The 53,353-nt window shown below is 51.6% G+C and carries 49 protein-coding genes and 1 riboswitch; of the genes, 21 read left to right on the top strand and 28 right to left on the bottom strand.

Annotated elements, in window-relative coordinates; translation table 11 throughout:
- A partial coding sequence (locus tag B2067_RS06030) for an efflux RND transporter permease subunit (RefSeq protein WP_301387786.1) occupies window positions 1-3,000 on the top strand: 3,000 nt, incomplete at its 5' end.
- On the opposite strand, the gene B2067_RS06025 is transcribed toward B2067_RS06030, so the two are convergent.
- Together B2067_RS06025 and B2067_RS06020 are read right to left on the bottom strand one after the other, a co-directional pair.
- Window positions 2,990-3,535, bottom strand: coding sequence for a nucleoside 2-deoxyribosyltransferase (locus B2067_RS06025; protein WP_301387785.1), 546 nt, complete (start codon window positions 3,533-3,535; stop codon window positions 2,990-2,992). The two genes, B2067_RS06030 and B2067_RS06025, sit on opposite strands and share 11 nt — an antisense overlap.
- A gap of 72 nt (window positions 3,536-3,607) precedes the next feature.
- Complete coding sequence (locus B2067_RS06020; RefSeq protein WP_297534021.1) at window positions 3,608-4,165, bottom strand: hypothetical protein; 558 nt, start codon at window positions 4,163-4,165, stop codon at window positions 3,608-3,610.
- A gap of 114 nt (window positions 4,166-4,279) precedes the next feature.
- Between B2067_RS06020 and B2067_RS06015 the strand changes: the two genes are divergently transcribed.
- The 4 genes from B2067_RS06015 to B2067_RS06000 all read left to right on the top strand — a co-directional run bounded on the left by B2067_RS06015 (window position 4,280) and on the right by B2067_RS06000 (window position 7,959).
- Complete coding sequence (locus B2067_RS06015; RefSeq protein WP_301387784.1) at window positions 4,280-5,497, top strand: glycosyltransferase; 1,218 nt, start codon at window positions 4,280-4,282, stop codon at window positions 5,495-5,497.
- Between the two features lie 21 nt (window positions 5,498-5,518).
- On the top strand, window positions 5,519-5,833 hold the full coding sequence (locus B2067_RS06010; protein ID WP_068438400.1) for a hypothetical protein: 315 nt from the start codon (window positions 5,519-5,521) through the stop codon (window positions 5,831-5,833).
- 175 nt (window positions 5,834-6,008) lie between these two features.
- Window positions 6,009-7,121 (top strand): putative solute-binding protein, encoded by a 1,113-nt coding sequence (locus B2067_RS06005; protein ID WP_301378040.1) that lies wholly within the window; start codon window positions 6,009-6,011, stop codon window positions 7,119-7,121.
- A gap of 172 nt (window positions 7,122-7,293) precedes the next feature.
- Window positions 7,294-7,959: a YoaK family protein gene (locus B2067_RS06000; protein ID WP_301387783.1), complete on the top strand. Its 666-nt coding sequence runs from the start codon at window positions 7,294-7,296 to the stop codon at window positions 7,957-7,959.
- Here B2067_RS06000 and B2067_RS05995 read toward each other — a convergent pair.
- The 4 genes from B2067_RS05995 to B2067_RS05980 all read right to left on the bottom strand — a co-directional run bounded on the left by B2067_RS05995 (window position 7,956) and on the right by B2067_RS05980 (window position 10,921).
- Window positions 7,956-9,158, bottom strand: a complete 1,203-nt coding sequence (locus B2067_RS05995) for a cation:proton antiporter (protein WP_301387782.1) — start codon at window positions 9,156-9,158, stop codon at window positions 7,956-7,958. The two genes, B2067_RS06000 and B2067_RS05995, sit on opposite strands and share 4 nt — an antisense overlap.
- 16 nt (window positions 9,159-9,174) lie before the next feature.
- Window positions 9,175-9,498, bottom strand: a complete 324-nt coding sequence (locus tag B2067_RS05990) for a hypothetical protein (RefSeq protein ID WP_273089354.1) — start codon at window positions 9,496-9,498, stop codon at window positions 9,175-9,177.
- Window positions 9,482-10,012 (bottom strand): hypothetical protein, encoded by a 531-nt coding sequence (locus B2067_RS05985; protein ID WP_273089357.1) that lies wholly within the window; start codon window positions 10,010-10,012, stop codon window positions 9,482-9,484. Before B2067_RS05985 ends, B2067_RS05990 begins: the two co-directional genes overlap by 17 nt.
- 105 nt (window positions 10,013-10,117) lie before the next feature.
- Window positions 10,118-10,921, bottom strand: a complete 804-nt coding sequence (locus tag B2067_RS05980) for a TatD family hydrolase (protein WP_297534029.1) — start codon at window positions 10,919-10,921, stop codon at window positions 10,118-10,120.
- A gap of 188 nt (window positions 10,922-11,109) precedes the next feature.
- Between B2067_RS05980 and B2067_RS05975 the strand changes: the two genes are divergently transcribed.
- The gene (locus B2067_RS05975) at window positions 11,110-11,373 is read left to right on the top strand and encodes a hypothetical protein (RefSeq protein ID WP_301378042.1); all 264 of its coding nucleotides are present in this window, start codon (window positions 11,110-11,112) and stop codon (window positions 11,371-11,373) included.
- Window positions 11,374-11,471: 98 nt separating this feature from the next.
- Here B2067_RS05975 and B2067_RS05970 read toward each other — a convergent pair whose 3' ends face one another.
- Window positions 11,472-11,936 (bottom strand): 6,7-dimethyl-8-ribityllumazine synthase, encoded by a 465-nt coding sequence (locus tag B2067_RS05970; protein WP_301378043.1) that lies wholly within the window; start codon window positions 11,934-11,936, stop codon window positions 11,472-11,474.
- A gap of 2 nt (window positions 11,937-11,938) precedes the next feature.
- Window positions 11,939-12,065, bottom strand: a riboswitch (FMN riboswitch).
- A gap of 117 nt (window positions 12,066-12,182) precedes the next feature.
- On the opposite strand from B2067_RS05970, the gene dnaE reads away from it, so the two are divergent.
- The 5 genes from dnaE to B2067_RS05945 are packed head-to-tail and all read left to right on the top strand — an operon-like array spanning window position 12,183 to window position 18,849.
- Window positions 12,183-15,677, top strand: coding sequence for a DNA polymerase III subunit alpha (gene dnaE / locus B2067_RS05965; RefSeq protein WP_301378044.1), 3,495 nt, complete (start codon window positions 12,183-12,185; stop codon window positions 15,675-15,677).
- A complete protein-coding gene (gene tilS / locus B2067_RS05960; RefSeq protein ID WP_301378045.1) occupies window positions 15,658-17,010 on the top strand; it encodes a tRNA lysidine(34) synthetase TilS in 1,353 nt (450 codons plus the stop codon). The genes dnaE and tilS overlap by 20 nt, the downstream gene beginning before the upstream one ends.
- A gap of 16 nt (window positions 17,011-17,026) precedes the next feature.
- A complete protein-coding gene (locus tag B2067_RS05955) occupies window positions 17,027-17,584 on the top strand; it encodes a hypothetical protein (RefSeq protein ID WP_301378046.1) in 558 nt (185 codons plus the stop codon).
- A gap of 11 nt (window positions 17,585-17,595) precedes the next feature.
- Window positions 17,596-18,108 carry an acyl-CoA thioesterase gene (locus B2067_RS05950; protein WP_297534039.1) on the top strand — a complete coding sequence of 171 codons (513 nt, stop codon included), beginning with the start codon at window positions 17,596-17,598 and terminating at the stop codon, window positions 18,106-18,108.
- Window positions 18,109-18,117: 9 nt separating this feature from the next.
- Window positions 18,118-18,849: a glutathione S-transferase family protein gene (locus B2067_RS05945; RefSeq protein ID WP_301387781.1), complete on the top strand. Its 732-nt coding sequence runs from the start codon at window positions 18,118-18,120 to the stop codon at window positions 18,847-18,849.
- A gap of 4 nt (window positions 18,850-18,853) precedes the next feature.
- Here B2067_RS05945 and nhaD read toward each other — a convergent pair whose 3' ends face one another.
- The 6 genes from nhaD to B2067_RS05915 all read right to left on the bottom strand — a co-directional run bounded on the left by nhaD (window position 18,854) and on the right by B2067_RS05915 (window position 25,457).
- Window positions 18,854-20,116 (bottom strand): sodium:proton antiporter NhaD, encoded by a 1,263-nt coding sequence (gene nhaD, locus B2067_RS05940; RefSeq protein WP_301378047.1) that lies wholly within the window; start codon window positions 20,114-20,116, stop codon window positions 18,854-18,856.
- Between the two features lie 120 nt (window positions 20,117-20,236).
- The gene (locus B2067_RS05935) at window positions 20,237-20,869 is read right to left on the bottom strand and encodes a cyclic nucleotide-binding domain-containing protein (protein WP_301378048.1); all 633 of its coding nucleotides are present in this window, start codon (window positions 20,867-20,869) and stop codon (window positions 20,237-20,239) included.
- Between the two features lie 384 nt (window positions 20,870-21,253).
- Entirely contained in the window at window positions 21,254-22,054 is an 801-nt protein-coding gene (locus tag B2067_RS05930) for a type IV pili methyl-accepting chemotaxis transducer N-terminal domain-containing protein (RefSeq protein WP_297534044.1), read from the bottom strand.
- Window positions 22,055-22,326: 272 nt separating this feature from the next.
- Window positions 22,327-23,922 (bottom strand): ABC-F family ATPase, encoded by a 1,596-nt coding sequence (locus tag B2067_RS05925; protein WP_068435761.1) that lies wholly within the window; start codon window positions 23,920-23,922, stop codon window positions 22,327-22,329.
- Between the two features lie 139 nt (window positions 23,923-24,061).
- Window positions 24,062-25,141 (bottom strand): CvfB family protein, encoded by a 1,080-nt coding sequence (locus B2067_RS05920; RefSeq protein WP_301387780.1) that lies wholly within the window; start codon window positions 25,139-25,141, stop codon window positions 24,062-24,064.
- Between the two features lie 34 nt (window positions 25,142-25,175).
- Window positions 25,176-25,457, bottom strand: a complete 282-nt coding sequence (locus tag B2067_RS05915) for a peptidylprolyl isomerase (protein WP_068435553.1) — start codon at window positions 25,455-25,457, stop codon at window positions 25,176-25,178.
- A gap of 86 nt (window positions 25,458-25,543) precedes the next feature.
- Here B2067_RS05915 and B2067_RS05910 point away from each other — a divergent pair, with 86 nt between their 5' ends.
- On the top strand, window positions 25,544-25,864 hold the full coding sequence (locus tag B2067_RS05910; RefSeq protein ID WP_301387779.1) for a DUF3301 domain-containing protein: 321 nt from the start codon (window positions 25,544-25,546) through the stop codon (window positions 25,862-25,864).
- Between the two features lie 38 nt (window positions 25,865-25,902).
- Complete coding sequence (locus tag B2067_RS05905; protein WP_068435737.1) at window positions 25,903-26,136, top strand: GNAT family N-acetyltransferase; 234 nt, start codon at window positions 25,903-25,905, stop codon at window positions 26,134-26,136.
- A gap of 188 nt (window positions 26,137-26,324) precedes the next feature.
- Here B2067_RS05905 and B2067_RS05900 read toward each other — a convergent pair whose 3' ends face one another.
- A complete protein-coding gene (locus B2067_RS05900; RefSeq protein ID WP_301378050.1) occupies window positions 26,325-27,035 on the bottom strand; it encodes a glutamine amidotransferase-related protein in 711 nt (236 codons plus the stop codon).
- Window positions 27,036-27,038: 3 nt separating this feature from the next.
- Window positions 27,039-27,296: a DUF3820 family protein gene (locus B2067_RS05895; protein ID WP_301378051.1), complete on the bottom strand. Its 258-nt coding sequence runs from the start codon at window positions 27,294-27,296 to the stop codon at window positions 27,039-27,041.
- Window positions 27,297-27,546: 250 nt separating this feature from the next.
- Here B2067_RS05895 and B2067_RS05890 point away from each other — a divergent pair, with 250 nt between their 5' ends.
- A complete protein-coding gene (locus B2067_RS05890; protein WP_297534055.1) occupies window positions 27,547-30,192 on the top strand; it encodes a bifunctional diguanylate cyclase/phosphodiesterase in 2,646 nt (881 codons plus the stop codon).
- Window positions 30,193-30,279: 87 nt separating this feature from the next.
- Here the strand turns inward: B2067_RS05890 and B2067_RS05885 are convergent, their stop codons facing one another.
- Window positions 30,280-30,561 (bottom strand): pyrimidine/purine nucleoside phosphorylase, encoded by a 282-nt coding sequence (locus tag B2067_RS05885; protein ID WP_076515084.1) that lies wholly within the window; start codon window positions 30,559-30,561, stop codon window positions 30,280-30,282.
- A gap of 250 nt (window positions 30,562-30,811) precedes the next feature.
- Here B2067_RS05885 and B2067_RS05880 point away from each other — a divergent pair, with 250 nt between their 5' ends.
- Complete coding sequence (locus tag B2067_RS05880; protein WP_297534059.1) at window positions 30,812-32,692, top strand: DEAD/DEAH box helicase; 1,881 nt, start codon at window positions 30,812-30,814, stop codon at window positions 32,690-32,692.
- Between the two features lie 152 nt (window positions 32,693-32,844).
- Here the strand turns inward: B2067_RS05880 and B2067_RS05875 are convergent, their stop codons facing one another.
- From B2067_RS05875 to urtA, 9 genes are all read right to left on the bottom strand, one after another.
- Window positions 32,845-33,222: a zinc ribbon domain-containing protein gene (locus B2067_RS05875; RefSeq protein WP_068435725.1), complete on the bottom strand. Its 378-nt coding sequence runs from the start codon at window positions 33,220-33,222 to the stop codon at window positions 32,845-32,847.
- A gap of 15 nt (window positions 33,223-33,237) precedes the next feature.
- Window positions 33,238-34,467, bottom strand: coding sequence for a formamidase (fmdA, locus tag B2067_RS05870; protein ID WP_076515082.1), 1,230 nt, complete (start codon window positions 34,465-34,467; stop codon window positions 33,238-33,240).
- A 10-nt stretch (window positions 34,468-34,477) separates the two neighbouring features.
- Complete coding sequence (locus B2067_RS05865; RefSeq protein WP_301387778.1) at window positions 34,478-35,548, bottom strand: AAA family ATPase; 1,071 nt, start codon at window positions 35,546-35,548, stop codon at window positions 34,478-34,480.
- A 14-nt stretch (window positions 35,549-35,562) separates the two neighbouring features.
- Window positions 35,563-36,609, bottom strand: a complete 1,047-nt coding sequence (locus B2067_RS05860) for an aliphatic amidase (RefSeq protein WP_301378055.1) — start codon at window positions 36,607-36,609, stop codon at window positions 35,563-35,565.
- Between the two features lie 12 nt (window positions 36,610-36,621).
- Window positions 36,622-37,311, bottom strand: coding sequence for an urea ABC transporter ATP-binding subunit UrtE (gene urtE, locus B2067_RS05855; RefSeq protein WP_297534067.1), 690 nt, complete (start codon window positions 37,309-37,311; stop codon window positions 36,622-36,624).
- Between the two features lie 11 nt (window positions 37,312-37,322).
- A complete protein-coding gene (gene urtD, locus B2067_RS05850) occupies window positions 37,323-38,087 on the bottom strand; it encodes an urea ABC transporter ATP-binding protein UrtD (protein ID WP_076515078.1) in 765 nt (254 codons plus the stop codon).
- On the bottom strand, window positions 38,080-39,267 hold the full coding sequence (gene urtC / locus B2067_RS05845) for an urea ABC transporter permease subunit UrtC (RefSeq protein ID WP_301387775.1): 1,188 nt from the start codon (window positions 39,265-39,267) through the stop codon (window positions 38,080-38,082). The genes urtD and urtC overlap by 8 nt, the downstream gene beginning before the upstream one ends.
- Before the next feature lie 15 nt (window positions 39,268-39,282).
- Window positions 39,283-40,209, bottom strand: a complete 927-nt coding sequence (gene urtB, locus B2067_RS05840) for an urea ABC transporter permease subunit UrtB (protein ID WP_297534069.1) — start codon at window positions 40,207-40,209, stop codon at window positions 39,283-39,285.
- Between the two features lie 104 nt (window positions 40,210-40,313).
- Window positions 40,314-41,570, bottom strand: a complete 1,257-nt coding sequence (urtA, locus tag B2067_RS05835; RefSeq protein WP_076515075.1) for an urea ABC transporter substrate-binding protein — start codon at window positions 41,568-41,570, stop codon at window positions 40,314-40,316.
- Window positions 41,571-41,790: 220 nt separating this feature from the next.
- Between urtA and B2067_RS05830 the strand changes: the two genes are divergently transcribed.
- The 6 genes from B2067_RS05830 to B2067_RS05805 all read left to right on the top strand — a co-directional run bounded on the left by B2067_RS05830 (window position 41,791) and on the right by B2067_RS05805 (window position 50,126).
- On the top strand, window positions 41,791-45,231 hold the full coding sequence (locus B2067_RS05830; protein WP_301387774.1) for a hybrid sensor histidine kinase/response regulator: 3,441 nt from the start codon (window positions 41,791-41,793) through the stop codon (window positions 45,229-45,231).
- The gene (locus B2067_RS05825; RefSeq protein ID WP_301387772.1) at window positions 45,228-46,160 is read left to right on the top strand and encodes a response regulator transcription factor; all 933 of its coding nucleotides are present in this window, start codon (window positions 45,228-45,230) and stop codon (window positions 46,158-46,160) included. The genes B2067_RS05830 and B2067_RS05825 overlap by 4 nt, the downstream gene beginning before the upstream one ends.
- A 74-nt stretch (window positions 46,161-46,234) precedes the next feature.
- Complete coding sequence (locus tag B2067_RS05820; RefSeq protein ID WP_068436074.1) at window positions 46,235-46,843, top strand: glutathione S-transferase family protein; 609 nt, start codon at window positions 46,235-46,237, stop codon at window positions 46,841-46,843.
- A 68-nt stretch (window positions 46,844-46,911) separates the two neighbouring features.
- The gene (locus tag B2067_RS05815; RefSeq protein ID WP_068436076.1) at window positions 46,912-47,493 is read left to right on the top strand and encodes an NADPH-dependent FMN reductase; all 582 of its coding nucleotides are present in this window, start codon (window positions 46,912-46,914) and stop codon (window positions 47,491-47,493) included.
- Window positions 47,494-47,849: 356 nt separating this feature from the next.
- On the top strand, window positions 47,850-48,899 hold the full coding sequence (locus B2067_RS05810; RefSeq protein ID WP_301387771.1) for a 2Fe-2S iron-sulfur cluster binding domain-containing protein: 1,050 nt from the start codon (window positions 47,850-47,852) through the stop codon (window positions 48,897-48,899).
- A gap of 48 nt (window positions 48,900-48,947) precedes the next feature.
- A complete protein-coding gene (locus tag B2067_RS05805; protein WP_297534076.1) occupies window positions 48,948-50,126 on the top strand; it encodes an alkane 1-monooxygenase in 1,179 nt (392 codons plus the stop codon).
- A 106-nt stretch (window positions 50,127-50,232) separates the two neighbouring features.
- Here B2067_RS05805 and B2067_RS05800 read toward each other — a convergent pair whose 3' ends face one another.
- The 3 genes from B2067_RS05800 to B2067_RS05790 form a co-directional block, all read right to left on the bottom strand.
- Complete coding sequence (locus B2067_RS05800; protein ID WP_297534078.1) at window positions 50,233-50,679, bottom strand: hypothetical protein; 447 nt, start codon at window positions 50,677-50,679, stop codon at window positions 50,233-50,235.
- Window positions 50,669-51,250: a type II toxin-antitoxin system MqsA family antitoxin gene (locus B2067_RS05795; RefSeq protein WP_297534080.1), complete on the bottom strand. Its 582-nt coding sequence runs from the start codon at window positions 51,248-51,250 to the stop codon at window positions 50,669-50,671. The genes B2067_RS05800 and B2067_RS05795 overlap by 11 nt, the downstream gene beginning before the upstream one ends.
- A gap of 554 nt (window positions 51,251-51,804) precedes the next feature.
- Window positions 51,805-53,353 (bottom strand): 3'-5' exonuclease (locus B2067_RS05790; RefSeq protein ID WP_301387770.1); only part of this gene is annotated, 1,549 nt, incomplete at its 5' end.

Raw genomic sequence — 53,353 nt, 5'->3', positions numbered from 1 at the left:
CAGGTGGCGCCACCCGAAGTTCAGATCACTGCGAACTATCCTGGTGCGTCTTCGAAAGCCGTTGAGAACTCTGTGACTCAGGTGATTGAAGAGCAGATGAACGGTATCGACAATCTGCTTTACATGTCGGCCAGCAGTGACTCATCGGGTAACGCGTCGATCACACTGACCTTTGCTGCTGGGACTGATCCTGACATCGCCCAGGTTCAGGTTCAGAATAAACTGCAGATGGCGACGCCACGCCTGCCTCAGGCGGTTCAGCAGCAGGGTGTACGCGTAGCTAAGTCGTCGGATACCTTCCTGATGGTGATTGGTTTCACTTCTGAAGACGGCAGCATGACGCGCTCTGATATTGCAGACTTTATCGGTGCTAATGTTCAGGACTCAATCGCCCGTGTTGAAGGTGTGGGTAATACGCGTCTGTTCGGTTCTCAGTACGCCATGCGTGTCTGGTTGGACCCGAACAAGCTGAACGAATACAGCCTGACTCCTAACGATGTTACCTCTGCGATTCAGGTTCAGAACAATCAGGTTGCTGGTGGTCAGTTAGGTGGTACGCCGGCTGTTGAAGGTCAGCAGTTGAATGCGTCGATTGTTGTGCAGACGCTTCTGGAAACGCCAGAAGAGTTTGGGCGTATTCTTCTGAAAGTGACACCTGATGGTTCGCGCGTCACCCTGTCTGATGTTGCTCGCATTGAACTCGGCTCAGAATCGTATGAAATCAGTGGTCGCTTTAATCGTAAGCCGGCCGCTGGTCTTGCAGTCACTCTGGCATCTGGCGCAAACGCGCTCGACACGGCAAAACTGGTAAAAGAGCGTCTGGCTGAACTACAGGAGTTTTTCCCGGACAGCCTCGAAGTCAGCTATCCGTACGATACGACCCCATTTGTTGAGATCTCTATTACCGAGGTTGTGAAAACTCTGTTTGAAGGTATCGCACTGGTCTTCCTGGTGATGTACCTGTTCCTGCAGAACTTCCGTGCAACACTGATCCCTACCATCGCAGTGCCTGTGGTTCTGTTGGGTACCTTTGCTGTTCTCTACGCCTTTGGCTTCTCGGTCAACACCCTGACCATGTTTGGTATGGTGCTGGCGATTGGTCTCCTGGTGGATGACGCCATTGTCGTTGTAGAAAACGTCGAACGGATCATGGCCGAAGAGGGCCTTGGCCCCGTCGAGGCAACCCGCAAGTCGATGGGGGAAATCACCGGTGCACTCGTCGGTATTGCCCTGGTGTTGTCTGCGGTATTTATCCCGATGGCCTTCTTCCCAGGTTCGACAGGCGCAATTTATCAGCAATTCTCGATCACTATCGTGTCGGCCATGGTGTTGTCGGTGTTGGTGGCATTGATTCTGACGCCGGCACTGTGTGCCACTATGCTCAAACCTCACGACGGTGATCATCAGACCAAAAGAGGTTTCTTTGGCTGGTTTAACCGCACGTTTGAGAAAGCAACGAACGGCTATCGTAATCGCGTTGATAGCACCATCCGCCACTGGGTTCGTTATGTGGTGATGTATGTGCTGATTGTTGGCGTGCTGATCTTTGCCTTTATGCGTCTGCCAAGTGCGTTCTTACCCGAAGAAGATCAGGGCATCTTGATCGCGCTGGTTCAGTTGCCGGTGGGTTCGTCACAGGAGCAGACGATTGAGGTGTTGAAGAAGATTGAAGATCACTTCCTCGATAATGAATCAGACGCTGTGCAGTCAATGTTCGCGGCCGCTGGTTTCAGCTTCTCAGGTCGTGGTCAGAACTCAGGTATCGCCTTTATCCGTCTTAAAGATTGGGATGAGCGTGATCTTGAAAAAGACGGTGTTCAGGCTGTGGTTGGTCGTGCATGGGGGGCTTTCTCTCAAATCCGTGAAGCCTTTGTATTCGCGATCAACCCGCCAGCGATTCCTGCACTTGGTGTGGCCAGCGGTTTTAACTTCCAGCTACAGGATCGCAGTGGTATGGGGCACGAAGCGCTGATGGGAGCGACTTATCAGGTACTTGGCCAGGCCAATCAACACGAGAAAATGAATCAGGTACGATACAGTGGTCTGCCTGATGCGCCTCAGTTTGACCTGAAAGTGGATCACCAGAAAGCGCTGGCGATGGGTATCCCAGTCTCTGAAATTAACAGCACCATGGCCGTTGCCTGGGGTTCGAGTTATGTGAATGACTTCCTCGACCGCGGTCAGATCAAGCGTGTGTACGTTCAGGCGGATGCACCATACCGCATGCTGCCGGATGACATTACCGACTGGTATGTACGTAATACCAGCGGTGAAATGGTACCGTTTTCAAGCTTCTCTGAAGGGAACTGGACCTACGGTGCACAGCAGCTGCAACGCTATAACGGCGTGCCGTCGATAAATATTCAGGGCTCAGCTTCGCCAGGTTTCAGTACCGGTGATGCCATGGCGGCAATGGAAGAAATTGCCTCGCAGTTGCCGGACGGGTTTGGTTTCGAGTGGACCGGGCTTTCCTATCAGGAAGCTGAGGCCGGTAACCAGGCGCCACTACTGTATGCCTTGTCGTTGCTGGTAGTCTTCCTGTGCCTGGCGGCACTTTATGAAAGCTGGTCGATTCCGTTCTCTGTGATGCTGGTTGTGCCTCTGGGTGTTATTGGTGCGGTTGCTGCGGCTAATTTCCGTGGACTGGGTAATGACGTCTTCTTCCAGGTAGGCCTGCTGACGACCATTGGTCTGTCGTCTAAGAACGCGATTCTGATCGTTGAGTTTGCCAAAGCGCTGGAAGATCAGGGTAAAACACTGCTTCAGGCAACGCTTGATGCCACCCGTATGCGTCTACGTCCGATCCTGATGACATCGATGGCCTTTGGTCTGGGTGTGACACCACTGATGCTCAGCTCCGGCGCGGGTTCAGGTGCACGTCATGCGATTGGTACCGGGGTGTTTGGTGGGGTGGTTGCCGCAACTGTACTGGCGATCTTCTTTATCCCGCTCTTCTATGTTCTGGTGCGCAGAATGTCCGGGGTGAAGCTTAACGGCTGAGCCTGATCAGGATTTTCTCAAAGGCCGCTGTCTCTGTGATGGCGGCCTTTTTTTGTGCCGCGATAAAGTGTCCGCCGCTGGCATGGATACCACCATCAATCATAAGATTGTCGCGCAGGTCGAACTCTTCGATCTTCAGGCCGTCGCGGTCACAGAGTTGACCTTGTGGCTGTTCCGTCCCGCTTCCAAACAGAGCGTTCAGACGGGAGTGGTATAGCTCCGGGTCATTAGTGTAGCCGTGGATTGGTTTACCCATACCGCGGGCAAGGCCAATCTCATAGACGGTACCGACGTCGGCACTGGCGCCACGAAAAGGCGTGAGGTTGGCGATCACCAGATCGCAGGCCCGGATCAGTTGTTCATTTTCATGGCTGATCAGGAACCCGGTTGCCGAGGCCGTTGCGGCCGGTGCAATCTGTGTATCGAGGGGAAACAGGCCGGTAAAACCGTACTTTTCGCAGATCTGCTTCTTGCGGGCCCCGAGTTCATCCGCGTCAGGGAAAAAGACTTCCGGACCCGCAAGATAGATCTTCATCTTAGTTATCCATATCAAGTGCCTGATAAAGCACTATGTCAGCCGTTATTCAGACCTTTAATTCAGGCCATGTCACTCACTGACAAGGCTGATTTTATCGGCCGGAATGTCATTGTAGCTGTAGCCAAGCCCCAGCATGGTGAGATAGGTCTCACGTGGCAGCTTGAGTGGATTCGATTCGTCGATCCAGGCAATGCCTTTCTTCTCGTAGAGCTCTTTCAACATCATAATATACGTGTTGGAAGGCTCCAGCAGGATAGCGGTACCGCCGACATCCGGAGTCACTTTTTCAGGCGCCGTCACCTTGAGAACGACAGGCGTCTCTTCTTTGCGGAAATATAGGTTACGCATGTGGGCTTTACGTGCGGCCCAGAAGTACGCCAACTCTTTGCTTTGCGTGAGGAACACCGGTTCGCTGGTTTCGAATTGGCGGTTGCCGATAGTGCCCAGAGTACCCTGCTCACGCTGAGCCGTCTCTGTATCGCCGCCGCCTTTCAGGCCGTCTTTGAGAATCGTGTCTACCAGACCAGAGGCCGTGCCGTGATACCAGTCATCACTGGTTGCAAAACCGTTCTCGCTGAGCAGTTGCTCGGCGTCTTTGAGGTAATCAGGAGTGGTAATTTCGCTCATTATTCAACCGTCGGGCAATTAAAAACAGGAGCGGAGTATACCAGCATCCGGGCTGTTTTTGGTCGTCTCCGTGTTAAGACCAAATTGTGCGGTGCAACGCGCTATAATCGCGCCATGAAAACCTTTATTGCTATTGGCTACGTCTGGCCAGAACCCAATTCATCAGCAGCGGGCAGTCGTATGCTGCAGATTCTCTCGCTGATGCGTGCGAGCGGCTACCGTGTGCTGTTTGCCTCTCCCGCCGATGACAGTGATCATGCGGTTAACCTCGCTGCGATGGACATAGAGAAGCATCGTATTGAGCTGAACTCATCGACCTTTGATACCTGGCTGACGGAACAGTCGCCTGATATCGTGATGTTTGACCGCTTTATGATGGAGGAGCAGTTCGGCTGGCGCGTCGAGAAGTTTGCCCCGAAGGCGCTTCGTATCCTTGATATGGAAGACGTTCACTGCCTGCGTGATGCCCGACACCGCGCGATTAAGGCAGGGCGCCCGGTGACTGAGCTGGAGTGGCAGACGGATATGGCTTTCCGGGAAATCGCTTCGCTGCTGCGCTGTGACCTGACGCTTGTCATCTCTGAATATGAAATGAGCTGGCTGCAAGATAACTTTCCGGTTGATCGATCAAAGATCCTGTATCTGCCATTTATGCTCAGCCCATCCGATCGCGAGCTCAAACCTTTCACTGAGCGTGAACACTTCATCTCAATCGGAAATTTTCGCCATGCACCGAACTGGGATGCGGTGCTGCAGTTACGTGAGCTATGGCCGGAAATTCGTCGTCAGCTCCCATCTGCAGAGCTTCACGTTTACGGCGCGTACCCGCCAAAGAAAGCAACGCAGCTGGATAATCCGGGCCTTGGTTTCAGAGTCAAAGGCTGGGCACCCTCCGCAGAGGCTGTGATCAGTAACGCGCGTGTGATGCTGGCCCCTCTGCGCTTTGGTGCGGGCCTTAAAGGGAAGTTACTGGATGCTGCCACACTGGGGACGCCAGCGGTGACCTCAGGGATTGGTGCGGAAGGCATGTTCGGTAGCGAACCATCGCCAGCCATGGTCGCCGACGAAGCCAGTGAGTTCGTTGAATCGGCGGTTGCACTCTACAGGGATGAATTTCTGTGGTCCGAATACAGTGCAAGGGGGCCGCATCTGGCCATCGGCAGGTTCAATGAGGCCATTCATGGCCAGAATTTACTGACTCGGATTGATGACCTGCTCAATGGCCTCGAAAGACACCGCCAGTGCGACTTTATTGGTGGTATGCTTCGCCACCATAGCCTCAAGAGCACCCAGTATATGGCGCAGTGGATAGAGGCGAAGAACCGTCACTAAGTGAGCAGTCTGGAGGGCCAGATGCAGTTATCATACAAAGCGTTGATCAGCCTCTGGACATCAGCCCTCCTGTTGATTTCTCCTTTCCTGTTTATTGTCTTTGCAACTTCATTGGCAGAGTTTCTGGGGTGTGACCTGATATCCTCGGTCGGAGGCGTCTGCCATCTGGGGGACGTGAATATTGCTGATCTTCTCTACGGGCTGTCAATGTTGGGCTGGACGCTACTGGTGGGCGTACCGATAGGCTTGATTCTGGCGCCAACCTGCTGCATCTGGTGGTTACACTGCATGCGGAAAGAACGCAGCCGCCGCCCTTACCGGGCGACTCATATCTGAGTACTGGTTAATTTTTACAGACAGGTGTAAAGTATTTCGTGTTCGTCGATGTATGGGGTTATTCCGACGACAAACACCCGGCAGATGCTGTGCCCGGTGTGACAACAAAAATAACCGGCACTGCATATTTAGATTAGAGTAGTCGCTGAGATTAAAATAAGAACAGGAACAAATTATGAAGCGTTTTATCGCCACAGCCGTATGTGCTGTTTCGACTCTGGTTTCGGCGTCGGCCATCGCTGCCGATACTGAGGCCCTCAGAATCAAAGCCATGGACCCTAAGGTCGCTAAAGCTGAGCGTGTTGAAGCGATCAAGGCCATGTATCCCGATATGCTGAATGAAGATGGTTCGATTCCATCGCGCCGTATCTGTGTGTGGGATATTGCGGGTAAAAATGGCCCTATCTACAATGCCGCAGTCGATCAGGCTGCTCAATTGATGGAGTGGGGCGTTACCGTTGAACTGGATGCTTACACCAGCGAATCTGTTCTGACTGAAGAACTCAAAGCGGGTATGTGTGATGCAGCATTGTTTACTGGCTTACGCGCACGTCTGTTTAACCGCTACACAGGCACCATTGATGCAATCGGTGCGGTGCCAAGCCGTGATCACATGAAGTTGCTGATGCAGGCTATTACCAGCCCGAAAAATGCCGACCGCATGCTTGATGGTCAGTACGTTGTGATGGGTTACGCGCCGATGGGTGCCGCGTATATCTTCGTGAATGACCGCAAGATTAATACGCTGGCGAAAGCAGCAGGTAAACGTGTAGCCGTTCTTGATTACGATCTGGTGCAGGCTGAAATGGTATCGCAGATCGGTGCCAACCCGGTGCCAACGGCACTCGTGAACGCGGGTACTAAGTTCAATAACAAGATTGTAGATGTTCTGGCAGCACCACTGGCTGCGTATCAGGTCATGGAGCTGTACAAAGGGTTGGGGGATAACGGCGGTATCGTTGATTATCCGTTCTCACAGATCACTCTGCAGCTTGTAGGGCGTGCTGATAAATTCCCGAATGAACTGGCGCAGTTGGTTCGCGAAGACTTCCTGACACGGTTCGAAACAATCGAAAAACTGGTCAAAGCACAGGAAGGTGAGATTCCGGAACAGTACTGGATCAATATTCCTGACGACGATAAAGCGGAATATCAGGTTATGATGCAGGAAGCCCGTATTCAGCTGCGTGAGCGTGAATACTATGATGCCGATATGCTGAAGCTCCAGCGTAAGGTTCGTTGTAAGTTTGAGCCAGGACATTTCGAATGTGCTAACCCAGTAGAATAAGCCGGTAGAGTACGAGAACATCACCGGTGATTGAGATAAATACCCAGCATTGCTGGGTATTTTTTTTCTTTCAAATGCTGACATGGCAACGCAAAGTGCGCTGTCGTTTTCAACCCGATCACTTTGAGTGCGCAAATCCGATAGAATAAAACGCTCGACAGGAGCAGGCAGAATGATTCGTCAACTTCCCGTCTGGGTTCTGGCGGGCAGTGTGATGCTGGCGCTGAACGCAGGCTTTATCAATAGCGTCGCTTTACTCTCTTTCGCGAATAATGCGGTTTCTCATGTAACAGGGACGGCGACCATTGTAGCGGATGCGCTGGTGTCAGGGCGGTCTGAGGTTTTATTCCATACAGCGAGCATACTTCTCAGCTTCGTAATTGGGGCCATTATCAGCGGCATCATCGTTGGTAATGAGGCGTTGCAACTCGGCCGCCGTTACGGTCTGGCGTTGACCATTGAAGCCTTTCTTCTGTTTTTTGCCTGGTACGCTTTCCGTACTGATCACATGTCGGCGGAGTGGCTGGCGTCAGCGGCCTACGGTTTACAGAACGCTATGGTGGCGACCTATAGCGGCTCAGTCATTCGTACTACCCACCTGACCGGCATCGTGTCTGATATAGGTTCTGCGCTCGGGAATTTCTTTGCAGGGCGTGGTCTGCTCAGGCAACAGTTGCTACTGCAATTGTCTATTTTTCTCGCCTTTATCCTGGGGGCTGCGGCGGGCACTCTCGGTTTTCAGCAACTAGGTTACGATGCTGTACTGATTAACGGTATCTGGGTTGCCCTGGTGTCTGTTGGATACGCGGTGGTGCTGTTACGGAGTGTCCGTACTTAGCGTTTGAGCCATCGGACCCATAGAGGCACCGACATCCCGTGTACAAAAATACTGAGCACCACTGTCGTCACTACGGTAGGGAAAAGCAGCTGATACCCGGGTAGCTGCTCTGCAAAACCCAACTGCTCAATCACCATTAACAGGTACAGAATACTGGCAATTCCGCGGGGACCAAACCATCCCAGAAACAGCTTTTCTTTGATATCAAGCCCTGTACCAGTCAGGGCTAATACGACTGGAATGATGCGTATCAGGGTGAGACTGAGGAGTGCGTAAATGACCGTTTCAAGGGTTATCTGTGGCAGTGCATCGGGCACGTAAATAAGACCGAACAGGAAGAACATGACCAGTGTTAATAACTGGCCCTCCGCTTCTCCGAATTCTTTGAGACGGGTAACAACCATAGTGCGCCCTGCGTGTAGGAACAGTCCGGCCATAAATACGGCAATAAACCCGTTTCCGCCGGCGTGTTCAGCGCCGGTGTAGGTTACCAGAGCAAGTGCGACAGAGGATAACCGCTGAAATACCGGATCCATCCAATCATGCCTTCCGGCTTGCTCAAGCAGGTATCCACCAAAGTAGCCCACGGCAATACCTGTTAAGGCCCCGAGTGCAATCTGCTGAAACAGAAAATTACCCCAGTACCATGGGTCTACGGTGCTGAGGTCACCCGCACTGGCAATGGCAATAATCAAAAGGAGGAAAGGAAGAGCAAGGCCATCGTTCAGGCCGCTTTCAACTGTGATTGAATGACGGAGTTTTTCTTTGATGGCCGATGCTGAGAATACGCTCTGGGCAAGTGCTGCATCGGTAGGGGCCAGAATCACACCGATCATAATCGCGACCTGCCAATACCCAGGATACAGTACGAAAGCGACGGCAGCGCCTGCCAGCATGGTTAGTGGCAGACCGATGCCGAGAAGCCGTATCGGAAGATTCTCGAACTTCACCAGATGCGATCTCTGCACCTGACTTGCATCGGTAAACAGAATTAATGCCAGCGTCAGTTCAGCAATGATTTTGAGCGCACTGCTCTCGATCGCGGGGGCGCTCCAGTCCAGTAATACAGGCCCGCTGATAACACCCAGAAGCAGGAACAGCATGGGGGCAGTGAGCGCAATGCGCTCGATACGTTGGGATATCAACCCGAAGGTGAGTAAACCTGCCGCAAGAATCAGCAGGAGAGGGTCGTTACTCATTTAATGTTTCCTGAGGTCAGTCTTCCCAGACAACCCGTAAAGGTTCACCGAAGTCGTCGTATATGACTTTCTTTTTTGGGCCGGACGAGCGTTTTTCTGTGATTTTCTTCTGGGGTTTGCGTCGGGCATCACGGCGTTCATCAATAGCGCGCAGAACGTCAGACACAGGGGTACGCTCCTGTCGTTTTTCAAACGACATGGCCTGTTCGTTGTAGCGGCCATCAACCAGGCCACTCTCTCCGCGTTCAAATTCGTGGACTTCACCACCATCGCTCAGGTATCGCTCGATATCCTGTTTCAGGCTGTCACGAATCTCTTGCTTACTAGCTCGTTTTTTCATTCTTCGCTTGAATCGCTGCTCGTACCCCAAGGGTGATGGCCATCAGCAGATAGCCCAATGCCATGGACCATTTAATGGTAGCGCAGATCGCTGCGATGGTAACAGCAGGGTCAGTGGGAATGGCTGTTTCAAACAGCAGTGGCTCGTGAATACTGTTCTCGATGATATCCATCAGTGAGGGAATAACACCGAAAATAATCAGAAGATTCCAGCGCCCACCCAAGTCATTCTTCTTAAGTAACCAGGCCGTCAGGGTCACAATCAGGCCGCCATACCAGAGAGGGTGGATATGATCGTAAGTGAAATGCGCCTGAAGACCGGCTTGTTGTACGGCACTGATCGACGCTAACAGTTCCCTGAAGCTGGCCGCATCGTAAGTAAACTGGAATGCGAACAGAAGATGCGATGCATTTGCACTGTGCAAGGTTGATGCAATAGTGGCTTGCGAAATGATGTAGATGGTTGCAAAAGCCAACGCAAGCCATCCACGGCCGAACCAGTTCTGTAGTGCCATTCCCTGTTCCTGAGTCTGTCGTCAGTGAGTTAATCGCTCAGAATGACGACAGGTCAGGCCGTTTGCAAGGATTGTCGCTCTACTTGTTGCGGGAGCTGGTGCCTATCAGTTAAAGAAGGTACGTAACGAATTATCGTAAGAAGCGCTGAGAACTTCTTCAACAGAGAGATCTTTCACCTCGGCGATTTTCTCTGCGATAAAGGGCAGATATTTGGGCGCATTTTCTGTCCCACGGTATGGGACCGGAGTCAGAAACGGAGAGTCAGTCTCCAGAAGCAGCCGGCTCATAGGGGTGGCGGCAACGACCTCGCGAACGTTGTCTGCCTTATTAAAGGTAACGATGCCGTTGATTCCCAGGCAGAAGCCCAGCTCAACCGCCAACTGGGCCAGTTCCATGCCACTGGTGAAGCTGTGAACCACGCCTTTGCGGTTCATCTGGGGGGCGTATTCACGCAGTAGCGCCATGGTGTCGTCGTCGGCTTCACGCGTGTGGATGACGACTGGCAGGCCGGTATCGACAGCGATCTGAAGCTGCTCAGCAAAGACCTTGCGCTGCACGGCACGGTCACTGTTGTCGTAAAAATAGTCGAGACCAATTTCACCTATGGCGACAATCTTCTCGCGTTGACAATGCTCCCGAACAAAGCTGCCAGTTTCTTCGGTGTACTTTTCCGCATCGTGCGGGTGCACTCCCAGTGTGCCATAAACGTCGTGGTGCTCTTCTGTTAAAGCCAGTACTTGCCCCATGTTCTCTGGCGCGACAGCGATTGTCATAAAGCGCTCGACACCAATATCACGACCCTGCTGCAGGATGTCTGATGCCGGTTGTTCCTTCAGATAGTCCAGATGAAAGTGCGTTTCAATGATGGGCTGCTGATAGTTGGGGATATCTCTGCGTTTTTTGGCCATGTCGAATATGATAAAAAGTCATGAATGGGATGATGTGCGATTAAGCAATGACCCTAGGATATTGGTCATTATGTGATCGAAGTCATTATACGGGCCGAAAGGCGAGTATGACAGTTCAGTGTGACGGGCAGAAATCAGGATAGCCGCTATGGTTAAAAGAACGAGCCCCACACGTGAAGGTATGAACAGTGAGTAGTCATTCAGAACCTCAGATAGAGCATCACCTGAAGCACTTATGTGCCAACCTGGTACGTAATCTGTGTGGACCGTGTCGTTTTTCGGCGAACGATGCTTCCATTGAAGTACTTCACTCCGAAGCAACCGGTACAACAGTCGACAACATCCCCCAAGCTCACTCGCATTCTGAGGCTGACCTCCGCGATGTGTGTGACGATATTGCCAGTGAGTGCCAGCGAATCCGGCGCTTTCAGTCTGTGCTGGGTCACCGTTGAATTATCGACGTTTGTGGTTCAGTAATGGTAAGAAAAGGTGTTGAGTGAGCGCTGTTTGATTGGCGTCACTCAACATACCCGAACAAACGAGTGTTTCTTCAGGCGATCGCTGCCTTAGCGCGCAGAGAGCCATCGGCGGCATTGGCCAATTCCTGACCTTTCACCACGAAGTGGCGAGTGTAGTATTGCTTGTGCTCGTCGTGCTCGTGGAAGTTATGTGGTGTCAGCACTGCGGTCAGTACCGGCACTTCGGTCTCCAGTTGCACTTGCATCAGCCCCTGACAGACGGCATTGGCCACGAAGTCATGGCGATAAATGCCACCATCCACCACTAATGCGCTGCAGGCAACCGCGTCATAGCGACCGGTTTTTGCCAGAAGCTTGGCTTGCAGTGGGATTTCATAAGCGCCGGGTACGGCAACAACATCGATGTTGTCGGTGTTGTAACCGCGTTCTGCCAGACCTTCACGGAAACCGTCCAGGCACTTCAGAACAATGTCGGTATGCCAGCTGGCATGGATAAAGGCAAAGCGGGCTTTGCTTGGGTCAAACGTAGTACTCATATCGTCTCTCTCTCATATCCGGACTGTGACCGTCGGCTCTGGAATCTCACCAGATCTGCTGACCCTGTTTAACAGGCGCTCGCGGGCTATACCGCCGGTGGGGAATTGCACCCCGCCCCGAGAATGGTTGTTTCCCCTTTGCAGGGGGCGGCCAATATAGGCATATGGGCCGCTCAGGTCAAAGGACGTCTGTTTTGGCGTTCAGAGAAAACCGGTACAATCTCCCGATCATTAACAGGGGGCAACATGGCCGGTCGCTTTGTTCATCTCAGAGTTCACTCCGAGTACTCGCTTTACGACAGTACAATTCGTGTAAAAAAACTGGTTCAGGCAGCCGCAGATGCGGGCATGCCGGCGGTTGCTTTAACGGATCAGGCCAATACCTATGCGCTGGTTAAATTCTACAAAACCGCATTGGGAGCAGGCCTTAAACCGATTCTGGGCGCGGACCTCTGGCTGGAAAACCCCGATGACCAGACGGCGCCTTTCCGCGTCTGCGCTTTATGTATCAATGATGATGGGTACAAAAATCTCCGTGAGCTGGTGTCTCGTGGGTACAGCCAGAATCAGCACTTTGATAAAGCCATTGTTCGAAAAGAATGGCTATTCGAACAGTCAGCCGGTCTGATTCTGTTATCGGGTGGACGTGATGGCGATGTTGGTCAGCGGATCATTAAAGGTAAGCTTGAAGCGGCTGAGGCTCTGGTCGAAGAGTATATGGCGCATTTCCCGGATCGCTTCTATTTTGAGGTCCAGCGCACTGGGCGTGAGGGCGATGAAAATATTGTCCGCGCGGGCATGGCGATGGCCAGTAAGCTGGATGTACCCCTTGTCGCCACCAATGACGTACGTTTTATCAAAGCCGATGACTTTGAAGCTCACGAAACCCGTGTGTCTATTGGTCAGGGCTTTGCGTTGGACGATCCACGTCGTCCACGTGAATACAGTGAGCAGCAGTATTTCCGCTCGGGCGAAGAAATGGAGTCGCTGTTCAGTGATATTCCGTCCGCCATTGAAAACACCGTGGAGATTGCCAAGCGGTGTTCGGTAGAAGTCGAACTGGGCACCTACTACTTGCCGGACTATCCGATTCCGGAAGGTATGAACGAGGACGACTTTTTCCGCAAGATTTCTGAGGTAGGTCTGAATGAGCGCCTGGACGTCATTCTGGCTGGGATACCTAAAGACTCACCGGAATACGCCGAAAAGCGCAAACCTTACGATGACCGTCTGAAGTTCGAGCTGGATATTATTATTCAGATGGGATTCCCCGGTTATTTCCTGATCGTAATGGACTTTATTCAGTGGGCCAAAGATCACGATATTCCGGTTGGCCCGGGGCGGGGTTCCGGTGCGGGCTCGTTGGTGGCCTACGCGCAGAAAATTACCGACCTTGATCCGCTCGAATACGACCTGCTGTTCGAACGATTCCTGAACCCGGAACGTGTCTCCATGCCTGACTTCGATATCGACTTCTGTATGGAAGATCGTGAGAAGGTGATTCAGTACGTGGCCGACAACTACGGCCGTGAGGCGGTGTCTCAGATCGTAACCTTCGGCACCATGGCGGCGAAGGCGGTAGTGCGTGACGTGGCCCGTGCTCAGGGCAAGTCGTTTGGTTTGGCCGATAAGCTCTCTAAGCTGATTCCGGGTGATCCGGGCATGACGCTGGAGAAAGCTTTGTCGACCGAAGCCCTGCTGAAAGAATTCCTCGACGAAGACGAAGAAGCCCAGGAAATCTGGGAAATGGCCCTCAAGCTTGAGGGGATTGCCCGTCAGACCGGTAAACATGCTGGTGGTGTGGTGATCGCACCGACTAAATTGACCGACTTCTCGGCGACAGCCTGTGAACCAGACGGTACCGGTCTGGTGACTCAGTTTGATAAGAACGACGTGGAAGAAGCCGGCCTGGTGAAGTTCGACTTCCTGGGTCTGCGGACCCTGACCATCATCGACTGGGCGCTCGAAACCATTAACCGCAAGCAAGCGGAAAAAGGGTTGGAGCCGGTGGACATCAATATGATTCCACTCGATGACGAGCCCTCCTACAAGCTGCTGAAAGAAGCCAAAACCACCGCGGTATTCCAGCTCGAATCGCGCGGGATGAAAGATCTGATCCGCCGTCTCCAGCCGGATAACATCGAAGACATGATCGCACTGGTGGCCCTGTTCCGTCCGGGGCCGCTGGAATCCGGCATGGTGGACGACTTTATTAACCGTAAGCACGGTCGTGCCGAAGTCGCCTATCCACACCCGGATTTCCAACATGAAACCCTAAAAGAAACGCTTGAGCCGACTTACGGCGTTATCGTCTATCAGGAACAGGTGATGCAGATCGCCCAGATCCTTGCGGGCTACACGCTGGGCGGCGCAGACATGCTGCGTCGTGCCATGGGTAAGAAAAAGCCAGAAGAGATGGCCAAACAGCGGGATACTTTTCGTGAGGGTGCTATCTCGGTGGGGGTAGACCCGGATCTGGCGATGAAGATCTTCGACCTGGTAGAGAAATTTGCAGGTTACGGCTTCAACAAGTCTCACTCCGCTGCTTACGCTGTCGTTTCTTATCAGACTCTGTGGCTGAAACAGCACTTCCCAGCGCCCTTTATGGCGGCGGTACTGACCTCGGACATGCAGACCACCGACAAGGTGGTGGTCTTTATCGAAGAGTGTCGGGAGATGGGCATTGAGCTCATCCTACCGGACGTAAACCAGAGCCAGTACGGCTTTACCGTGAATGATGACGACGCCATCGTTTATGGTCTCGGCGCGGTGAAGGGCGTGGGTGAAGGCCCGATTGACGCCATTATTGCTGCCCGTAAAGACGGCCCTTTCCGTGACATGTTTGATTTCTGCAAGCGGGTTGACCCGAAGAAAATCAACAAACGGGTAATGGAGGCGCTGGTGCGTTGCGGTGCCTTTGACCGTCTTGAGTACACTGCACCGCGTTCGGTGCTGATGGCCAGCATCGAAGATGCCATCAAGGCAGCTAACCAGAGCGCCGCAAATGAAGCCGCCGGCATGTTCGACATGTTTGGTGAAGTCGAAGCTGAAGAGGCCGTCACTGGCGATGTTTATGAACGTCATCGTCGTCTGCGTGACTGGAGCCTGAAAGAGCGCTTACAAGGCGAAAAAGATACGCTCGGTCTGTTCGTCACGGGTCACCCATTCGATGAATATGAGAAAGAGGTCCGCCAGTTAGTGCCGACCCGCCTGTCACACCTGCAGGAAGCCAAAGCACCGCAGAAGCTCTCTGGTCTGGTGGTTGATATGCGGGTGATGAAGAATAAGCGCGGCGACAATATGTGCTTCGTCACTCTGGATGACCGCTCTGGCCGGATGGAAGTCGCACTTTTCTCCGATGTTTATGAACAGGTGCGCGAGGTCGTCGCTAAAGATAAGGTGCTCGTCGTCGAAGCTCAGATCAGCCACGACGATTACTCAGGCGGCCTGAAAGCTACTGGGCGCAATGCTATGGAAATCAGCCAGGCTCGCCTCACTTACGCCAATTCAGTTCGTGTCAGCGTCGATGGTGAGGTCAACCCCGATACCTTCTGTCAGCGCCTTGCTAAGCTACTGCAACCCTTAGAAAACGGCTGCCCTGTGGTTCTGGACTATCGCAACGAAGTTGCGAGTTGTGATATCCGTCTCGATGATCGTTGGCGTATCAATCCAACCGATGAGCTATTACAGGAGTTGAGATACGAATTCGGCGAGGCCTCCGTTGAGCTTGTCTTCAGCTGAGCAGCTGCGTATTGAGTTAACTGAGGCACTCGCACCGGTATTCTCAGAATACCCCGGTACGGCTGTGTATCTCGCGTTGAGCGGCGGCATGGACTCCCGTCTGATGCTCGATTGCATTGCCTCCCGGCCAGAGTGGTGCTCACGGGTGACGGCGATTCATGTTAATCATGGCCTTAGCCCGGATTCAGACCTCTGGCAGCAGGAATGCCAGCGTCACTGTGAAGCCTGTGGTGTTTCTTTCATCGGCCGGAAGGTAACGCTGGAATACAAAGGGCAGGGAACCGAAGCCGCTGCCCGGGACGCCCGCTACGCCGCTTTTCAGCAGTTGCTCCCGCCCCAGGCTCTGTTACTGACCGCACATCACGGTTCTGACCAGGCGGAAACCCTACTGCTGCGGTTATTTCGTGGCAGCGGTTTGGCCGGACTCAAAGGAATGTCACCCAGTCGTAAGCTGACCCGTCACCCTGACGATGAACGCACAGTCGTGCGTCCGTGGTTGGGGTTTACGCGAGAGCAATTGGCCCTGGCCGCAAGAGGGCTGAGTTGGATTGAAGATGATTCTAATCTGGATCAGACCTTCGATCGTAACTGGATCAGGCACAGTTTACTGCCGTCACTGCAGGCCCGGTATCCGTCTATTGAGTCAACCCTCATCGAAACCACACACCACCTGTCCGCTGACCATCAGTTATTGATGGATCTACTCTCGCCGGTATTAGATGAGGCGATCTCAGAATGTAACTGGCCGGCCACTGCCCCCTTTTGCCTCTCTGTCGAAGCAGTTAATGAGCGGTCTCCGCGGGTGCGTTTTCATCAGGTCAGGTATTGGCTTCAGAAAAATGGATTACCCATACCTCAGGGAAAGAAGGTCTGGCACTGGCTGGAACAGGCCTTGAGCGCAGGGCCAGACCGCCAGCCGAGCTTACGGTTTGACGGTGTCGTACTACAGCGTTTCAAACAGCACCTTTATGCATGGAGTGAACAAAAGACGCCAGATAGTGTCGACTGTATACCGGTGACATGGGGGCGGGGTACCATCGCGCCCTTAGAAAATAGTCGACTCTTGCCTGAGGGCTGGTCGGTATTGCCCGCCCGGCAATGTGCGTCGAAAGTTCTGCGCCGAGAAGGGCAACAGACGAAAACATTGAAGAACGTGTGGCAGGAAAACGGTGTTCCGGTCTGGCTCAGAGATGACTGGCCCATGCTGATTTACCAGGGTGATATTCTGGCCGTTCTGGGTTTGATGAATGAATGTTCTCCTGAATGTGAACCGGTAGACATTTTAAGCCTCAAATGGCGCCAGGGCGCTATTTGGAGGGAAACGACTGAATGATATTATGACGTTATCTATGACAGACAGCAGAAAGCAAACTTGCAAAACGAAGCGCTGCTGGATAAGGATGTCTGCAGTAATAAGTATTGTATCGCTGATCTTTCTGGCCGGGTGTGAGGACCAGACCGCAAAAATACTGCGTGGAGAAAAGCCAGTCTCAAATTTATGGTCTGAAATGGGGACTGCCTCTCAGACAGAGGCAGAGGCAAGCGACGATACTTCAGCTCAGAGTAAGTCAGATCAGAATTCTGATCCGGAAGGCGTATCAGGATCAGAAGAGAGTTCTGAGGCTGAAAAGACTTTTCTGAAGACAGTAACGAAAGTAAAAGAAGAGAATAAAAATAAAGACAAAAGGCCCCTGAATTTATCTTTGCCCTCGATGTCCTGGGAGACGATAGGAGGTGACGGTTCTTCTCGCGGCGTGCTCCCCGATGTATTCCGGGAAATACCGCAGGAGTCGACATTGAACTTCTCCGGAAAACTGCTCTGGGATGAATCAGAAGAGGCTAGGCAAATGCCGATCGAAGATACAATTAAAGGCGCAGAGGTAGAACTGCAGTTCTATTTGCCCTGACAGGATAAGCCATGAATCTGTTAATACGTTTTTTTCTTCTCTGGCTGTTCAGCGGCCAGACACAGCATAGCAAGAGCGATACGGTCAGGCAGAGTTACCGCATCCAGCCGCATGATATGGGCTGGCGGAACCATCTTCCAAATTTCCGCTTTCTGAGTTTTATGGAATTAGGAAGGTTTCAGTTCTGGAGAGGGCTTAAACAAGAACTGAAGCGGCCTGCGGGGATGCGTCTGATTGCCGCGCAGGACATGATTTATATCCGCCCGGTAGGTTTTCTCGCCCGGCTGGATATGGAGACCACTCTTCTGGGGTGGGATAAGAAGTACGTATATTTCAGACACGATTTTTACGTGGGGAAAAAACTGGTGGCAACTGGAATCGTGAAGGAAGCGTGTGTCGCCAAAGGAGCAGTTCTGTCCCCGGAAGATATTTTCAGTGGAGAAAGTCCACAGAGTGCTGCGGGTATCGTGGAGAGCTGGCAGCAATTTCAGGCGGAAGTCCGGAGTGCATCGGGACCCCGCTGAGGAGGTCCGATGATAAAGCTATATCAGTTCCCGGTGTCGCACTACTGCGAAAAAGTTCGCTGGGCGCTGGATTTTAAGGGGCTGAAATACCGGAAAATTAATCTTGTACCTGGACCTCATGTGCGCAAGGTTCTGCAGATGGCCTCAAGATCACAGGTGCCGGTTCTTGAAGACGGCAAAGTGATAGTGCAGGGCAGTGCAGAGATTATTGATTACCTCGAATCGAAATACCCCGAACGCTCACTCACGCCAAAAGACCCTTCGCTGGCAGAGCAAGCCAGGGCTTGGGAAGAGCGTCTGGACCGGGTCGCTGGCCCAGCTGTCAGAACGTTTAATTATCATTTCCTGTTGCCGTTCCTGAGAGCAATCGTGCCCTTGCTTACTGCAAAACAGAGCCTGGTAGTGAGCATGATGTTTTACGTTGGTTATCGTAAGCTCTCGAATACCTTACGTGGCTGGATGAACATCAACGAAACCAGTGCTCACAAAGCAATGAACGACATGGATGAATTGCTGAACGAATTGCGACAGATATATGCGAACACCCGATATCTGGTCGGTGATGAATTTACGCGTGCTGATCTCACTGCCTGCGCTTTGTTTGCACCTTTATTCAGACCGAATGGCTATGGCCTTAAGTGGCCGACTGACGTCGAGGAACCCGCCGAAATGAAACACTGGAAAGCGTCTCACGAGCGAGCCCTGCAATCGTTGGCTATTCGCTACGAACAGAACCGTTAAGGCGTCAGGTTTGAGCGAAGATCAGGGTGCCGAGCCCCATCGTCAGAGCGTACCCCAGGGTGTATGCCAGTAGTAAAGCGACGATAAATCTCAGATAAGTGCCAAACGTTAATGCTTCAATCTTACTCATTGCGACAATGCCTGCGGCTGAACCTATGATCAGCAGTGAACCACCCACTCCTACGGCATAGGTCAGTGCCAACCACTCCGCTGGACTCATCACAACGTCTGATTTGAGCAGGGCAGCAGTGAGAGGGACGTTATCGATAATGGATGAAAACAGCCCCATCAGATAGTTCGCCTGCCACGCAGGAAGATACTCATAGACGGCAACAAACGAATCCAGTGCTCGGATCTCTTTCAGCGCGCCGACCACCATAAGAATGCCGAGGAAGAACATCAGGGTATCGAATTCGATACGACGGATATAATCCATAATAGGATCATCCTCAGTATCTTCTCCCATCCCTTTCGCGACCAGGAACATAATGGACAGCCCGGTCAGAAAGGTAAGTACAGGTGGAATATCGAAGAGTACATTGAAGGCAATGGTAGTCATGATCGTCAGCAGGAAAATACCCGCTACGACAATGTCGACCTGCTGTAGGTCGTGCGATGTTTTGGTGACAGTCACCTCGCCGGACATCGGTAACATCAGCAGAGCGATCAGAACGAGAACGGCACAGAAGGCTGGCAGAGAAAGCATCAGCAGGCTGGTAATTTCTGCTTTATCGGCGAGAAATATCATCAACGTCGTCACGTCGCCAGTGATCATGGCCACGCCGCCTGAATTCACAGCAAAGACAGCAATCGCGGCGAACCTCAGTGTCTTCTGAGCAGGTAATTGCAACGAAAGAATGAGAGCGACGGATACCAGTGTCGCGGTAATGTTGTCGGCGAGCGATGAGAAGACAAAGGCAAATAAACCAGTGAGCAGCATCAGTTTTCGTTCGGATATTTGCTGCGGAAGCACCTTGAAAATGGCGCTTTCGATCAAGCCCTTTTTATTAAGGTAAGCGACAAAGGTCATCGCTGCGGTGAGGAACAGCCAGAGTGCGGCAATTTCTCCGATGTTTTCTTTCAGCCCTTCCTCAATCCTATGATGCTCCGGTGTCCCGATGCTGGCGGCAAACAGAATGACCCAGGAAATTGAGCCGAAGAACAATACCGACTGGGCTTTATTAATGTGAATAACTTCTTCGAAGATAATTCCGATCAACGCCAGCACGGCGAGTGTAATCAGAATCCAGGAAACAAATTCAGGCATGAGCGACGCTTATTCAGGGCATGAGAACCTTCATTCTATGCCCATCACCATAGGTGCGAAAGCAGACATATGTCCTAATTGCTGAACAAATTGATCCAGCTCAGAGGCTGTTACGTGAGATCAGTTATCTGACAGGCTGGCGTCATTCCAGTCGCGCAATAGTTCTGCCTGAAGATGAGCAAGCTCCATCAATGCATGCAGTTCGGCAGCTGTATTCTTCTCGCCAGAATAGATAGGCAGAGAGCGGATGCGTTGTACGAGTGCGTGGTCCGGTGATTCCATTTTTTTTCGCTCAAGTGCCCAGCGGATATTGCTGTTCAGCATGCGGAAGAAGGTAATACGAGTTGTCAGGCTGAAGATACTGGCGCTGTCGCTGTGACGGAAGTGGTCGAACTCAATGCCTGCCAGCAGGGCGTTCTTACTCGAGACCCGGATAGATGCTGAGCGCTTAAAATTCAGCACCATTGCCATGACACCAAATGGTTCGCCGGGGTTGATTGTGCCCAAGACTTCTTCTGCGTGATCATCGGCAATGACGTCGAGCTCACCGCGCAGCAGAAAATACAATACGTTTGCGCCATCACCTTTATGCAGCACAATTTCATTCTGCTCGGCGGTCACAAATCGCGCCTGCGTCATCAATAACTCGAATTGTTCTGGATCAGTCTTCAGTAGCTCTTTGAAAAAAGTGACGCCGGAAACGATTCTGTGGAGGTTTTCAAGCGGGTACTCTTCCCGGGTGACGGGGCGCATAAAAGATCCTGTTGTCTAACGCACACCTAACGCTCAGGTATGCCCTATGATTTATGTAGCTCCAATCGTAATCCGGCTCAGCCACATACGAACGACGGGAGCATACCACTCGCTTTACGATGAAAATGAGAATCGCCTCGCATTGTGGCAGATTATCACGTCGTCTGTTTAAGAGTAGCTCACTATGATGTCATCGCTTTATAAAATGATGCTCTGTTCATTATTGCTTCTTGCAATAACTACTCTACACAAAATTCTTTCGATGCTGGAGACTCAGTAAGAGGGAAGTGATCGCGGTGTTGTTTGGGGAGGTGTTCGGTCTTGGGGGGGGCGCTGGTGCTGCCGCCCGAGCTGGGCGACAGACTCAACTTAAGCTGTCTTTGATCAGTCTGATCCGGCGAGAAGCTGATCTGAATTCATCAGTTCCTGGTATTGGCCGGTGATTTTGTCCATCTTTTTCAGGATTGATTCGGTGGTTACTGAAATCACGGTGGGAACAAACCGGCCCTGATCACCGAGCTGAAAGCCTGACTGTGAAAACTTCCACTGATTCTGTACACGCTTCAGTGCATCATTGAGTGGGTCGTCATTTTTCTTCGATGCCTGAAGCTCAAGCAGTGACTCATCGAAGAGGGTAATCGCTTGCTTAAACTCCTCTTCGAGAGCGGGAGCATCGACCTTCCAGTACATCGCCATGTAAGCCTTAGCGATTTTCTGGGATAGCATTCGCTGGCGGCCCGACATATTGACCAGGCGGCCACTGGCAATGCCCGAGTGCTTCTCGATCTCTTTCACGACATCATTACACGCAGTGAGAAGATTCAGGTTTTCTTTCAGTAGTTCCGGCACAAGAGACTTGTCGGGTGTAGAGATGATTTTAACCCGGTGCGAGAGCCATATCTCCTCTACGGCATCCAGTTTCGCATTGATTTTATCACTGGGAGCGTAATCGCGCAGGGCCAGAAACTGCTCTTCAAACAGTGCAACGGCAGAATCCAGCTGTCGCTGTGCCGTTTCAGTTTTTACGTTGGCACCGATCATCAGGTAGTCCTTCATCATACGTTGTGAAAGCATACGCTGACGGCCTGATACATTGATGGCTTCTGCATCCGTGAGGCCCCAGCTAAGAGTCGGAGCAGTCAGGGGCATGAGAGTAATCATAAGTGTGAACAGCAGACTTCTCACGGTTATATCCTTTGCTTAGTTGATTAATATTCGCCTGATTCGGCTGGCTTATAAGCAACGCAGCAAGATACGAGCCACCAGTGAAATATAGCTGTCATGAAAGACAGGTGGCCGGAAATCCACGAACTCCGGCCATCTGAGGACGCAGGCCTGCACTGACTGAGGGCATGTTTCAGTTGGATAGATGATATTTAGTGCAAAAAGAAAGAGATAACAGCGGGGGAGGATGGCCCCGCCGGCTGCGGGGTCACCATTATTCAATAGCTGTTGGCTTATTCGATACCGAGTGACTTCAGGTACTCGTCATAGCTGCCGTGGAAGTCGACAATCTCGTTGTCGCGGATCTCGATAATACGGGTCGCCAGTGACGACACGAACTCACGGTCGTGGGAGACGAAGATAAGGGTGCCTTCGTACATCTCCAGTGCCATGTTCAGAGACTCAATGGATTCCATGTCCATGTGGTTGGTCGGTTCGTCCATCAGCAGAACGTTATGGTCGTTCATCATCAGCTTACCGAAAAGCAGGCGACCCTTCTCACCGCCTGAGCACACTTTGACGGATTTCTTGATGTCGTCCTGGTTGAATAACAGGCGACCAAGAGTACCGCGCACGGCCTGATCGTCGTGCTTATCGGTTTTCCACTGCTCCATCCAGTCGTAAAGGTTGCCGCCCATATCAAATTCGTATTCGTGATCCTGAGCGTAGTAGCCAAGGTCGGCGTTTTCAGCCCACTTGATGGTTCCCTCGGTCGGTGTGACGTCATCGACCAGACACTTGAGGAAAGTCGTCTTACCAGCGCCGTTGGCACCGATCACGGCGATTTTCTCACCGGCTTCAATCAGCAGGTTGGTGTTCTTGAATAGTGGAGCTTCGCCATCGTACGAATGTGCCAGACCTTCGACCTCCAGCGCCAGACGGTGGAGTTTCTTCTCCTGATTGAAGCGGATATACGGGTTCTGACGGCTCGAAGGCTTGATGTCGTCGAGCTTAATTTTTTCCATCTGCTTAGCGCGGCTGGTAGCCTGCTTCGCTTTCGACGCGTTGGCCGAGAAGCGCGATACAAACTGCTGCAGTTCAGCGATCTGAGCTTTCTTCTTGGCGTTTTCTGATTGCAGACGCTCGCGGGCTGCGGTTGAGGCAATCATAAAGTCGTCGTAGTTGCCCGGATAAATCTTGATGTCGCCGTAATCAATGTCGGCCATGTGCGTGCACACGGAGTTCAGGAAGTGACGGTCGTGCGAGATGATGATCATGGTGCACTTCATGTCATTGATGATGCCTTCCAGCCAACGAATCGTGTTGATGTCGAGGTTGTTGGTCGGTTCGTCGAGCAGCAGGATGTCCGGGTTTGAGAACAGCGCCTGCGCCAGCAGAACACGCAGTTTCCAGCCGGGAGCGACTTCAGACATCGGACCCTGATGAAGTTCGGTCTCAATGCCAGCGCCTAACAGAAGTTCGCCGGCACGGCTTTCGGCGGTGTAGCCGTCCATTTCTGCGAATTCGCCTTCAAGCTCAGCGGCGCGCATGTAGTCGTCTTCGGTGGCTTCCGGGTTGGCGTAGATTGCATCGCGCTCTTCTTTGATGGCCCACAATTCTTTGTTGCCCATCATTACGGTATCGATCACGGTGCATTCTTCAAACGCGAACTGATCCTGATGCAACTTACCCAGACGCTCGCCGGGTGATACGCTGACGTTGCCCGCGCTTGGCTCCAGTGAACCATCGAGGATCTTCATGAAGGTAGATTTTCCACAACCGTTGGCACCGATGAGGCCGTAGCGGTTGCCATCTCCGAATTTGACAGAGATGTTCTCGAACAGCGGTTTGGCACCGAACTGCATGGTGATATTAGCGGTAGAAATCACAGGCACTTCCTGAATTGCGTAGGCAGATTTTGGGACGTATTCAAAGGCCGCGACTATACGCGTTTTCGCCACAGAAAACGAGTCTGAACCCCCACCACAGACGCCAGAGTGCCTGTCGCGGGGGCCTTAATTGAGTGACTTACTTCTTCAGGCGCAGGGTATTGCCTGATGCGTTCTTGGGATTGCGGTATACCGTCTTTTTGCGCGGTGCAGATGAGCTGCTGTCATCCTTACTGTCGTTGGGCTGTTCTTTCCGGGCGGTATGCTTCTCAGGCTTGCGATTGTTTGCTTTCTGGCCTTTGGGCTTGTTCTTTTTAGCATCGGGCTTGCCACCGACATGTTTGATGGCTTTCTTACGCTCTTCCTCACTGGCGAGCCGGATGCCATTCTCTTCAATCACGATTTCCCGCTCTTTATAGAGTTTGCCGACGGCCATTTTAAACGCACGCTTGCTGACACCGAAGTGCATTTCGATCAGTTCTGCCGGGCTGTAATCGTTCAGGCCCAGAGTGCCGCCGGAGTCTTTGAGCTTCTGCAGGATGCGCTTTGATAGCGAATCGGCTCTCTGATGGCCAATGGGCTCGAGGCTCAGGTCCAGACGCTGGTCTTCCCGTACCTGACGGATAAAGCCCTCGGTCTTCTGTCCAACGCGGATCGCTTTATGAATCTGGCTGTTGTGAAGCACACCCCAGTAGGTGTTATCGACGATGGCTTTGTAGCCAATATCCGTACGTTGCGCGATCAGTAGCTTGACCTTATCGCCCATCTGATATGGGTCAGCAGCGCCCGGCCAGTTCGCGCTTGCTTCGTCTTTAATAAAGCGATTCAGACGTGTAGTGCCGATTAAACGCCCGGTATTGTCGCTGGTGACGTAGACCACGTACGACTGCCCGGCTTCCATGCGTTGCTTCTGCTCAGCAAAAGGAACGAACAGATCTTTCGGCAGGCCCCAGTCGAGAAACGCTCCGGTACGGTTCACGTCTTTCACCATCAAACTGGCCGCCTGGTTCAGCTGTACCCGCGGGCGCTGTGTCGTAGCGATCAGACGATCATCGGAATCCAGGTAAATAAATACTTCAAGCGTACTGCCGGTTTCTATGCCCTCGGGCACAAAACGGTTGGGCAGGAGCACGCGCTCGCCGCTGTCATCGCTCAGGTACAGGCCCTGGGGCTGTGTGTCGGCGACCGTCAGAGTGTGAAACAGACCGGGTGTCATCATGGGGTTCTCCGTATTTTCAGGGGCGTCAGCGTCTTCACTGACGGTAAAGTGTTTTGATCAGATGCCAGCCGAATTTGGTTTTCACCGGCCCTTGTACTTTTAACAGGGGGCCTTTGAAGACGGCATCGGCGAAGGGCTTCACCATATCGTTGCGACCGAACTCTCCCAGTGAGCCGCCTTGTTTGCCGGACGGACAGGTGGAGTGTTTACGCGCCAGCTTGTCGAACTCAGCCCCTTTGTTGAGCTGTTTCAGCAAAGATTCGGCTTCCTCACGGGTTTTGACAAGAATATGGCAGGCGCAGGCGCGGTTGGCCATGGTGGAAACCTCCGGAATACTGACGGGTCATACAGGTGTGTTACTCTCAGCGCGGATAGTATCACAGGCCCAGAGGTGAGGTACGGGTGGAATTACTGATCATAGCGGTACTCGCCGGGCTGGCTTTGCTTGGTTGGCCCGCAATTCAGCGGCAACAGGCGGCGCGGGTGCTGGCGCTCAGGTATCTGCGGAAGCAGTGTCAGCAGGAGAATCTGCAGCTGCTCGATGACACTGTGTCGCTGGCACGTATGCGTCTTAAGTTTATTAAGGGGCGACCTGTGCTGGTACGAGGCTACGAATTTGAATTCAGTGTCGACGGCGGTGATCGCTACCCGGGCTCACTGGTACTGGAGGGCTACCGGCCGGTATCTGTGGTGCTGGCGGTGCATTCTGATCCACAGGCCTGATTCGCTGCCATCAACAACTTCATACAAGGAACGAGATAATGGTTAACCACGAATCAGAGAAGTCCCGCTTCGTGATTGAACAGGACGGTAAAGAGTGTGTGCTTGATTACGTACTGAAAGGTGATCAAGTGAATTTTACACACACCTATGTCCCGTTCGCTTTGCGCGGAAAGGGGTTAGCTGAAGAACTTGTTAAAACCGGGCTTCAATGGGCTAATGACAACTCTCTTACTATCAAGGCCAGTTGTTGGTATGTGAAGAAATTTCTGTAAGCATTTACAACCTGTCTGATCTGCACACTCGATAGCCTCATCCATAGTGAATTGTGTGTGCTCAGGTATCAGCAGACCTGGCAGGACGTTCACTGATACTTACGAATTTCTGTCCAGAGAGAACTAAATGCTGAATGCATAAGGACTCGAGAAAATCGTCAGTAAAAATAGAGCCATCGGTACCACGCTTAAGCGCGCGGCAGGTGAATAAATTCAGTCATCCAGCGAGCGATGGTTTTGCTGTCATTCGGTTGTTCCAAAGTATTCATTGCCTGAGTTAAACGCTCATCGCCAACGTCTTCGCGGCGGCGCTCCAGTAACCTTCTGAAGTATTCGGGCGTAAATTCCGGGTGCCCTTGAAAGCTCAGGATCAGATCATTGTTATACCAGGCGGCGTATTGGCAGAAGTCACTACCCGCCAGTCTACGGGCCCCTTCTGGTAGCGCAGAAACCTGATCTTTATGACTGTAAATCAGTTGATAGGCTGGCTGATCATCATTCAGCCACATGGGGCGGTGATCAATCTCCGTCATATGATTACCGACGCCCCAACCCTTGTTGCTTAAGCCTGCGTGGCCACCCAATGCATGGGCCAACAACTGATGGCCAAAGCATATGCCGAGCATGCGTTCTTTACGTGAGTGGGCTTCGCGCACCCATTCCATTAATGGCTGAATCCAGTGGTCGGTGTCGTAAACACCGGTCTTTGAGCCGGTCAGTAGGTAGGCGTCGCATTCCCCCGCTGACGGTAACTCGCCGTCATGAATCTGATAGAAAGTGAAGTTCAGGTTTGGATCAATGCTGGCGAGAAGTTCAGACAACATGACGCCATAGGACACATAATCGCCGATAAGGTCATCATAGAGAACATCACATTCAAGGATACCGAGAGCGGCCATAGATCAATGGCTCCCTTTTGCTGCTGGTTGTATCAACTTTGCCGGATAAGCTTTTTTGAGAGGGAGAAGGACATCTTCGACCCCATGAATCCGTATCTCGAGCATCATAGCAAGCAAGTCACCCAGACGCCCCTGTGGGAACCCCTTTTTTTGCATCCAGAGCAAGTATTCTTCAGGAATGTCGCAAATGCGTTTTCCCTGATATTTACCGAACGGCATGGTCATCTGAACCAGCTGTAGAAGGTGCTCTTTGGTATACATTATTTGGCCTGTATGGATGGTTGGGGGCAATGCAGCAACAGTTTTGATTCTAAAAAGTTCCCCAGATTCTTTCAAATTGTTAAAAAGTCAGTTAAACCTCATATTGATAGTCTACACTTTAAGAGATCTACCGGGTGATAGAGTTGTTAGGGCGCTCGGACATTAAGTAGTAAGGCTCGTCTGATATTCATATGACCACGGGTCATCAGGGTGTGCCAGAGACAGTAATATCAGGAGTCAGAGAATTTGTATGGTTGTGCTGACCTCAACAGCTGAAGGGAAATATCAGCCTAGTGAGGGATGGAAACGCGTAGAAGAAGAAAGTCGTCGCGCTGGCGTCACCAATGGTGGACGTTTCGGTGCGGCTGATTTGCGTCTGGAAACCATTCTGGAGAGAACCATGCGGGTATTTATTACTACCCGTGCCGCAACCTTTGCGACTGACGTTGAGGGAGCGTTGTTCCAGATGGCCCGAGTCCTCAAGGCCAGGGCGGCTGCACTCTATATCGCGACAGACGGCTCAGGAAAACGTCCCGAGCTGGCCGTTGCTGTGTCACCGAATGATACGGAGCAACTGGCGACGGTTATTCGCGATGGATGGTCTATGGAGGGTGGCAGTATATCTCCACGCTGCTCTTTTGCTGATGATGAAAATGCGGACGAAGAAGCATTACGTCATTATCTCGGAGGCAACCGCCTCTCTACTATTCCCCTGTTAAATGACTATGGCGTGACTGGTTGGTTATTTCTCACGTTCGATGATCCTACACAGCGCCTTTCTCCACGTAAGCTGACTCAGCTGGGAACGTTCGCGCAGTTCTGCCTGCTTATGCAGGAACGCCTGCATGTCATGGAAGTACTCGAAGATCGTGAGCATCTTTTACGTCAGACAGAGCGTCTTGCCAATATTGGTTCCTGGTATGACGACGTTGAAAACGATCAGATCACTATTACTCCCCAAACGGCAGCAATTTTTGAGCAGGATGAAAATCTTGAAGTCGTCAGTCTTTCTCAGTATTTCGAGTACATTCACCCCGAAGATATAGAGCGTGTTGCGCAGACACTCACGGAAAGCATGAACGAGTGTAAGCCGTCGGACATGACCTATCGGATCAGCTTACCGTCCGGAGCAGAGAAAGTTATTCACGGCCGTGCTGAAGTTATTGTTAATGCTGAGGGCCGGGTTGTTGCTCGTGTTGGTTCGGTGCAGGATATTACTGAACAGCAGGCACGGGAGAATCGCCTGCGCCTGGCGATGACGGTGTTCGAGTTTTCAATGGAAGGTGTGGTGATTACCGATGCTGACCAGAAAATTGAAGCGGTTAATCCGGCGTTCAGTACCATTACCGGATATTCTGAACGAGAAGCTCTGGGCAAAGATCTTGGTTTTCTTCGCTCCAGTCGGCACAATCGGGAATTTTACCAGCGTATTAACAGTCAGTTGAATGAACGCGGTTACTGGCGCGGTGAAATCTGGAATACGCGTAAAAACGGCGAAAGCTATCCTCAGTGGCTAACTCTGACATTGGTGCGTGACGAACAGAAACGAGTGACGCATTACGTCGGTGTATTCTCGGATATGTCGCGCATAAAAGAGCACGAACAACAACTCAAACATTTATCAAATTACGACTCTTTAACCAATCTTCCTAATCGCCATTTACTGTTGAGTCGCCTCGAAGGTGCGATCGCTGATGCCACGATTAATCAGCGCAAGGTCGGAGTGATTGCGATCGATCTGGATCACTTTAAGCACATTAATGATAGCCTCGGACATCCCGCGGGCGATCGTTTGTTGCAGGACTTTGCCAAACGTCTGCGCCAAAGGTTGAGAGATTCGGATACCGTTGCACGTCAGGGTGGTGATGATTTTGTTGTCGTGCTGGAAAGTGTGGGTAACGTCTCTCAGATCGAGAACGTTGCCGGTATTATTCTTGAGTTGCTCAAGACACCTTTTGATGTGGGGGTTGGTAAAGATTTTTATATCGGCGCCAGTATAGGTGTCACCATGTTCCCGGATCATGGGGCGGATGTTACTCAGCTGCTCAGTAACGCCGATGTGGCTATGTACGAGGCTAAGAAAGAAGGCCGCAATATGTACAAGGTCTACAGCAACGAAATGACTCAGGTCGTTGCTGACCGTCTTGAACTGGGCAACCGTTTGCGCCAGGCACTCACTACAGAAGATGAGTTGAGATTGTATTATCAGCCTCAGGTAGAGCTCACCGAAGGTCGCGTTGTTGGAGTTGAAGCACTGATCCGCTGGCATACGCCGGACGGCGAAATCATTCCGCCGGGGCGCTTCCTTCCTGTGGCGGAAGAGGGCGGCATGATGCCTGATCTGGACAGCTATGTACTGGGCGTCGCCTGCCGTCAGATTGCCAGTTGGCAAAAGGAAGGTATCGATAAGATTACCGTTGCGGTAAACATCACCCAGCCAACCTTTATGGCCGGTGGCCTTGTGGGGCGTCTGACGGCATTGCTGGAGGAAACCGGCATTGATCCCAGCTGGCTTGAGCTGGAAATTACTGAGGGGGCCTTACTGGAACCGAGTTCTCAGGTGCTGGGTACGATTTCGGGCCTGAAAGCCTTAGGGGTGGCTCTGGCGATTGATGATTTCGGAACTGGCTACTCTTCGTTGTCTTATCTGCATCGTTATCAGGTTGATAAGCTCAAGATCGACCGAGGCTTCGTTCAGAGCGTCGAAATTGAAGATGAAGGAAAAGTCATTACCCGTACCATCATTCAGATGGCGAAAGGCCTGGGTTTACAGGTGCTGGCTGAAGGTGTCGAGACGGAAGGTCAGTTGCACTTCCTGAGGGATAACGGCTGTGAAACCTGCCAGGGGTTCTTCTTCAGTCGCCCGGTGCCGGTAGAAGAACTGAGACTTAACTGATGACGTCTCAGCGTTATCGGGCGGTTGTCTGCCCGATAACGACGCTCAGGTACTTACACCTGTACCCAAGACTTGTACCCGAGCAACTTACTCGTAAGTACAGAAGTAAGCCGTCTGACCTGACAGGCGGACTTTGAACTTCACGTTAGCTTCAATCTCGAAGGATTCACCATTAGTGAAGGTCTGCCACTCTTCGCTGCCTGGGAGCAGAGCGTCCATCTTGCCTGACACGATAGTCATGACTTCTTTCTGGCTGGTGCCGAATTCGTAATCGCCTGGCTCCATAACGCCAACAGTCGCTGGCAGCGTCTCGGTCTGCAGGGCAATCGACATCACCTTGCCGTCGAAATACTCGTTTACTTTTAACATTTTAGATTCTCCTGTGGATCTGGCGGGCGATTATACGCAGGCACTGTCCATAAGCGCAAAATAGACGAGCAAAAGCCCCATCATTTGTGTATACTCCGCCACCCTTTTAAATCAGATCGTCGGGCAACACCGTGTCAGCAGCACCCTGAGGGGTGTTCGGGGTCAACAGATGCCTCATTGAGCATTGCACGGACAGCAGAGAACTGACCGTCAACGGTAAGCCCCTAAGCGATTGTACACAGGTGAAAATATGACCGATTCGAACAGCACAGGCTTTGCGAGCCTGGGCCTGCCATTTCCTGTACTCCGTGTTCTTGAAGAGCTGGGTTACGAAACTCCTTCTGCCATTCAGGCAAACAGTATTCCGCCGTTGCTGGAAGGCAAAGACGTTCTGGGTATGGCCCAGACGGGTACCGGTAAAACCGCAGCATTCGCGTTGCCACTGCTGGTACGAACCAACCCAGACTTCCGCACACCACAGGTGCTGGTACTGGCGCCAACCCGAGAGCTTGCTCAGCAGGTAGCGGAAGCCGCTAAAACCTACAGCAAGCACATGAGTGGCATCAATGTGACCGCAATCTATGGCGGTTCAGACTATGGTAGCCAGCTGCGTGATCTTAAGCGCGGACCACAGTGGGTGGTTGGTACGCCGGGTCGTGTTATGGATCACCTGCGTCGCGGCACGCTGAGTCTGGCTGACATCAAGGCCGTCGTGCTTGATGAAGCCGATGAAATGCTGCGCATGGGCTTTATTGACGACGTAAACTGGATTCTGGAGCAGGCACCGGCGAAACGCCAGGTCGCTCTGTTCTCGGCAACCATGCCAAAAGAAATCCAGCGTGTCGCTGAAACTCACCTGAACGAACCGGTACAGGTGAAGATTGAATCAAAGACAACCACCAATGACCGTATCCGTCAGCGTTACTGGTTTGTAGGTGGTGTACATAAGAACGACGCACTGCTGCGTATCGCCGAAACCGAAGACTTTGATGCCATGATGATTTTCGTGCGCACCAAGCAAGCAACGGAAGAAGTGGCTGACTTTATGGCTGCGAACGGCTTCCGTTGTGCGCCTCTGAACGGCGACATTCCGCAGCAGCAGCGTGAACGCGCTGTTGAAAAGCTGAAAGCAGGCAAGCTCGACATGATTGTGGCGACCGACGTTGCCGCTCGTGGTCTTGACGTTGAACGCATCAGCCACGTTATCAACTACGACATTCCACAGGATACAGAGTCGTACGTTCACCGTATTGGTCGTACTGGCCGTGCCGGTCGTGAAGGTGAAGCGATTGTATTTGTACGTGGTCGTGAAAAGCGCATGCTGCGTGATATTGAAAAAGCCACGCGTCAGCCGATTGAAGAAATGCCGTTGCCAAGCGCAGCCCAGGTGAATGCAAAGCGTCGCGAAGCTTTCCGAGCGCGTATTATTGATGCTCTCAACACTGAGAAAAATGCACTTTACCGCGAGATTATTGAGTCTGTACTGACCGAGCATCCGGTCGATGCACTCGACGTTGCTGCCGCTTGCGCCAGCCTGATTCAGGGTGACAAAGCGCTGTTTATTGATGAAAAAGCCGATCAGAAAATGCAGGAACGCAAAAAACGTGACCGCGATGATCGTGAACCTCGTCAGCAGCGTGAACCTCGCGACAGAGGTGATCGCGGTAGCCGTGGCCGTAAGGCGACACCAGACATTAATCCGCTGCCATTAAAAGGTCAGCCAAATGTCGATATGGTGCGTTACATGGTTGGCGTCGGATACGACGACGGCCTGCGTCCGGGTAATCTGGTTGGTGCGGTAGCCAATGAGGCGGATCTGGAAAGCCGTTATATTGGTCACATCGAGATTCTGGAAAATTACTCTATCGTTGACCTGCCAGCGGGCATGCCACCAGAAACAATGAAAACACTGCGCAATGCGCGCGTGTGTGGCCGTGCACTGGAAATTAAAGAGTTTAAAGGCGAGGCGGGTATTCCTGAGCGTAAGCCGGGTGGTCCTAAGCGCCGTGACGGCGGCTTTAAAGGCAAAGGTTCTAAAGACCGTGATTTTAAAGGCAGCCGCGACTTTAAAGACAAGCCACGTAAGCCTCACCGTAAAGGCGGAAACGCGCCTGCACGTAAAGCCGACTGATAAATCTTTTATCGGTTAAATAAGGCGACAGGTTTACTTCGTCGCCTTATCAAAAAGCCCCGGGCAGATGCCCGGGGAAGTCTCAAAACACTGATCGTCTCAGAAACAGCCCCGAAAAAACTGCAAGGTGATTCGAGAGCTGTAATGAGCTGTCAGTGACTGATCATCCATGGCCGCATCGAGGGGAACATCTTGTTGCCTTCCGCGGTATACATCAGATTGCTCCGACGTTTTTTCGCGTTGCAACCACAGTTGCTACCATGCTTGTGGGCATGGCGCTCCTGCTTTTCCTTCTCGCGCGCATGGAATTCACCGGCGGTCATAACCTCAGGTGAGTGACTTGCTTTTTCGTTCGCTTCCATGGCTTCCCGCCGCTCTTTGATCATGCTGGCAATCTCTGGTGGCAACACAATCACCCGCGCAGACATAGTCTGGCATTGCGGGCAGAACGCGGGTTTATCGTGGTGCTCCATCGAAGCCAGTTCCTGGAATACACCGTGCTCAGGGCATTTATAGTCATAGAGTGGCATAGTTAAATCCCCTTATTAAAGATCCGGCGCTTTTGGAATATCGATGCTGCCATCGAGGTGTTTCTTAGGCCCTTCGGAATTCGGCTGCACGTCAAACTCGAAGATATCGGTTGGTAACCAAAGCGTCGCACAGGAGTTCGGAATATCAACCACACCACTGATGTGGCCCTGTACCGGTGCACAACCAATGATGGCGTAACCCTGAGCTTCGCTATAACCGAACTGAGTTAAGTAGTTAATCGCGTTATGACAGGCCTGACGATAGGCAATGCTAGTATCCAGGTAATGCTGTTTACCGTCTTCATCAACAGAAATACCTTCAAAAATCAGATAATCGTCGTATTTCGGTACCATCTTACTTGGCTTAAAGATTGGATTTTTAACCTGATACTTCGCCATACCATCTTTGATGATATTAACGCGCATGTGAATCCAGCCCGCCATTTCAATCGCGCCACAGAAGGTGATTTCGCCGTCACCCTGTGAGAAGTGAAGGTCACCCACAGACAGGCCTGCACCATCAACATAGACAGGGAAATAGACTTTAGAGCCGCGTGTCAGGTCTTTAATATCACAGTTACCACCGTGCTCACGAGGAGGAACAGTACGCGCGCCTTCGGCTGCCGCTTTGGCTTTTTCATCGCCCGATAAACGACCCATGTGAGCCGTTTCTGCATAAGGCAGTGTCGCCAGTTCAGGGACGCGTTCTGGGTCGGTGTCAACTAAAGCTTTTTCACGGGTATTCCACATATCCAGCATTTTTTTGTCTGGCAGACAGCCGATCAGACCGGGGTGGAGAATACCGGCAAACTCAACGCCTGGAACGTGACGTGAGCTGGTCATCATGCCGTTGAAGTCCCAGATGGATTTCTGTGCTTCCGGGAAGCGATCGGTCAGGAAGCCACCGCCGTTCTTTTTCGAGAAGAAACCATTGAAGCCCCACTGGTTATCAGGGAAAGCACCGATGTCCAGAATATCAACTTCGAGAAGATCGCCTGGCTCTGCGCCTTCGACTTTAATCGGGCCGGATAAGAAGTGAACCTGGCTCAGGTCGACATCACGGACGTCGGAAGCGTCGTCGTTATTTTCAATCTGACCACCGGTCCAGTCATAACATTCAACAATGAAGTCATCACCGGGTTTTACGGTTGCTACCATCGGAATGTCCGGATGCCAGCGGTTGTGAACCTGGTCATTTTCATAAGCGGATTTACTGAGATCAATTTTAATGATGGTATCAGTCATGGTTTTCTCCTTAGGTAGCCTTGGGGCTTTTCGGGGTAAATTCCGGTTCGGAAGGGAATTCAGAGTGCGTTTCCGCAAGGGAAACCGGGAGCAGAGTGATCTGTCGTTCAGACAGAACGCCCTGCAGGTGTGTATTCATAGTGTCGTTGTGCGCAGTGAGGTGACGAGCCACCTCGGTAATAACCAGGTCGCGGAAACGACGTTCGATGGCGCGGGCACCGTACTTACGGAATCCGGATGTCATGACGATAAAATCACGAGCCGCCGGTTCAAGTTCAATACTGGTGTTGTGGCGTTTCAGTTGAGAATTCAGCGACTGCTCAAGGCCTTCAACCAGACTCGGCATATCCTCCGATGTCAGTGCAGAGAAGTACTCAATAATGCCAATGCGGTTGATAAACTCCGTATTAAAATGGCGCTCCAGTGCGCGTTTATAAAGACCACTGCGGTTAACTCCGGGAACGGAGTCCAGCCAGCGTAATGACTCAGCGAGGCGACTGCCGACATTACTCGTCATAAACACCAGCGTATTGGTAAAACTGATCGACTTCTGTCCCGACGCCAGCTTCAGGGTGCCGTTGTCGAGGATATTCATCAGACTCAGTACCACCGAGTGGTCTGCTTTTTCTATTTCATCGAACAGGACAATGCCCGGGCGCGAGCTTGTGCCACTGATCAGTTCTTCATTAAGTAAGCTGAGGTTTTCTTTGCTGCCCACATAGCCCGGAGGTGCCCCTGTAATAGCAGCACTGTAGTGGCTCTGTGCGAGAGTATTCATATCGATACGACAGAAAGCATCGCTGCGACCGTGAATCGCCTGCGCAACCTGTCGCACCATTTCGGTTTTACCAACGCCGGTCGCGCCGATAAATAAAGCTGAGAGAAGCGGGCGCCGACGGTCGTTAAGTCCGGCACTGATCACATTCAGTTGCGATTCAAGCCGATCAATCACGGCATCCTGACTACGGATACATGCTTTCAGGTGAGCTGATACTTCAGCCGGCTGAAAAGCGAACCGCGACAGAAGCGGTTGGCTCTGCGATTGTGTCTGTGAACGAATGCGATCAGTGACAAAGACCATCGGCAATCTGGCGATTACTCGCCAGCCTCCATTGAGCGCTCTTCAACGGGCAGAGTACCGACCGGGCAATCTGCTACGCCGACTGTTGTGCGCGTCATGGCTTCGACATCGGCCTGGGCTTTTTCAGCATCGGTTACCCAGGTGCGATAGAACTCGAATGGGCAATCGGCAATGCCTTTGTCACCATCGCCCGAGGCATGAACACCGCTGTATCCACGGTGCAGAAGTTTGAACAAATGATTCTGCGACTGATCGTTTTTACGGGCGTCGCGAATCTGTGACACAGATAATTGGGCGTACTGGACACCCATGTCTTCTTCGCCACATTCGCCGAGTGTACGGCCATCGAAGCCGATCAGAGCAGAGTGACCAAAGTAGGAATAGACACCGTCGAAGCCTGTTGCATTGGCGACAGCTACGTAGCAGTTGTTTGCCCATGCCATGGTTTTCGCCATCATGATCTGTTGTTCTTTGGCTGGGTACATGTAGCCCTGACAGCGAACAATCAGCTCTGCGCCTTTCATGGCACAGTCGCGCCAGATCTCCGGATAGTTACCGTCATCACAGATGATCAGACTGATTTTTAACCCTTTAGGACCTTCACTTACATAAGTACGGTCACCGGGATACCAGCCTTCAATCGGGCACCACGGAATGCACTTACGATATTTCTGAACAATTTCGCCTTCGTTATTGATCAGGACTAGCGTGTTATAAGGCGCTTTATTCGGGTGTTCTTCGTGCTGTTCACCTGTCAGTGAAAAGATGCCCCAGGTATCGGCCTCTTTGCAGGCAGCTGCGAAGATGTCCGTTTCATCACCCGGGATAGTGGCAGCAGTGGCATACATTTCCTCTTCGTCGTACATGATTCCCATGGTTGAATATTCCGGGAATACGACCAGATCCATACCGGGCAATCCGACTTTCATGCCCTTGATCATGTCGGCAATTTTGCGGGCGTTGTCGAGGACTTCAGCTTTACTGTGAAGACGTGGCATTTTGTAATTAACGACCGCAACACCAACGGTATCTGGGCTACTGGAAATATCACCGTGACGCATAATGTTCTCCGCTTAAACAGAAAGGTATTTTGAAATGGTTTCCTGGTCGGCTTCTTCGACCGGTACGTCCAGTACAATTTTTCCTTTTTCAATCACCAGAATCCGGTCAGCGACATCCAGTGCAAAACTGAGTACCTGCTCGGAAACCAGAATCGACAAGCCACGCTGTGTACGTATCTGTTTCAGCGTTTTGGCCATATCTTTAATGATGCTGGGCTGAATCCCCTCGGTTGGTTCATCCAGAATGAGAACATCCGGGTTACTTGCCAGCGCTCGTGCGATCGCAAGCTGTTGTTGCTGACCGCCCGACAGGTTGCCACCGCGGCGATGTTTCATTTCATCCAGCACCGGGAATATGCTGTAGAGGTCAGATGGAATGTTGCGCTCACCGGTGCTGGTCAGTCCGGTTTCGATATTTTCTTCTACCGTCATGGTCGAGAAAATCATGCGACCTTGTGGCACGAATGCCAGACCAGCACTGACACGCTCGTGACTCTTTAATGGCGACAGTTCTTTGTCTGCTAATTTAACCGTGCCTCCCTTGCTTGGAATCATGCCAATCAGGGATTTCATTAATGTGGTTTTTCCCATGCCATTACGACCGAGGATGGCGATGATTTCGTTCTCTTTAAGGGTCAGGTTCATACCATCAATGATGGTGCTCTGGCCGTAGGCCACTGAGTAATCGTTTAATTGCAGCATGGCAGGCCTCCTTAGTGACCGAGATAAACTTCAACGACTTTCGGGTCAGACTGCACCCGGTCCATTGAGCCTTCAGATAAAACCTTGCCCTGGTGAAGTACGGTCACCCGGTCGGCAATGTCGGCAACGAATTGCATATCGTGTTCAATCACAAGTACTGAGCGGTCTTTGGTAATACGGTGCAGCAGGTCTGCTGTCTGTTTACGCTCAGAGACCGACATACCTGCAACCGGCTCGTCCAGCATCAGCAGTTCGGGGTCCTGGATCAGCAGCATGCCAATTTCCAGCCACTGCTTCTGACCGTGAGAGAGCAGGTCGGCTGAGGTATCCAGTTTGTCGCCGAGAAAAATCATGTCGGCGATTTCTTTTACTTTGTCGACGACCTCTTTATCGCGACGGAAAAAGAGGGCACCCCAGACGTTGCGGCCGCGAGGGAACGACAGCTCAAGGTTTTCGAATACCGTCAGGTCTTCATAGATGGATGGGTTCTGGAATTTCCGACCAACGCCTGCGTGAACAATCTGGTGCTCGTTTAGCTTGGTTAATTCTTTACCCTTAAATTTAATCGAACCTTCAGTGGCCTTGGTACGGCCACAGATGAGATCCAGTACCGTCGTCTTACCGGCCCCGTTAGGGCCGATAATGACGCGGATTTCCTGTTCTTCGACGTACAGCGATAAATCGTTCACTGCTTTAAAACCATCGAAGGACACAGTCAGACCTTCTACGCTCAAGACAAAGTCTTTTGCTGGAATGGATTTCGTTGACTCAAGCATGTTTGCGCTCCTCAGAAGTCAGGGTCTCTTCGCCGTTATCTGCTTTGTCGGATGAAGCATCTTTCGCTGCAGGCGTTGGTGCCGAAGGTGAATCGTCTTTCTTGCTCATTTTCAGCAGCAGAGGTTCGATGTAACGCTGGTAGACACCGGCCAGACCATTCGGGAAGGCCATCACCACACCGATGAACAGAGCGCCCATAGCGAACAACCAGAGTTCAGGGAAGGATTCGGAAAAGCTGGTTTTCGCCCAGTTCACCAGAAGGGTGCCGTACACAGCGCCGAGGATTGACAGACGACCACCCAGTGCACAGAAAATCACCATTTCAATCGATGGTACGATGCCGACGAAGGTAGGCGACATAAAGCCAACCTGCAGAGTAAACATGGCACCGCCGACAGCTGAAATCGCAGCGGCCAGGCAGAAGATAAAAATCTTGAAGCCAGAGACGTCGTAGCCAGAGAAACGAACGCGCTCTTCACTTTCACGCATCGCGACTAATAAGCGACCGAGTTTGCTTTTAATCACAAAGGCGGCAACAAACAGGGCGAGAAACAGCAGCAGTGCGTTGATGTAGTAGAGGATGTATTTTGCTTCGTCGGTGCGGATATCCCAGCCATGCAGTGTGCGTAGGTCGGTAATACCGTTTACGCCGCCGGTGTAGCCTTGCTGACCGATAATCAGGATGGTCAGGATGGCCGCAACCGCTTGCGTGATAATGGCGAAGTACACACCACCGACACGACGCTTGAACATGGCAACAGCAATGATAAAAGCGAAGACAGCAGGCACAGCAATAACAGCGAACAGAGTAAAGCCAAAGCTGTGGAAGGGTTCCCAGAACCATGGCAGTTCGGTGAGCTGGTTCCAGTCCATAAAGTCCGGAATACCAGGAGTAGACTGAATCGCAGTATTTTCAGGTGACGAGGCTTCCAGTTTCAGGAACATCGCCATGCAGTAACCGCCCAGGCCAAAGAATACCCCCTGACCGAGGCTGAGAATGCCACCGTAGCCCCAGCAAAGAACCAGACCAAGAGCAACGAAAGCGTAAGTGAGATATTTACCCACCAGGTTAAGGCGGAAGATATCCATCGACAGCGGCAGGATCACCAGCAGCAGAACTGCAAGAATGATCATGTGGCTGTACTGATTGCGGGCAATAAAATCGGCAAATTTATTCATACGTTATGCTCCTGCTCAGTGACGTACTTTGAGAGTGAACAGACCCTGAGGACGAAGCATCAGAATGCCGACCACAAACAGCAGGGTGAGTACTTTGGCCATGGAACCGCTGAGGAAGAATTCCATCGTTGACTGGGCCTGAGAGATGGTGAAGGCCGAGGCGACGGTACCCAGAAGGCTGGATGCACCACCGAACACAACAACAAGGAAGGTATCAACGATATATAGCTGACCTGACGTCGGACCGGTAGAACCGATCATGGTGAACGCAGAACCTGCGATGCCTGCGATGCCGCAACCGAGTGCGAAGGTCAGACGGTCAACTTTCTCGGTATTAATACCAACAGCAGCAGCCATCGGACGATTCTGTACAACCGCACGGGTTTGTTTACCCAGACGGGATTTCTGCATCATTAATGCAACACCGACGGTAATCACGATCGTCAGGCCCATCACAAACAGACCGTTCACCGGCACTTCAACCATGTCGGTTACCGGGTACGAACCCATCAACCAGTCAGGCAGAGTGACGCCTACTTCACGCGCGCCAAATACGGTGCGGTAGAGTTGTTGCAGAATCAGGCTCAGGCCCCAGGTAGCAAGCAGAGTATCCAGAGGGCGGTGATAAAGATGGCGTATCATCGCCCACTCGACAAAGGCCCCGAGAGCGGCCGTGACAAAGAAGGCCACTATCATGGCCAGAAAGAAGTAACTGCCATAAATACTTGGCAGGTAGTCAGCAAACAGATTTGAAATTATGTAGGTAACGTAAGCACCGAGAATCATAAATTCGCCGTGTGCCATATTGATCACACCCATCTGGCCGAAAATAATCGCCAGACCGAGTGCCATCAGAACAAAAACAGAAAACAGGATAAGTCCGGCAAAACCTTGCATAGCAAAGATGGAGGTAAGCTCGGATGCAGAATATTCGGCAAACATGATGTTTCTCCCCGGTGGATCAGAATTCGGTAGCGGCTGGTGGTTACCGGCGCGCTACCGGAAGGGTGGGCTGAGAAAACTCAGCCCGGGTCATGCGTGGGGTTTTACTGGTAACCCTCAGGGAATGGATCAGGCTCGATCAGTTCATCACTTTCATAAACCACTTTGTACTGACCGTCAGGCTCGGCGAGACCGATACGGGTTTTCGACCAGAGGTGGTGGTTTTTGTGAACACGGACGTAACCTTCTGGTGCTGTTGTCAGCTCGATACCAGGAGAGGCTTCACGGACTTTATCGATATCGAAAGAACCGGCTTTTTCGACCGCTGCTTTCCATAACCATGGGCCAAGGTAAGCTGCCTGAGTTACGTCACCGATCACGATGTCGTCACCCCAGCGTTCTTTAAATGCTTTTACGAACGCCTGGTTGTTTTCGTTAGGCAGAGACTGGAAGTACTTCATTGAAGCGTAGATACCTTCAATGTTCTCACCGCCAATACCGAGGATTTCATCCTCTGTGACTGAGATGGTCAGGAACAGTGGCTTCTCTTTGCCCATGTCGATACCGGCCGCTTTCAGCTGTTTATAGAAAGCAACGTTAGAACCGCCTACCACTGAGATGAATACAACGTCAGGCTTTTTCAGCTTGATTTTGTTGATCACTGAGTTGAACTGAGTGTGACCCAGTGGGTAGTACTCTTCGCCCACAACTTTAGAGCCGAGTACGTTTTCGATGTGCTTACGTGCAATTTTGTTTGAGGTACGTGGCCAGATGTAGTCAGAGCCGAGCAGGTAGAATTTCTTCGCGCCTTTTTCACGGGCTGCCCAGTCCAGACCTTCAAGAATCTGCTGAGTCGCTTCCTGACCTGTGTAGATCACGTTAGGAGACTGTTCCAGACCTTCGTAGAAAGTCGGGTAGTAGAGCATACCGTTATACTGCTCAAAGACTGGCAGAGCGGCTTTACGTGACGCTGAAGTCCAGCAACCGAAAACGGCCGCGACTTTATCCTGAACCAGGAGCTTCTTGGATTTCTCAGCGAAGGTTGGCCAGTCACTGGCGCCGTCTTCCTGAATGTATTCGATCTTACGACCCAGTACACCGCCCATGGCGTTGATCTGTTCAATGGCAAGCTTCTCAGCTTGTACTGAACCTGTTTCACTGATCGCCATGGTGCCAGTAACTGAGTGTAGAATACCGACTTTAACGGTATCGTCCGTTACTGCCAGCCCAGTGCTGTTCACTTCGTCCGCCAGCGCTGGAACACTTGTATGTGCAAGCATCAGAGCGGCAGGTATTGCGAGTAAATTTTTCAGAAAACCGCGCCGTGCAAGCGCTGTGTTTTCAAAGGTTGGTAGTCGCATAGTCAGGCCTCACTTAGGTAGTTTGTGGTTGCTGTGACCTTTTCAGATTGCCTGTAGCGACGGTTTTGGAACATTCGTTGAACGCTCCACCGGGGTACGTCATTTGACGCATACGAGTTGGCACGGGATATGAATAAGATAAGTCGCCAGGATGCGATAACAGATTTTATGAACGCGATAGCAGATTTATGAGCGCGACAGCAGACTTCCTGGAGACCGGATGGCAAACCCACAACTACTGACTACCCGCCGTAACTACAATCGCTGGGTTGCCAACCAGACCCTCGAAGACTTTGCACTTCGTTTTACGGGTAAGAACGCCCGCCGCTGGTCGTCGGCACGGGTATCCAACACCGCACTTGGCGCAATCTCGTTCCTGGCGCTGGAAGCCATCGGAGCAGCGATTACTCTGGTCTATGGCGTCCATGCGGCGCTTCTGGCGACCATGGTGGTGTCGGCCATTATCTTCCTGACGGCAATTCCCATCAGTTATTACGCGGCCCGCTATGGGGTCGATATTGATCTGCTCAGCCGGGGAGCCGGATTCGGCTATATCGGCTCGACGGTGACTTCGCTGATCTACGCATCTTTCACCTTTATCTTTATGGCGCTCGAAGCTGCCATCATGGCGTCGGCCATGGATATCCTCTTTTCGGTGCCCTTGTGGCTTGGCTACCTGATCAGTGCCTTGATCGTGATTCCGCTGGTAACTCACGGTATTACCCTGATTTCACGGTTTCAGCTATGGACTCAACCCCTCTGGTTTCTGCTTCAGCTGGCGCCGTTCGTGTTCATTCTTTGGCAGGAAACTCAGGCCATCAGCGACTGGATCAACTTTGAATCGCCGGTTGCACCGTCAGAGGGCAACGGCGTCAGTCTGATCTATTTTGGTGCCGCATCTGCCGTCATCTTTTCGTTGATTGCTCAAATCGGAGAGCAGGTCGACTTCCTGCGCTTTTTGCCGGAGCCGAAACCGGATCAGCGACTACGCTGGTGGACTGCATTGATTATCGGCGGGCCGGGATGGATTCTGATGGGCGCCATTAAAATCATGGCCGGATCATTTCTGGTTGTGCTGGCACTCAGTCACGGGCTGGGTTACGACGAGGCGGGTGACCCGACCCACATGTACGCTGTTGCGTTCAGCTACCTGACCGAATCACCACTGGCGGTGATGGCACTGACGGGGATTTTTGTAGTGCTCTGTCAGGTGAAGATTAATGTCACTAACGCCTACGCGGGTTCAATCGCCTGGTCGAATTTCTTTTCACGTCTTACCCACAGCCACCCGGGGCGTGTTGTCTGGCTCTTCTTCAACGTGATGATTGCCATTCTGGTGATGGCGCTTGGAGTGTACGAATCACTCGAGCATATCTTAGGCATCTATTCGAATGTCGCAGTCGCCTGGGTCGGCGCACTGGTTGCCGATCTTGTGATTAATAAACCGTTAGGCCTGAGCCCGAAGCATATTGAGTTCAAGCGTGCCTACCTTTATGACATTAACCCGGTGGGCTTTGGCGCTATGGTGCTCGCATCCTTGTGCGGCATTTTGTCATTTACCGGTATCTGGGGTGAGACGGCACAGGCGCTGTCTTCGTTTATTTCTTTATTTACTGCGTTCTTTCTGGCACCTGTTATCGCTCTGATCACCGGCGGTAAATACTATCTTGCGCGTGAGATTATTCCGCTGTCACCAGCCACTGAGCAGTTAACCTGCAGCGTCTGCGAGAACGAATTCGACCGCGAAGATATCGCCGTGTGCCCGGCTTACAACGGGCACATCTGCTCGTTATGCTGCACGCTGGAATCACGCTGCCACGACCAGTGCAAAGAAAACGCACGCTTCAGCGATCAGATTGCCGCGACGCTGACGACCCTACTTCCCGACCGCTTAGTACATCGTCTTAACCCTCGTATTCTGCAGTTTTCGGGTTTATTGACCATTATCGGTGGCATCGTTGGGCTCCTGTTCTGGTTGGTGTACATGCAGGCACCTTCTGATAACAGCATGCAGGCTTTGCTTGGCAGTAGTCTGTTGCAGGTTTACGTATTGTTGATGATTATCGTCGGTGTTCTGATCTGGTTATTTGTACTCGCTAACGAGAGTCGCGAGTTAGCGCTAGATGAAGCCACAAAACAGACGGATCTGTTATCGCAGGAAATTGCTGCGCATGAAGAGACAGACCGTGCTTTGCAGCAGGCGAAAGAATTAGCAGAGGCTGCTAACCTGGCAAAAAGTCGCTATCTCGGTGGTATCAGTCACGAGTTAAGAAGCCCACTGAATTCTGTGCTGGGTTACGCTCAGTTACTCGAAAAAAGTGACGGCCTCAGTGATAAACAGCAACGTCAGATAAGTCTGATCCGCAGTAGTGGCGAATATCTTGCTGACCTGATTGAAGGCTTGCTCGACCTGTCGCGCATCGAAGCCGGGCGGCTTGAGATTCGTCGTGATGAAGTCAACCTCAAGCGCTTATTGAATGATCTCGCCGAAATGTTCCGTCTGCAGTCGGTCGCCAAGGGCATTACGTTTACGTACGAGGCGCCGGCGTATTTACCGGATATGGTACGTACCGACGAAAAACATCTGCGCCAGATTCTCACTAACCTTTTATCGAATGCCGTGAAATATACGGAGACCGGCGGTGTTTCGCTGAGCGTAAAATACCGTAGCCAGGTTGCTGAATTTACGGTAAAAGACACCGGGCCGGGGATCAGCGCAGAAGAGCACAAAAAGATATTCCAACCGTTTGAACGTATTCGCAAACCTGGCCATCCGCAGCAGCCGGGCACCGGTCTTGGCCTGACGATCAGTCAATTACTTGCCGATATTATGGGCGGTGAAATCACACTGAAAAGCGCACCGGGTTCCGGCAGTACGTTCCGCTTAACCATGATGCTATCCAGCATTGAACGAAAAGTTCACCTTGCTGATAAACCCGCAGCGCCGGCACAGAAAATCATTGGTTATGAAGGCGATAAACGAGTCGTACTCACTGTGGATGATGAACCATCACATCGTGGGCTGATCAGTGAGACCTTATCGCCCCTCGGGTTTACCGTGCTCGAAGCCTCCGGTGCCGATGAATGCGAGGCTGTGCTTGGTGAGGCCAGAGTCGATCTTCTGCTACTGGATATTTCGATGCCGGGCCGCAACGGCTGGACCCTGTTGCAGAAGCTACGTAACGATGGATTTTCGGCGCCTGTGATTATGGTATCTGCTGATGCGGAAGACCGGATTTCTGCTGAAGGAAACGGGGCATTTTCTGAACCGGGCCGACGTTTGAATGATGACTATCTGATCAAACCGATGAAGGATCAGGTATTACTCGATAAAATTGCGCGACAGCTGGATCTCAGTTGGATTTATGAAGGCAGCCCTGAGGACGTCCCGGAGCAGGCAAGGGTCGCTCCTCTCACTGATGCGAGGCTACGCGAATTTATGTCATTTTCTCAGCTCGGCTATGTGGCTGGGCTGGAGACTTTGGTCGAGGCTTGCGAGCAGGAACAGCTGGACCCTGAATTCGTCAGAGAGCTGAAGCGTTGTATTACCTCATTCCGCTTTGCTGACGTCCACGCCATGTGCGCTGCGCGCCTGGATGCTCAATCTCCGAAGTCACAAGATAATACTGATGAGCACAGTATTGGGAGTAAAAAACCATGAGTCCTGAAGCAGGCTCGGCTAAACTTGGTGCTACAACTTCTGGCACTATTCTGATCGTCGACGATACACCGGAGTCTCTGGCCTTTATGAATGAGGCGTTGGCAGGGGCAGGGTATACCGTTTTAGTCGCTATGGATGGTGAGCAGGCATTGAATATCGCACGGTTGATGACGCCCGATCTGATTCTGATGGATGGAGTAATGCCTCGCATGGATGGCTTTGAAACCTGTCGTGCTCTCAAGGCATCGCCTGATAGCGAAGATGTCCCGGTCATTTTTCTCACCGGGCTGAGCGACAGCAGTGATGTCTTAAAAGGGCTTGAGGCTGGTGGCGTCGACTATCTGACCAAGCCTGTGAACCTCGATGAAATGTTAGCGCGTGTTCAGGTGCACCTGTCGACGGCGATGAAAACAAAGAGTGCTCGTCGTGCACTTGAAGAAATGGGGCAGCCCGCCTTTGCCTGTGACGTGAATGGCACTTTACTGTGGGCGACGCGCGTCGCAGAAGAGCTTCTGGAAAGCACAGGTGCAGACCTTGAAAGCTGGCAGCCTGTATTAAGCCAGGATCTGCCTACCTGGCTGACCCGCTCGCCGGAGCGCAACGCGACCTTGCGATTGACCTCTGAGCAGGCCGAAGTCAGTGTGCGCTATCTCGGGCGCCCGCTGCCCGGTGAATATCTGATGCGTTTCGTACTCAATGAAGAAGTGGCGGCACGGCAGGCGCTTAAGGCGGCGTTTGATCTGACGGATCGTGAAACTCAGGTACTGTTCTGGCTTAGCCGGGGTAAGACCAATCAGGAGATTGCCCAGATACTTGAGATGAGCCCCCGTACAGTGAATAAGCATCTCGAACCCGTATTCCGCAAGCTGGGTGTAGAAAACCGCACTGCAGCAGTCGCCACCGCATTAGCTATATCTGGACAACAATAAGTTGTCGAACTTGACCGCTATATAGCCTCTGGGTAGCTTGAGACGTTACTTACTCAGGCAGAGGCCATTGCTCTATGAAACTTTATGATAACCCGCACGCCCCGAACCCGCGTCGTGTACGTATGGTATTAGCTGAAAAAGGCATTACCTATGACCGTGAAGAACTAGATCTCGGCGCTGGTGACAACCTTAAAGTGGAGTTCTGTGCGAAGAACCCATTCGCTAAAGTGCCGGTTCTGGAGCTGGACGACGGCTTGTGCCTGTCAGAAACGCCGGCTATTTGTCGTTACCTTGATGAAGTTTCCGATGAAGGCAGCCTCTTTGGGACCACACCAAAAGAGCGTGCCATCATTCATATGTGGGAGCACCGGATGGAATCTATGGTTCTCTATCCTGCACTGTTTGCCTTCCAGCACATTACGGGCTTCTTTAAGGATCGTATGACGCCAGTCGAAGACTTCGGCAAAGAGAGCGCTAAAAACTTCATGAAGTCTTTGCCTGTTCTGGATGCTCAGCTTGCTAATAACGAGTGGATAGCAGGCAGCCAGTTTTCTATTGCCGACATCACTGCGATTTGTGCCATCGACTTTGCACGCATTGTTAAAGTCCGGGTCGGCGACGAGTACCCCAATATCCAGCGTTGGTACGCGGCAATGAAAGAGCGTCCGTCGTACGCGGCCTGAACGAACTTTTCCGCTCTTTTGGACACGGAAATAGAAGCAACTTTACGGATTAGTTATAAGGGGTAATTATGGCGAATTACGCAATTATCAGCGCCAGCCATCGTGATGGCGCACAAAGCCTGCGTCTGGCACAAGAACTGAACACGCGCTTCTTCGACGGCGGCGCTGACGTGATTGATCTCTTCAAAGCGGACCTTCCATTGTGGAATGGCGAGCGCGAAGCGAATGAGCAGGTCAAAGAAGTACAGAATAAAATTACGCAGGCTGACGGCCTGGTGTTTGTGGTTCCTGAGTGGCACGGCATGGCGCCTGCCGGATTAAAAAACCTGTTTCTCTGGTGCAGCCATCCGCAGTTTGCGCATAAACCTGCTTTGCTGGTTGCCGTGTCTGGGTCGGTCGGTGGCGCCTTTGTTGTCGCTGAGCTTCGCGGTAGCGGCTACAAAAACTCGCGTTTACTCTGGTTGCCAGAGCATCTGATTCTTCGAGATGCCTCCGAACTCTGGCAGGGTAAGGGCCGTGAATCAGATGAGTATCTTGAGAAGCGTGCCCACTATGCGGTTGAGCAACTCAAGACCTACACCGAAGCGCTTGCGCCTCAACGCGAAGCACTGACTGCGGGCCTGGAAGATTTTCCAAACGGCATGTCTTAAGCCGTTAGCCTTGTATTGAGTCCTCAGTGCTAGCTGGGGCTTTGGCTCACTTGATGCAGGTCAAGTGAGCGACACATTACTACCACTGTGCTGAAGCCGCTCTGGCTGATAAACACTTTCTCTTACTTCTCCCTGTTTTCCGTATCTTTTCTTCTGGGTATTACTTTATTTACCCGGACATTTTCCGGTTTTTATCCTTTTCCTTACATTTTCTTCGGTTGGTTTATTCTCATCTACTGGCTTCCTTCAGTGCTCTGTGATGAGCCATTTTCTCTGTGGATGGCAGAATCAAACCTTTTCATGTTTGTTTTCAACTGTAGGATTGTCTAACAATCTAACAATGAGAAGACAGAGCAATGTTCGGGCTGTTTAAATCTGCGAAACCACATACCTTAACCATCGAAGGCGTTGGAGAGTTCACGGTAAATCCGAAAGAGACCATTCTGACTGCTGCCCTGCGTCAGGGCGTTCGTTTTCCTTACAGCTGCAAAGTGGGTGGTTGCGCAACCTGTAAGTGCAAATTGCAGGACGGCCAGGTTAAAGAATTAACCTCAGCGGCCTTTATTCTCAGCTCTGAGGATATCGAACAGAAATACATTCTCGGCTGTCAGTCACAACTGAAGTCTGACGTGACGGTGTTTGTGGATGGCCTGTCTGATGGCACGTCTGTGGCAAATGTGCAGGAAGGAGAAATAACAGCGATTGAAAAGCTTACCGCCGACATGGTCTGCGTCACGGTGACTTTGCCTGAAGAAACCACCTATGTACCTGGCCAATACGCTCTGTTTTCAACACCTGCTGTGCCTTCAGGTTCTCGTAGCTATTCATTCGCGACGCCGCCTCAGGGGAACCATGTGCGTTTCTTTATCCGTGAAGTATCGGGTGGCGAAATGTCTGGCTGGGCGAATCACCATGCCGTTGTCGGCGATAAAGTGACTGTGGATGGCCCTTATGGTGATTTTTATCTGCGTCAGGACGCGGGTGAAAAACGCGGTGGTGAAATGCTGATGATTGCTGGTGGCAGTGGCATAGCGCCGGTACTGGCGATTCTCGAAGACGCCATGAACCACAAAATAGACCGTGACGTGACCTTCCTGTTTGGCGCGCGCACCGAGAAAGACCTGTGTGCGCTTGAAGAAATATCCCGTATTTCGCGCAACTGGTCCGGCCGCTTCCGCTTTATCCCGGTGCTGTCTGAAGAGCCTGAAGGCAGCAGTTGGGAAGGGCGTCGCGGTCTGGTCACGGATGTTATTCCTGAATTAACAGACATTACCCAAACCTACATGTGCGGCCCACCTCCTATGTTGGACGCTGCAGAAAGCTGCCTGAAGAAATTAGGCATGAGCGAAAACGGAATTTATTGCGACCGGTTTACCGACCGTTCGCATACCCAAAAAGCCGGATAAGACAGAATTTAAATCTAACATAAAAGAGCATAACGGAAGGAGAATCCTATGTTCCATTACCTCAAATACTTTCTTTTTCACGCCATTGGTCTGCTTGCCGCAGCGGCAATGTTCCTCGGCGCCGACTGGATTATTTATGGTCTGATCGCCATCTTCGGCGGCTATATCGTACTGGACGCTGTGTTGGGGGATGACACAACGACTCCTGACTTTAAACACCCGGGTATTTTGACTGCGCAGCTCTGGTTAGCATTGCCTCTCCTTTCGTTGATTGTCTTTGCCTATTTCTGGCAGGTGAGTGCCGGTGATCTGTTCGGTCTGGGAGAAATGCTCACCAGCCTGACCGGTTACGATGTTCTGGCAGCTAAAGCCGAGGGCACTTGGGTGTCAGATCTGTGCGCTCTGCTTATGACCGGCCTGATGATTGGTATGGTGGGCACCATTACCGGCCATGAACTGACGCATCGTACCTGGGACCCGACCTCAATGTTTATTGGTCGCTGGTTGCTGGCTTTCAGCTTCGATGTCGCCTTCGCCGTTGAACATGTTTACGGTCACCACCGTTACGTGAGTACGACTAAAGATCCTGCCACTGCACCGCGTGGCCGCAACGTCTATTTCCACGTACTGGCATCGACCATTAAGGGCAACATCAGCGCACTGAAACTCGAAGCTGAGCGTCTACGTAAAATGGGTCACAGCCCACTGTCGATCCGTAACTCGGTACTGCGTGGTTACGGCATGAGTGCCATCATTGTTGCACTGGCATTCCTGGCTGGTGGTGTAGAAACCATGCTGCTGTTTATCGGTGCGGGCTTGTTCGGTAAAGCGCTGCTGGAAATCGTAAACTACATGGAACACTACGGCATGGTGCGCAACCCAGAACTGCCAGTGCAGCCACGTCACTCATGGAACACCAACAAGCGCTTCTCTTCATGGACCATGTTCAACCTGACCCGTCACTCTCACCACCACGCACACGGTGAAGTGCCATACCAGGATCTGCGTCCCTACCCAGAAGCACCGACCATGATCAATGGCTACCTGACTACCATCGTCGTCGCCCTGATTCCACCGTTGTGGCACTACCTGATGACGCCAAAAGTGCTGGAGTGGGATGAGAAATACGCCAGCGACGAAGAGAAGGTACTGGCTGCAGAAGCGAACCGCATCAGTGGCATTAAAGCGCTGACAGAGCACGGCCAGGTATCAGCTCAGCAGGCGTAAGCTCAGCGGGTATTGTTAGAAGTAAAAAGTCGAAAGCCCCGGAAACGGGGCTTTTTTGTCTTTCTTATTTAATAATATTGCTTTTACTATTAAAGAAATAAAACTATCAAACTCCAACTTTTAAGGTTGGTAGTGTCAATGGTCCATATATCGATCTTGATGTTAATAGAGAGACTTGCTCTCGAATTGCACCGATTACCATCGAAGCACCGTTTACACGAGCTAGATTATCTCTCTTTTCTTCGTCGTCCATTGCGTTCATTTCAAATAATGCTCTGGCTTCAATATCCAAAATATAAGGACAAGGTTTCGCTTTATCGTCTTCGTTAAAAACTTGAAAGACAACTGCAATAACATATTGAAATCGATTATTTTCGAGTTTCTGAGCAGGAGTGACTTCAATGTGATGGCCAAATTGAACACCTGAGAAGTCAAACTCGGGTGCCCAGACACCATCTGGAAATTTTTCGTTATTCTCTGCCTCGAAATGAACACGAGCAAAAAACATTTGTTTCAACTGCAGTGGAGATGCCGTAAGCGTATTAGCTGGCATTTTGAAATTCCTCAGTGACAATCTCAAAGCGATCCGAATTCAATATTTGCTTCGAAGAAATATGCTCGCGAACAAAGTGTGTATTTTGACCGAGCTCAGGCCGCACATATGAACGTGAATTAAATCCAGCCGTGAGATGACTATGATGTTTTAGTATTACCTTGGCCTCCTTGGCTAAATACGCTGCAGCCATCGGAAATCTTTTACTGATCTTTAGGAGGTTATTCATTGGCTCTGATTGAATAACATCATCATTTTCATATTTTGAAAATGCAACAGGACCGCCGCCAAACATACGTGCAGCCTGTTCTTGGCTAAGGCCAAGAGAGTGGCGCATCGCTTTCACCTCTGCGCCTGTCATAAGGCCTTCCATCTGCTTCTTAAACGCTATCATGGCACGCTTGTTCTGACGTACTTGTGCCGCGGTTGCAGTTTCACTACCGCACTCATCGCATTCGGAATGTAGACTCTTGATATAACCACAACGGCCTGCATGTTCAACCTCGATCACTTCAGAACGAGTGTGAAGATGACCCTCATCACAGATAGGGCAAAGACTTAAGTCTGACATATTCATCTCCTTTCTTCGGAAAGATGACAAGAAGCGATCAATATGAGCTCCGGTTCAGAGTTCTCATCTTTTGGACGCTTCAGAGCAAATTTCACGTAGTATTCAAAGCACATTTCTTTGTGTGCGTACTGGACCCATTCTTTTCGATGTAAGCTATAAGCATCGCATGCAATGACTAGCTTAGGGGATTTACCTTTGCACCATTCAGATCCAATGAACCTCCCCACAGTGAGCGCTTCACGGATCAACTCGGGAACATCGTTCTCCAGATCCAGACTATAACGTTCAAGATCGTGGACGCACTTTTTCGTGAAAGGCTTCGGAACGACTTTTCGAGTTAAGGCATTCAGTACCTTATCTTTTGCATACAAAGGGCCGTCATCTATAGACCTAGGCTCCAGATTCATCGGAGGCTCACCTTCGTATGCACTAATGTTCTTCAGAGTATTTACCATTATGGTAAGTTCAATCCAGTTTTGCGCATAGTACTCTTTGCCATTTTTGTGTCAATAGTCCGTTTTTGTTAGATAGTCAGGTTCAATGTACCGGTTCGCCTATCCTAACAGGTCATCCAGGTAGTCACTGGCCATACCCGCCGAGGTTATTACCAATTCATCACGTGCTCGGGTACAGGCTACATAGAGAAGGTGTCTCTCTGTATCGTCGACCTCTTTCATAGCCTGCTCGTCCCCCATTACAGCATCAATGCGCTCTGACAGTGGTAATACATCATCGTCGCACGCCATCAGCAACACGCATTTGAACTCTAAACCTTTGGCGAGGTGCATGGTGCAGAGTGATACCTTGTCGGTTACCCATTCCATCGCCCTACTCATTGTGTTGAAGTCGGCGTTAGCTATCCTCAATGCCGCTTGTGCTCTGTGGAATTGACCAGGACTACGGACGATAAGGCCAATTTCTTCAGCAGCTATATTGGAATCTAACCACTCGCGTATTTTATCCCCCACAAACTGATTCTCTTCTGCCTCGTCGTCAAGGAGTTCAATCACTGGATCTGGGCCATTGAAGAGTGAGATAGTGCCGCTGCGATCATCAATGTTTCCATCGGTATCGCTGATTTCATTGTCCAGAAGCCTGTCTGCCTGCCTACGGATTTGATGCGATGTACGGTAGTTAATTTTGAGCGTGCTTGAACGGCCACGGAGGTCGATACCCAGTGCTTTCCATGAAAAGCCAGGCTGGAAGATTCGTTGCCCTAAGTCTCCTGCGAAGAACAGGCTGTCAGGGCGGTTCTGCCCTAATGCAGCGATCAGCTTGAGTTGAGGGATGGTTAAGTCCTGAGCTTCGTCGATCAGCACATGATCGAAGATGACTCGATTTTGCTGCAGTAGCTTCTCAGCCAAGCGAGTATACATAGTTGCTTCGGTGATCAACCCTTGGTGCTCGAGTGATTGCCACACTCTATGAAAGATTGACCAGAGGTGCTGGCGTTTAGATTCACTCAGGCGACTCTTGCGGCCGGTTCGTTTAGTATCGCGGTAGGTCTCCCAGCTCTTCAACTGAAGGGCATCAATTAGGTAAGACCACTCATCCATCAGAAAGCGTTGAGAATATTCCGTCTCTTCAGCGAGTGCAGCCTCAGCGAGTAGCTGGTTAAGTTGATCCTCAGTTACCAGTTGAAAATGACCAAGGTTTGCCTTGTAAAGCCGTGCTGCTATCTCCCGGACTGAATAGACCTCAAGCCTCTCGCCGAGACTGAGTTGGCGTTTCTCGGAAATAAGTCTTTTGCAGCGTTCTCTCAATACATTCGCTAAAAGGCTCGAATAGGTCGCGAGCAGAACACGTTTGTCGTCATTCTGGCTCACCAGATGCATAGCGCGATGCAGCGCCACAATGGTTTTACCAGTGCCAGCTGATCCTGTAACTCGCGCAGGTCCTTTAAATTCACGCTCGACCAGTTCTTGCTGACTTGGGTGCAGGAATAATGTCCATTTATCCCAAGGGTAATCCAGTGCACGCTCCAGAGCCTCGATATCCTCCAGAATACGGAAGCGGCGCATCGCGTCTGGGTGGTTGAAAGGGTTGCTATTCGCTGGTGCCTGCTTGGCAGGTTTGGGGGTTTTACCTTCGTGGATTTCCAGA

The organism is Thalassolituus sp. UBA2590, assembly GCF_002339775.1.
Classification (GTDB): domain Bacteria; phylum Pseudomonadota; class Gammaproteobacteria; order Pseudomonadales; family Oceanobacteraceae; genus Thalassolituus.
This window is presented reverse-complemented; position numbering and strand designations above follow the sequence as displayed.

Bases quoted from the DNA above. Each gene is read 5' to 3' on its own strand.
- B2067_RS06025 (WP_301387785.1), bottom strand. From the start codon at position 3,535: ATGAAGATCTATCTTGCGGGTCCGGAAGTCTTTTTCCCTGACGCGGAT.
- B2067_RS06020 (WP_297534021.1), bottom strand. From the start codon at position 4,165: ATGAGCGAAATTACCACTCCTGATTACCTCAAAGACGCCGAGCAACTG.
- B2067_RS06015 (WP_301387784.1), top strand. From the start codon at position 4,280: ATGAAAACCTTTATTGCTATTGGCTACGTCTGGCCAGAACCCAATTCA.
- B2067_RS06010 (WP_068438400.1), top strand. From the start codon at position 5,519: ATGCAGTTATCATACAAAGCGTTGATCAGCCTCTGGACATCAGCCCTC.
- B2067_RS06005 (WP_301378040.1), top strand. From the start codon at position 6,009: ATGAAGCGTTTTATCGCCACAGCCGTATGTGCTGTTTCGACTCTGGTT.
- B2067_RS06000 (WP_301387783.1), top strand. From the start codon at position 7,294: ATGATTCGTCAACTTCCCGTCTGGGTTCTGGCGGGCAGTGTGATGCTG.
- B2067_RS05995 (WP_301387782.1), bottom strand. From the start codon at position 9,158: ATGAGTAACGACCCTCTCCTGCTGATTCTTGCGGCAGGTTTACTCACC.
- B2067_RS05990 (WP_273089354.1), bottom strand. From the start codon at position 9,498: ATGAAAAAACGAGCTAGTAAGCAAGAGATTCGTGACAGCCTGAAACAG.
- B2067_RS05985 (WP_273089357.1), bottom strand. From the start codon at position 10,012: ATGGCACTACAGAACTGGTTCGGCCGTGGATGGCTTGCGTTGGCTTTT.
- B2067_RS05980 (WP_297534029.1), bottom strand. From the start codon at position 10,921: ATGGCCAAAAAACGCAGAGATATCCCCAACTATCAGCAGCCCATCATT.
- B2067_RS05970 (WP_301378043.1), bottom strand. From the start codon at position 11,936: ATGAGTACTACGTTTGACCCAAGCAAAGCCCGCTTTGCCTTTATCCAT.
- dnaE (WP_301378044.1), top strand. From the start codon at position 12,183: ATGGCCGGTCGCTTTGTTCATCTCAGAGTTCACTCCGAGTACTCGCTT.
- B2067_RS05955 (WP_301378046.1), top strand. From the start codon at position 17,027: ATGACAGACAGCAGAAAGCAAACTTGCAAAACGAAGCGCTGCTGGATA.
- B2067_RS05950 (WP_297534039.1), top strand. From the start codon at position 17,596: ATGAATCTGTTAATACGTTTTTTTCTTCTCTGGCTGTTCAGCGGCCAG.
- B2067_RS05945 (WP_301387781.1), top strand. From the start codon at position 18,118: ATGATAAAGCTATATCAGTTCCCGGTGTCGCACTACTGCGAAAAAGTT.
- nhaD (WP_301378047.1), bottom strand. From the start codon at position 20,116: ATGCCTGAATTTGTTTCCTGGATTCTGATTACACTCGCCGTGCTGGCG.
- B2067_RS05935 (WP_301378048.1), bottom strand. From the start codon at position 20,869: ATGCGCCCCGTCACCCGGGAAGAGTACCCGCTTGAAAACCTCCACAGA.
- B2067_RS05920 (WP_301387780.1), bottom strand. From the start codon at position 25,141: ATGATGACACCCGGTCTGTTTCACACTCTGACGGTCGCCGACACACAG.
- B2067_RS05915 (WP_068435553.1), bottom strand. From the start codon at position 25,457: ATGGCCAACCGCGCCTGCGCCTGCCATATTCTTGTCAAAACCCGTGAG.
- B2067_RS05905 (WP_068435737.1), top strand. From the start codon at position 25,903: ATGGTTAACCACGAATCAGAGAAGTCCCGCTTCGTGATTGAACAGGAC.
- B2067_RS05900 (WP_301378050.1), bottom strand. From the start codon at position 27,035: ATGGCCGCTCTCGGTATCCTTGAATGTGATGTTCTCTATGATGACCTT.
- B2067_RS05895 (WP_301378051.1), bottom strand. From the start codon at position 27,296: ATGTATACCAAAGAGCACCTTCTACAGCTGGTTCAGATGACCATGCCG.
- B2067_RS05890 (WP_297534055.1), top strand. From the start codon at position 27,547: ATGGTTGTGCTGACCTCAACAGCTGAAGGGAAATATCAGCCTAGTGAG.
- B2067_RS05885 (WP_076515084.1), bottom strand. From the start codon at position 30,561: ATGTTAAAAGTAAACGAGTATTTCGACGGCAAGGTGATGTCGATTGCC.
- B2067_RS05880 (WP_297534059.1), top strand. From the start codon at position 30,812: ATGACCGATTCGAACAGCACAGGCTTTGCGAGCCTGGGCCTGCCATTT.
- B2067_RS05875 (WP_068435725.1), bottom strand. From the start codon at position 33,222: ATGCCACTCTATGACTATAAATGCCCTGAGCACGGTGTATTCCAGGAA.
- fmdA (WP_076515082.1), bottom strand. From the start codon at position 34,467: ATGACTGATACCATCATTAAAATTGATCTCAGTAAATCCGCTTATGAA.
- B2067_RS05865 (WP_301387778.1), bottom strand. From the start codon at position 35,548: ATGGTCTTTGTCACTGATCGCATTCGTTCACAGACACAATCGCAGAGC.
- B2067_RS05860 (WP_301378055.1), bottom strand. From the start codon at position 36,609: ATGCGTCACGGTGATATTTCCAGTAGCCCAGATACCGTTGGTGTTGCG.
- urtE (WP_297534067.1), bottom strand. From the start codon at position 37,311: ATGCTGCAATTAAACGATTACTCAGTGGCCTACGGCCAGAGCACCATC.
- urtD (WP_076515078.1), bottom strand. From the start codon at position 38,087: ATGCTTGAGTCAACGAAATCCATTCCAGCAAAAGACTTTGTCTTGAGC.
- urtC (WP_301387775.1), bottom strand. From the start codon at position 39,267: ATGAATAAATTTGCCGATTTTATTGCCCGCAATCAGTACAGCCACATG.
- urtB (WP_297534069.1), bottom strand. From the start codon at position 40,209: ATGTTTGCCGAATATTCTGCATCCGAGCTTACCTCCATCTTTGCTATG.
- urtA (WP_076515075.1), bottom strand. From the start codon at position 41,570: ATGCGACTACCAACCTTTGAAAACACAGCGCTTGCACGGCGCGGTTTT.
- B2067_RS05830 (WP_301387774.1), top strand. From the start codon at position 41,791: ATGGCAAACCCACAACTACTGACTACCCGCCGTAACTACAATCGCTGG.
- B2067_RS05825 (WP_301387772.1), top strand. From the start codon at position 45,228: ATGAGTCCTGAAGCAGGCTCGGCTAAACTTGGTGCTACAACTTCTGGC.
- B2067_RS05820 (WP_068436074.1), top strand. From the start codon at position 46,235: ATGAAACTTTATGATAACCCGCACGCCCCGAACCCGCGTCGTGTACGT.
- B2067_RS05815 (WP_068436076.1), top strand. From the start codon at position 46,912: ATGGCGAATTACGCAATTATCAGCGCCAGCCATCGTGATGGCGCACAA.
- B2067_RS05810 (WP_301387771.1), top strand. From the start codon at position 47,850: ATGTTCGGGCTGTTTAAATCTGCGAAACCACATACCTTAACCATCGAA.
- B2067_RS05805 (WP_297534076.1), top strand. From the start codon at position 48,948: ATGTTCCATTACCTCAAATACTTTCTTTTTCACGCCATTGGTCTGCTT.
- B2067_RS05800 (WP_297534078.1), bottom strand. From the start codon at position 50,679: ATGCCAGCTAATACGCTTACGGCATCTCCACTGCAGTTGAAACAAATG.
- B2067_RS05795 (WP_297534080.1), bottom strand. From the start codon at position 51,250: ATGTCAGACTTAAGTCTTTGCCCTATCTGTGATGAGGGTCATCTTCAC.